The sequence below is a fragment of the Bacteroides sp. AR20 genome (assembly GCF_964250605.1).
GTDB classification, from domain to species: domain Bacteria; phylum Bacteroidota; class Bacteroidia; order Bacteroidales; family Bacteroidaceae; genus Bacteroides; species Bacteroides uniformis.
In genome coordinates this window covers 1-57,671 of the sequence record NZ_CAXUGK010000001.1, presented here as the reverse complement: position 1 = coordinate 57,671, position 57,671 = coordinate 1, and the positions used below count along the sequence as shown (strand labels likewise).

Sequence of the window (57,671 nt, the reverse complement as noted above, 5' to 3'; positions counted from 1 at the left end):
AAGCCCTGCTCGACGAACGGTTGAAGAATGCGGAGGAACTGTCGGCCATGTACACCCGGCGTTTGGAAACGGGAGATGCCAATGCACTGGAAACCAACAAGATTAATCTGGAGTTGCTGAATGTACGCACGGAAGCCCGCATGAACCAGACGGCACTTAACAATAAACTGAAAGAGCTGCTTGTCCTCAACGGAAACCAGCCGCTCACACCGGGACGTCCCAGACCCGATACCACACCCGACGCCCAAACACTCGGATTGACAGAATACCCGGCAGTGCCGTTGCCGGCCGACTTCCACCCGCTGGCCGACGAACTGCTGGCTTCAGACCCCACCCTGCAATCCTTGCAGGGTGAAAGTTCTGCCGCCCGGAAACAGATTTCGGCAAGCAAGCAAGGCTGGCTGCCCAAACTGGAACTGGGTTACCGTAGAAATACCGAATCGGGGCATCCGCTAAACGGTGTAGTAGTAGGCTTCTCTTTCCCGCTTTTCGAAAACCGCAATAAGGTCAAGATAGCCAAGACACAAGCGCTCAACATTGACTACCAAAAGGAGAACGCCGCACTGCAAGCCAGCTCTGCCTTGTGGCAACTCTATGAAGAGGCCAAGAACCTGCACGCTTCCATGGAGGAATACGAGCGCACCTTCCATCAACAGCAAGACCTTTCTTTACTGAAACAAGCACTTATGGGAGGACAAATCAGTATGATTGAATACTTCGTTGAAATATCGGTTGTCTATCAAAGCAAGACAAACCTCCTGCAACTGGAAAACCAGTATCAGAAGGCAATGGCACAGATATACAAGAGCCGGTTATAAATAGAAAGAGCTGTCTGCGGTTGACAGACAGCTCTTTCTATTTCAATATATTGTAGTTATAGTTTTGTGACTTTACCCATAAACAGAATAACTCCCGTACTCTTCTCCTTTATCAGAAAGATGAAAGGACGGTCCACATAGAACGGAATTACCGTACTTGGTCCGGGAGCGGCCACGTCCATTCCTCCGACAATTACAGCCGCAGCTTCCGTCCCCTCTTCATTCACTTTCACATAAGTGAACTGTTGCAGCAAACTGATAAACAAATCCTCATCCGCCATTCCGGAAAAATCGGCCGATGGAGTAAAAGCCTCCTGCATTCCCATTGCCATCATATCGTCAATGAGTTCTTTATCATATTCCATTTCAAACCGGGGTAACTTAAGGTTCAAGGCAGAGCTTGATAAACTACTGTTCCATTCCCCCCAGCGCTCGTCATTCAGCTGCGGCAGGCACTCATCCAACGATTTTCCCTCTGCCGGCAAGAGCACCACCATACTGAAAGCCTCATTGCCGTAAGGCAACTCTGCCATTGAGAAATACTCATTCTCGGCATAGTTGAATCTCTCGTCACGAAGATTCATCATGTGTACAGTCGATTTGCTTCCGTCAGCATTCGTAAAAGCCTCTTCTGCCGTATCCGATTTTTTGAATTGATTCTTCCAAATCCCCTTGAAATAAAGCGCATTCAACAGATAAAGACGCGCCGTCTCCGGAATCTCATTCAAGACTTTGGGGATGCAATTATTCGTTTTCCCGGCACACCAGCCGTTTATAATGTCCGGAGCCTTGGGAGAGGCAAAATCCAGCTCCTGCACTTGCGCGTCATACATCTTTTTGTTTACGCTTACAAAGTCGTCATGAACACCGAACCCTTTCTTTATCCAGATGGAATTGGCAATTCCCAACTGTGTGGTATTGTCCAAATCGAGCAACGCCTCCACCAGCTTCTTATTATAGTTGTTCATTTCTTCCAACGAATAGCCCGAAAAGCCCAGGACATCTGTCATCTCAGATAGTGTGTTTCCCAACGCTCCATTGGCAATCATAGACAGACAGAGCGAAGCGCTCAAAGGAGAGATGAACAGATTGGGCTTTTCCACCTCAGTTTTACAAACCTGATTAAAGAAACGGAAAGCGAAATCCGTTCCTAAATCCATCATCTCCTGCTCGGCACGGGTCAAGGCAATGTCTTTGCGAGGCTTGGGTTGTGGTGAAGAGTTGTCGTCACTCTGGCAGGCTGCAAGGATACAAAGTAGGCTTAAGGCAGTAATCGTTTTTTTAAGCATAAGCAAATAGTATTAGTTTTAAAACAGTTATCTATATATAGAAAATGCTTGAACAAACAAAATACTGCATTGAAGAAACAATAAAAAATAGTACATTCCTACTCTATTATTATACTGCAAAGTTCTGCATATTTTTTGCAGTCGCACTGCATATGTGTTGCAGCACCACTGCATATGTGTTGCAGTCGCGCTGCATATATATTTGCAGTGTCACTGCAACAGCTCTGCAGTGCTACTGCAAAATATATACAGCAGCTTTGCAGTAACGTGATTGATTTCACCCGGTTATTGTTGCCAATTCCAGCACCCCTTCCGGCAAATATCCGCTGCGTATGCGCCATTCCTGGGGATAAAGATTATTGGCACGGTTACCTATATTCTTGACAAATCCTAGAGGTATCTGTTTGTAGGTGAGCAAGACAATGCCGCGCGGAGCAGTCTCCGAAAGGACAACAGCCTCCTTGCGCAGATAGCTGATGGCCTGCTCGCGGCCTATCTCTTCATGGGCAAAGGCATCCGGATTCAGTGCTATACTCATGGCGAGCCCATGAGCAGGCATCCAGTCTTTTCCTTTCAACTCGGCAACATCTACCCCAGCCTGCACGATACGGAGTGACGAACGCAAAGCCGACAGTTCGGAGAGATACGCTTTAGGGAAAGCGCTGACGTTGTTGCCATTGACGATAAATTCGTAATTATCCGGAACCGCAAACCACTCATGCAGTGCCGAAAGCTGTTCTTTGGAAACACCCGGAGTTTTCGCTCCTTTTCCTTGAGGTTTTCTTCCTTTTTCCCAGGATTTCACCTGCCCGGCCCAGGTATTCCCATCGCTCACGCCCGGTTTGCGGAGAACTGCCAAAAAGAATCCTTCCCCCTTCGTCCGATGGGGCAGGAAACGATAGGCGGGAAAGTCCTCTCCCGACAATAGATTACCCGTAATATTCCAGTCAGTAGAAATTTCCAACGGCAATACCTCCGCCCCGAATTCATCCCGTATCCAACGGATGTTCTCTTCGTTTTCCTTTGTATTATAGGTACAAGTACTGTAGATGAGAATGCCTCCGGACTTCAAGCAAGGCCAGATATCCGTAACGATGCGACGCTGGCGCTGCCAGCAGATTTCCACATTCTCCCCACTCCACTCACTTACCGCAACGGGGTCTTTACGGAACATCCCCTCGCCAGAGCAGGGGACATCCGTCAATATGACGTCGAAGAAGTCCGTCAAGGAAGAAAAATCTGCCGGGTCATTATTAGTGACCACCACACCGGAATGCCCCCACTTCGTAAGATTCTCCGCCAATACCTGCGAGCGGTTGCGGATTACCTCATTGGCCACCAGCAGACTGCCTGCGGGCAACACGCTACGGGCATGCGTGGATTTCCCGCCGGGAGCCGCACAGAGGTCAAGCATCACCACCGGTCCTTCGCCCACATACCGCCTCAAAGCCTGCTCCACAAACATAGACGAAGCCTCCTGCACATAGTAGCAGCCTGCATGAAACAGCGGGTCAAAAGTGAATGTCAGCCGCTTGTCCAGATAGTATCCGGCAGTAGACCAAGGGACATGCCTAAAAGAGGAACGAAAAAGACTGAATGAAGATTCCGGTAATTTATCTTCATTCAGTCGGATACTGACCGGCTGCTCCCCTTCCAGGGCGGCAGCCAGCTTTTCATATTCTTCCACACCCAAGAGGGCGCGTGTATAATCGGTGAAAGATGAGGGTAGCTTCATGCTTTGAACTGTTTTATGGCAGCAAAGATAGTGCAAAATACGTTTCACCAATCTACGGGGCTAAACAAAAAGCACGGTTCAATACTCTTTTTAAAAACTGAGTTTCACCCCTGCAAAATAGGAACGCGGTGCACCCGGTCCGTAGATATAACCGGAATCGCGGCTCGCTCCTTTATCAAAATCTTTCTGATAAGAATTGAATATATTCTGTACACCGGCATTGAGCTGCAAACAGAACCCTTGAAAATCAAAGTCGTAAGCTATCTTTGTTCCAAGCTCAAAGAAGTCCGGACTCTTTACCAATACATCCGCCTCACCGTTCACCTCCGAAAGCAAATGGGGAACGTACATCCGCCCGGTATAATTGCCGTTCAAAGCTATTGAGAAGGCTTTAACCGGCATATAGGTAGCTGTAAAGTAGCCGTAGACGTCGGGAGTACGCAGTATCTTGTCGCTGTAACGTTCTTTCTCCGACAAGTGCTCCTCATCCGCACTCCATTCTTCGGGAGAGTCATAGATACTTCGTTGAAGCGTCAGCCCTGCCTGCAACTGAACCTTATCCTTATAGGCAACCTTTCCTTCCAATGTGCCGCCATACACTTTAGCTCCCGAACCATTGATACGGGTCTGTATCAGATAAGCGCTACCATCCGGGTCTTTCACCGGAGGCGTCAGGACAAACGGGTCGGAAAGTTTCGTGTAGAAGCCTTCCACCAGTAGGTTTGCCTGGAAATCTCCGAAATAGTGGTACCAATCTACCGAAGCATTGAAGCTGCGCGAACGCTCTTCCTTCAATCCTTTGGCGCGGACAATGGAAACCAACTCTCCACCCACATTACTGATATGCAGATCTTCATCAAACGCTTGTGGAGCACGGAATCCCTCAGCATAACTGAAACGGATATTCACATCCTGAGTAGGATTGTAACGGATATTGGCACGGGGACTGAAAACAGCCTTGTCCATGATGCTGTTTTTATCTACGCGCCCGCCAATCAGGAAACTCCACTGTTCGTTCTTCCACTCATTCTGGGCATAGACGCTTGCTATATTCACCACTTGGTTCAACGGGGCGGGGGTATATTTCTCAATCAGTTGTTGCAAGCGGTCACCCGTTGCCGTAGGATCTTCGGCCAAAGCAGCATCACGATACTTCTGTACGTCCGTTGCCTTGTCATGCAGATTGTCGTGATTGAACTCAATGCCTCCGGTCAAATCGGCAGGCATAAACAGACACTTGTCAAAATGATAAATATACTGGGCACCCAGCACACCGGTAAAGTCCGTAGTCATTCCATAAGCGCTGTAATAACTATTGCGCACGATGTGCTGAGCCGAAGCATAGGTACTGAACGTATGTTTCTGGTTTTTGGAGAAAGCCGTGAACTTGAGCCCACCCGTGTTGATGGAATGTTTCAGCTGTTCCACCAGTCCGGGCGCCCCGGTACCGTTCAATCCGGCATCCTCGGCTATATGAGGGGGAAGGCTGAAGCCACTTCCACCACGGCGGAATTCCTCCATATGATGGTATTCAAGGCTCAGCTTGGAATAGGCACTTGTCCGGTAGTAAGCATTCAGACCGACAGTCTGGTTCTTCAGCTTCGGTAATTCGGAAAAACCGTCTCCGTTGGAGTCCCATGCCGAACGATGCCTGCTCTGGCCGTACACATAAGCCCCCATCTTACTGTCCGAAGAAACCAAGGAAAGATTCAGGGTCGTGTTGTTGTCGAACGAGCCGGAACCGTCGAAATTGGAAATGGTATGCGAGAAAGAACCGGAATTGCGAATCGGTTCCTTCGTAATGATATTCACCGTCCCGGCAATGGCCGAAGAACCGAACAAGGCTGAACCACCTCCACGCACCACTTCCACACGCTCTATCATGTTGGCGGGAATCTGTTCCAACCCATACACACCGGCCAGAGAGGAAAAGATGGGACGTGAGTCTATCAATATTTGGGTATATTTCCCATCCAGCCCGTTGATGCGCACTTGTGAATAACCGCAATTCTGGCAATCGGTCTCCACCCGCACACCTGGCTGAAAGGCCAGTCCTTGCGACAAAGTATGCGAGTTTGTCTGCTCAAACAGTTTAGGAGTGACCACTTTGACCAAAGTGGGTGCCAAGCGCCGGGCAGTCTCATTGCGGTTGGCTGTGACTACCACCCCGTCCAGTGCCACCATGTCTTCTTCCAACTCAAAGTTCTCTTCCAAGGTCTTACCACGTTTCAGAACGACTTTGCGCTCCTGCGACTTATAACCTACGGCACTGACGGACAACGTGAACTCACCTTCAGGCAGATTCTTTAGGAAATAGTGACCGGTGGCATCGGTCATGGTCCCGATGGTGGTGCCTTTCAGCGAAACTGTCATATAAGGCAAATGTTCCCTTGTACTTTTTTCTATTACATGACCGACAATATTGGCATCGGTACTCTTCAAATCTTCGGCATAAACGGTTGATGAGAGTAACAGACATACTGCTCCCACCACAAAAAATATATATTTTTTCATGTACTTCTAAAATAATATGTTAATCAATGAGGTTGACGCAATCCCACAACGGAATTGCCTTAATCTATCGGATTTGAAAAAAAGAAGGGGGAGCACGCAGGCAAATACCGCCACGAAGCTTTACACACTTGATGCATTCCGTGGTAAGAATGCTCAGTACACACAACAAAACAAGGAAAACCGTCGCGGCAACCGGAAGCAACGGAAGGGAAGAAGAGACGAAAGAGGCTAGATAGAAAATGGTTTCCAACTGCACCTCTGTATGCTCATGCTGGCCCTTGAATGGATGGGAATGCACAATGATAACACCATTCACCACATGCGAGTGGGTAAACAGCGTAATTCCTCCCAGATAGGCAATGAACAGCAGAGGGAGGAAACACTTCATTATATTCCTCAACTTCATCAAGACTTCCCAATAAAAACAGATGCGCAAAGATAACAGTATTTACAATAAGAAACAACCCGGTTTGTATATTTACCTCTATTTACAGTCGCAAATACCTACTTCTTGTTATTCCGGAAAAAAGACAATAAGACATTTTCACGGAAAAATATCGCCTTATTTCCGGTTTTCTAAAAAAAATATCTTCTCTTTGCAACTTTATAAAGGTGACGACACGTCTAACCGACAAAGAAACAAATTAAAAGACCATAGATTATGAAACGTATCATTTTTGGATTAATGCTCGCCATGATGTTCTGCACACTGGTGCAAGGCGCAAACAGAACCGTAACAGAGAACGACGGTCAGGGGAACAAGAAAAGAGTCATCGAATTGAGAGACACTGTCATCAATGGAGAAACCGTAACAGACACACTCAGCATCATGACTTATGAAAACGGTACCGGCAGTAGCGATGCTCCGGAAAAATGGAGAACCCACCACAGCAGTATGGACTGGAACGGGTTCGACCTCGGGAGCAAGACCTCGGAGACCGTGATTGCCGTAACAGCCATCGTCTTTGTATTCGGACTGCCGCTACTCATCATATTCGTAGTATTCTTCTTCCGCTATAAAAACCGGAAAGCCAAGTACCGCCTGGCGGAACAGGCCCTGGCCAGCGGACAGCAACTGCCTGAAAACTTCTTCAAAGAAGCCGCAGCAACGGATATCCGCAGCAAAGGCATCAACAACATATTCGTCGGCATCGGCCTGTTCATCTTCCTTTGGGCCATTACCGGAGAATTCGGTCTCGGATGTATCGGCTTACTCGTCATGTTCACCGGCTTCGGACAATTGGTGATTTTCTACAGCCAACAGAAGAAGAACGAAGAAAAATGAGTCAGATGGGTGACATATCGTTAGTCGCACAGGTCGTGGTGTTTCACAACACCAGGGCCTTCGACCAGTTGGTAAAGAAGTACCAGTCGCCCGTGCGGCGGTTCTTCCTGCACCAGACCTGCGGCGACAGCGAGTTGAGTGACGACCTGGCACAAGATACGTTTATCAAGGCCTATACAAACATCGCTTCGTTCAAGAATCTGTCCAGCTTCTCAACCTGGCTCTACCGTATTGCCTATAACGTTTTTTATGATTATATTCGCAGCCGGAAAGAAACGGACGATTTGGATACGTACCGAGTGGACGCTCAATGCAGCACACTGCAGCAGGACGTGGGACAGCACATGGACATTTACCGTGCCCTGGCCACACTGAAGGAAATGGAACGCACCTGCATCACGCTCTTCTACATGGAAGACCAAAGCATCGAAAAGATTGCAGGTATCACCGGATGTCCGGCGGGAACGGTAAAAAGCCACCTCTCGCGGGCGAAAGACAAAATGGCTTCCTACTTAAAACAAAATGGTTATGATGGAAAATGATGATAAACTCCTGACTTCATTCTTTGCCGAACACCGGCAGGAAATAGCCGATAACGGGTTCAGCCGCCGCGTACTGCGACATCTGCCCGACCGTAGCCGCCACTTGGCGCAGATATGGACAGCATTCTGCTTTACTCTGGCCCTCGTACTGTTCGTCTCCCTCGACGGAGTGCAGCTGATACTGGACACCTTGCGCGAAACCTTCGATACTGCCATCCGGAGCGGAGCTTCGGAGCTTGACCCCAAGTCGTTAATCATTGCCGGAGTGGTATTGCTCTATTTCGGTTACCGCAAGATTTCATCTATGGCATAGTTGTTTTTCAATGATAAATCGTATCTTTGTCCCCTCATAAAACTAACTAAGAGGAGAAAGTTTTGAGAAAGATTCTATTCATCATATTATTCGTTTTTTCTATTGGGAATGCCGGGGCGCAAGCAACAAGCGATTCCATTGTCATGAATTACTTGAAGGAAATGGGCGCCCCCGTCACTTATAACAATGAAGTGAAATTGCTGATGACCGGCCATGACAAGTTCGTCGATCTCTTCGAGAATATCCGCCATGCCCGGCATCATATCCATTTGGAATACTTCAACTTCCGCAACGACTCCATAGCCAATGCCTTGTTCAGCCTTCTGGCAGAGAAAGTCAAGGAGGGAGTTGAAGTCCGCGCCATGTTCGATGCCTTCGGCAACTGGTCCAACAACCAACCATTGAAAGAACGCCATCTGAAATCCATCCGCGCCCAAGGCATCGAAATCGTTAAGTTCGATCCTATCACTTTTCCCTGGGTGAATCATGCCATACACCGCGACCATCGGAAAATAGTAGTGATTGACGGAAAGATAGGTTATACCGGCGGCATGAACATTGCCGACTACTACATCAACGGATTGCCTAAAATCGGTAAATGGCACGATATGCACATACATCTTGAAGGAGATGCCGTGCGCTATCTGCAGGGCATCTTCCTGACCATGTGGAACCGGGAAACGGGACAACACGTAGGTGGACCTGCCTACTTCCCGGATACTCAGCAACTGCCCGACAGTATTGCCGAAGAAATAGCCATCGTGGACCGCACGCCACGCGAAACACCACGCTCCATCAGCCATGCCTATGCAGCTTCCATACAAGCCGCACAGAAGAGCATCCGAATCGTGAATCCTTATTTCGTTCCGACCAAATCAATCCGCAAGGCAATCAAGAACGCACTGAAAAAAGGTACTGAAGTGGAAATCATGATACCTGCCGTGTCGGACATAGCCTTTACTCCGGATGCCTCATTCTACATAGCACACAAGCTGATGAAGAAAGGAGCCAAGATATATCTCTTCAACGGCGGCTTCCACCATTCCAAGATAATGATGGTAGACAGCACTTTCTGCACGGTGGGTACTGCCAATCTCAACAGCCGCAGCCTGCGCTATGACTACGAGACAAACGCTTTCATCTTCGACCCCAAGATCACCAATGAGCTGAATGCCATGTTCGAACGGGACGTGCAAAACAGTACACTGCTCACTCCCGAAGTCTGGAAAAAGCGTTCCGGATGGAAGAAATTCGTAGGCTGGGTGGGGAACTTGATGACCCCCTTCCTCTAATTTTTAATTATTAATTATTAATTATTAATTAATTCCCCTACCTTTGCGTTCGGATAAAAACAGAGCTACATCATGAAACAATATTTAGACCTGCTGAACCGCGTACTGACCGAAGGCGTAGAGAAAAGCGACCGTACGGGTACCGGCACCATCAGCGTATTCGGCCACCAGATGCGTTTCAACATGGATGAAGGCTTCCCCTGCCTTACTACCAAGAAGCTGCATCTGAAATCAATCATATACGAACTGCTATGGTTCCTCCAAGGAGACACCAATGTGAAATATCTTCAGGACAACGGTGTACGCATCTGGAACGAATGGGCGGACGAAAACGGTGACCTGGGACATATCTACGGGTATCAATGGCGCTCCTGGCCGAACTATAAAGGTGGATTCATCGACCAAATCAGCGAAGCTGTAGAAACCATCAAGCACAATCCCGACTCACGCCGGATTATAGTCAGCGCATGGAATGTAGGCGATTTGGACAACATGAACCTCCCTCCCTGCCACGCTTTCTTCCAGTTCTATGTCGCCAACGGACGGCTGAGCCTGCAACTGTACCAGCGTAGTGCGGACATTTTTTTAGGAGTGCCCTTCAACATTGCTTCCTATGCCCTGCTCCTGCAGATGATGGCGCAAGTCACCGGACTGAAAGCCGGAGATTTCATCCATACCTTAGGAGACGCCCACATCTATCTGAACCATCTGGAGCAGGTAAAGCTCCAACTATCTCGTGAACCGCGGGATTTGCCGCAGATGAGAATCAATCCGGATGTGAAAAACATCTTCGATTTCAAGTTCGAGGATTTTGAGTTGGTCAACTATAACCCGCATCCGCATATTGCAGGGAAAGTGTCAGTATAAATCCTACAATAAAAAGATAGAAAGAGAAAAGAATTTTACACACATATGATTAGTATTATCGCCGCAGTAGATAGAAAAAGAGGTATCGGTTATCAGAACCGGTTGTTATTCTGGCTTCCCAATGATTTGAAGCGTTTCAAAGCCCTCACCACGGGAAATACCATCATCATGGGCCGAAAGACCTTTGAATCTCTCCCCAAAGGCGCGCTTCCCAACCGCCGCAACGTTGTTCTGTCCACTCAAAAAGATTTGATTTGTCCCGATGCAGAAGTTTTTTCCTCACTGGAAGAAGCACTGAACAGTTGCCAGCCCGACGAACACGTCTACATCATCGGCGGTGCAAGCGTTTATCGCCAGGCACTCCCCTTTGCAGGTGCCCTCTGCCTGACCGAGGTGGATGCAGAAGCCCCTCAGGTGGATGCCTACTTTCCCGAAGTCGCTCCGACTGTATGGCAAGAAAAAAGCAGGGAGTCCCATCCCGCAGATGAGAAGCATCCCTGCCCTTATGCATTCGTCGATTATATCCGCCGGTAGAATTAATCTTCCTCTTCTTCTACCGTTATAGGCATCTGCCGCTTGATGGCTTCGTGGAAAGAAATCAAGGTTTCCGTACGCGCCAGTCCCAGCGGCTGCAACTTATCATGTATGATGCTCAGCAAATGATGGTTGTTGCGGGCATAAAGCTTTATGAACATATCATACTTGCCCGTTGTAAAATGGCATTCCACAATCTCGGGAATAGCTTCCAATGCTCTCGTTACAGCATCAAAAGAAGCAGGATCCTTTAGATAGATACCGATATAGGCGCATGTTTCATATCCTATCTTCTCCGGATCAATCACATATTCAGAACCTTTCAATATACCTAAGTTTGTCAGCTTTTGAATGCGCTGATGAATGGCTGCTCCCGATACATTACAAGCTCTGGCCACTTCAAGGAAAGGAATGCGTGCATTATCGGCTATAAGTTTTAAAATCTGTTCGTCTAAAGTATCCAACTGATGATGTCCCATTTCAAATTCTAATGATTAATAAATTACTATATCTCCCGCATATCTATACGGCAACATGCAAAGTTAGCTATTTTTTCGCCAATAAAAATACGGTTTATAACTTTTCTTACAAAAAAAAGAATAATACCGCATATCAGGCATTTCAAAGTGCATATGCAAAATTCCATCTCGCACGACCGGAAAATTGCAGATGAGCTTTAAAGATATTATCTTTGTAGTAGCAATAATAATGAACCGTTATGAAAAAGTATTCCTTATTCCTATTATGCCTGATGGCAGCAATATCCTTGCATGCCCAAAGTTTTGCAGATTATTTTGCAGATAAAACCCTGCGTGTCGACTATATCTTTACCGGAAATGCAGCCAAACAAGAGATATGCCTGGACGGATTGTCTTGTCTCCCCTCTTGGGCAGGAAGGAAGCATCATTTATCTGAGTTGCCCCTGCAAGGAAACGGACAAATCATTATGCGAGATGCAGCCAATGGCAGCGTAATCTACAAAACATCCTTTTCTTCGCTCTTCCAGGAGTGGCTGGAAACGGATGAAGCCAAAGCGGTGACCAAAGGATTCGAAAACACCTTTCTCCTTCCCTATCCCCTCCGTCCTGCAGAAATAGAAATAACACTTCTCGACCCGCGTAGAAATGTACGGGCAAGCATGAAACATACGGTCAGTCCCGACGACATCCTGATACATCAGAAAGGTACTGCCCACATCACACCACATAAATATCTGCTGCAAAGCGGCAATACGGCCAAATGCATCGACGTAGCCATCCTTGCAGAAGGATATACTCCCGAAGAGATGCCGGTATTCTACGAAGACGCAGCCATTGCCTGCGAAAGTCTGTTTGCCCACGAACCCTTCCGGTCCATGAAAAAGCACTTCAACATTGTAGCAGTGGCCAGCCCCTCCGAAGACAGCGGAGTAAGCGTACCACGCCTCGGAGAATGGAAACGGACAGCATTCAGCTCTCATTTCAGCACATTCTATTCAGACCGGTATCTGACAACCTCCCGTGTCAAATCCATACACGATGCGCTGGCGGGAATACCGTATGAACACATCATCATCCTTGCCAATACGGAAGAATACGGAGGCGGTGGAATCTATAATTCCTATACCCTTACTACCGCCCACCATCCCATGTTCCGCCCCGTTGTGGTACATGAGTTCGGGCATAGCTTTGGCGGACTGGCCGATGAATACTTCTACGACAATGACGTGATGACAGATACCTATCCACTAGATGTGGAACCCTGGGAACAGAACATCAGCACAAGAATCGATTTCACTTCCAAATGGAAAGATATGCTTGCTCAAGGAACTCCCGTTCCTACTCCCTCTTCTGAAAGTGGAACATATCCCGTAGGCGTATATGAAGGAGCTGGCTATTCTGCCAAAGGCATCTACCGTCCGGCAGACAATTGCCGCATGCGCACCAATGAATACCCTACTTTCTGCCCGGTCTGCCAACGGGCCATCTGCCGCGTCATTGAATTTTATACTGAATAAAAACAAACTAAACTAAAAGAACTTATGATCAGACTTCAACGTATTACAACAGCTGACACAGACTTGTACAGCTACATGGAGAAATTAATGACTCAATCGTTCCCTTCAGAGGAGTACCGGGAACTGGAGGAATTGCGCAAGTATACAGATACCAAAACGCACTTCTATAACAATATCATCTTCCATAACAACACCCCGGTAGGTCTCATCACTTACTGGGATTTCGGACATTTTTACTATATAGAGCATTTTGCCATTGACCCCACACAGCGTAACGGCGGATATGGAAAGAGTGTACTGAACCATTTGTGCCAACTCTTAAAACATCCCATTGTCTTGGAAGTGGAAATACCCGAAGAAGAAATGGCTAAACGCCGCATTAACTTCTATCAACGGCAAGGATTCTCCTTATGGGAAAAGCCCTACCAACAGCCTCCCTATAAAGCAGGAGACAACTACCTGCCTATGCTCATCATGGCCTATGGAGATATAGAATGTGGAAAGGATTTTGACCTTGTAAAGGAACACATCTACTGCGAAGTATATAATGTGAAATCTTAAAAATCCAATATACTTAAAACAATAAAGGTCGTTTCAACAAATGAAACGACCTTTATTATATCATTAAATCAACTCTTACTGACGCGGTTGCGCAGAATAGTTAATCTTCAAAGCATAAGCTTGACGAAGAGCTTCCTTGATATCTGTTACGATACCCATTTTCGTATCTTGGTCAACTTTCAAAGACACTGTCATCTGCGGCTGATCTTCTTCTTTCATACTGGCACGTTCACCAATAATGTAATCTTGAATTTCAGCAACTTCAGCATAGCTGTCGTTCAACTGGATACGGCTCTCATTACCTAACTTCTTACGAAATTCGGCAGTAGGTTTTCCTACATAGATAAACGTAACCAAAGACTTCTTTTCAAGTTTCTCCAATTCTGTAGCTTGCGGAACCTTAAACTCAACCTTTAATGTTACCTCACGCATAGTTGTTACAATCATGAAGAAGAACAACAAGGTGAAAATAAGGTCAGGCAGAGAAGAAGTGTTCAACGCCGGCATTTCACGTTTACCAGTCTTATTAAATTTTCCCATTACTTCTTTTCTCCGTACTTTTTAGGTTCTGCCTCAGAAATTCTCTGAGGATAAATATCACGAATTGCATCTTGTTGTTCTTGATCCAACTCGACATAATTCTTCTGCCACTTCTCCTGAGCCAGTTCATCGCGTAACTCATTGTAAGCCGCTACCAACTCATTCTGTACAGCCATATATGCCTTATAGGAAGAACCACGGTCACAACGCAAAGAAACCACATGATTTTCCGTTACTTGAACCGTACCAAAGAAAGGAACATTCTTAGAAATCTTTTCTGGCTTCGTTTCATCATTATACGGATTGGCAATGAATTCCTTTGCCTTTGCACGCAATTGTTCTACGTTAATATAATCGTTACCGCACATTAACTGGTCATTCATATTCAAGAAGACTTGCAAAACGTTACGTTCTTTCTTCTTCTGGTCCTCAATCTTCTGGTCTTTTTCGGGTGGAGGCGGCAAACGTCTTGCCAAACCACGGTCAGTATCCATAGATGTCGTGATCAAGAAGAAAATCAGCAACAAGAATGCAATATCCGCTGTAGAACTTGAGTTAATATCAGGAACTTTTCTTTTTCCTTTTGCCATTGTAATTACTCTTTAAATTGAGTTACCTCAATCAGTTATGATAATTTCTTCTTAATACTACTAAAAATGATTGCCAACACTGTACCGGCAAACAAAATATAAATAGAATAGAGGAACATATCGGTAATCTTCAACCAGAAAGGAACATTGTCAGTACCGCTATATCCCGGAATAGTAAGCGGCTCATCGCTACCCATAGTCCAAGCTATAACCACTACAACAATCAATACAATCAAGCCGATTAAAGATTTCAAGGCTGCCCCCGGATTATCCTTCAAGGCAGATCCGAATTGGAACAATACACCAACCAACGTAGCAATTACAGCTACAGCCAACAGAGCATACGTCAAGTAAATCAATGCATCTGTCTGAGCCGGTTGCCACATTTCTGAGTCAACGCTCATCAATACTGCATCACCTTGAGCATCTCCACCGAAGTAGAACAAGCCCAGCACTACCAAGATGATAGCGAACATGGCATACAGTACGTAGTATGATACTTTATATGATAACTTAGCCATCTTAATTATTTTTTGTATTTCAAGTCATATTTGATAACCATATCCAACAGTGAGATAGAAGAATCTTCCATTTCACTTGTCAAAGCTTCAATCTTAGACAAGATATAGTTGTAGAATACCTGCAGAATCAAAGCAACAATCAAACCGAAGATAGTAGTAATCAAGGCAACCTTCATACCACCTGCTACAACCGTCGGAGAGATATCACCTACCTGCTGGATTTTATCAAAAGCCTGAACCATACCGATTACAGTACCCAAGAATCCTAAAGACGGAGCCATTGCGATGAACAATGTAATCCAAGAGCAACCTTTTTCCAGATAACCGGCTTGTACACCACCGTAAGATACTACAGACTTTTCTACTACGTCGATACCTTGATCGATTCTCATCAGACCTTGATAGTAGATAGAAGCGATAGGACCTCTTGTGTTACGTGCGATATCTTTAGCAGCCTCAACGTCACCTTTTTCCAAAGCAACTTCGATAGCAGCCAAGAACTTCTTTGTATTAATTTCAGCCAAGCTCAGATAAATGATACGTTCAATACAGAATGCAAGACCGATAACCAATGCGATAGCTACCAAACTCATGAAAGATGCAGTACCTTCAATAAACTTAGTCTTAAGCTCTTTGTGGATACCACCCTCGGCAGCTTCCATAGCGGCAGGGGCAGCAGCATCAGCAGCAGGTGCTACAGCTGCTTGTTCAGTTTGTTCAGCTGCAGGAGCATCTTGAGCCTGAGCAAGTTGAGTTGAGCCAAATGTTAAGACTCCCATCACAGCAACAATTGCAAATAACTTTTTCATTGTGTGTCTAATTTTTAAGATTAATTAATTAATTTATTTATTATAATTTGTTGTTTTATCTTCATTTCATCACACTGCGGAGAGACGGGGATTCGAACCCCGGATACCCTTTAGGGGTATACACGCTTTCCAGGCGTGCCTCTTCAACCACTCGAGCATCTCTCCAATAGACGCCTTTTCTGAAATCGGGTGCAAATTACAAAAAAAATGCGAACCACAAGCGTTTTCAGCTACAAATGTATTCTTTTTTTTGTTGTTCTGCTTCATTCGACCCGTTTTATATTAAATAAAATCTCAAAATTAATAAACTTTAAAATCTCAAAGAGCTTATTTGAGCATTCCGAACACTTTTAAAGTGTTATCAGAAGTAACCTGGGCCACCTTTTCAGGAGAGTTCCCATAAATTCCGGCCACCTTTACCAAAGTATCCTTAACATATGCGCTTTCGTTCCTCTTGCCTCGATTGGGAACCGGAGTCAGATAAGGGGAATCGGTTTCCAGCACGATGCGTTCCAAAGGAATATTCTTCAAGACTTCCGGCAAAGTTGATTTTTTGAAAGTCACCACACCATTTATTCCTATCATGAAATCCGCAAATTCCATAATCCTGCAGGCCTCTTCCGAGGTCCCCGTAAAACTATGGAAAATTCCTTTCAAAGGAGTCTGCTGATAGGGTTTCAACACATTATATATATGGTCGAACGCTTCCCTACAATGTAGCACTACCGGCAAACCGTATTCCAAAGCCCACTCAATCTGCCTGTCCAACCCCCTTTGCTGTTCTCTGAGAAAAGTTTTATCCCAATACAAGTCCATACCAATCTCACCAACCGCAACAAATTCATTCGGTGAAGCCAGCTCCCGGGCCACTATTTCCAACTCCTTTTCATAATCCGCACCCACAGAGGTAGGGTGCAATCCAATCATCGGATAGCAATACCCTTTATATTCACGGCACACCCGAAGCATAGGTCCTATGGTGGTACTATCGATATTGGGCATAAAAATATGCGTGACTCCTGCCTCACGGGCACGAGCCATCACTTGAGGCAAATCCTCTGCAAACTCTTCTAAAAAAAGATGGGAATGTGAATCAATCAATCTCATTCTTCAACTTACTCTTTGCGTTTCTCACCGGTACGGTAATAATAGATTATTCCATAATCACGGCATAAATCCAAACGTTTCTCATTGGGAGTGACCTCCTCGAATTTCTTTTCAACCTGGTTCCATATATCCAAAATCAAACCATCCGCCTCTGCACGCATCGAAGCCAAGGTGTCCAAACTGCGGGCTGTCAAAGATTGAAGATTCTTTTGCTTCTCATAACTATCCATGAAAATATCATAATGCACCCTCACTTTTGCAATCGTAGGGTTATAAATGGGAATTCCTCCCTGGGATATACGTTTGTTTTCCCCATCCACGATTTTACGCCCCCACTCTGCCAAGGCAGGCTCTGTCGATAAATCAGGCACATTATTGTTGCTTGTGTCCAAACCGTAATATTCCTTATGAGCAATACGCACTTCAGAACGGATGACAGCTAAATTCAACACCTGGATAAAATGAGAAATATACAGACGGGCAGTCTTTACATTAGCCTGATGCTTACGTCCCGCCCGAGCCTGCCGCTCAAAACAGTCGGCATAATAAGCTTGCGCAGCTTCAAACTTTGTAAGAAAATTCCGCGCATCAGTCAACGCCTTCAAAGATACGGCCAAATCATACACATTACATATATCACCCTTGACGACCACTGCTTTCAGCGCCCGTATTCTCGCTTGATCTGTATTAGGCAATCTTCTATAAGGCATTTTCTCCCGGATTTAAAGTTATACTTCCCGATGCATCAGGTTAGCCATCAGGTTCTTCAATTCCTCTTTCTTTTCATCTGCCACCTTCACCGCCAACAGACTTTCCATTGCGCGTTCACAATACTCTTCCATCTTTTTCTCACACAATTCCTTGACGCCAATCCGGTTATACAGTTCCGTCACCGCAGCAACTTTCTCCTCCGGGTTGAATGCAACAGCATCCACCCAAGCATTCAAGCGGGTCAACTGCTCCTCATCCGCATGTTCAAAAGCCTTTATCAGCATGTAGGTCTTTTTATTGCACAGAATATCACCTCCAATATTCTTTCCAAAGACGGCAGCATCGCCATAAACATCCAGGAAATCATCTTTCAACTGAAAAGCAACACCCAAGTTCATGCCAAAATCATACAACTGCTCCGCATCTTCAGAAGAAGCCCCTCCCAAAAGAGCGCCAATCTTCAAGCTTGCAGCCAACAATACCGAAGTTTTCAGACGAATCATTTCCAGATACTCCTCTGCCTTCACATCCTTCCGATGTTCAAACTCCATATCCAGCTGCTGTCCTTCACAGATTTCCAGTGCAGTCAGACTAAATATATCCATTACCTCTTTCAGGCATTCAACCGGACATTGAGCCATAAACTGATAAGCCAATACAAGCATTGCATCCCCCGAAAGAATGGCGGCATTGTCATCCCAGACTTTATGTACTGTCTCCTTGCCACGGCGACGGTCTGCATGGTCCATCAAGTCGTCGTGCAAAAGAGTATAATTATGATACACTTCAATCCCCGTTGCAGGGTTAAAAATACGGGTAATATCCTCCCGATACAGATTGTAGGCCATCAACATCAATACCGGACGGATTCTTTTTCCGCCCATGGACAACACATAGGTAACGGGAGCATATAAACCTTGAGGAGTACGGACAAACTGCAATTCTGCAATATGAGAATTTATTCTTTCTAAAAGCTCGGAGGCTGTAAACATGGCATTTTCAGAATTTAGGAAATAGCGGATAATGAAAAGAGGCTGCATTCCGGCAGCCTCTCCCACTTATAGATATTTTATTACTGCAATCTAAACATTACAGGCACGGTATACTTAACGCGAACGGGTTTACCACGCTGCATACCGGGTTTCCACTTCGGCATGCCCATAATCACGCGGACAGCTTCTTTGTCCAAGTACGGGTCAACACCTCTCAGCACCTTAGCATCTACGATACTACCGTCCTTATTGACCACAAACTGTACAGTTACACGGCCTTGAGTTCCGTTTTCCTGTGCAATAGTAGGATATTTAATGTTCTTGCTCAGATACTGCATCAAACCGGCCATACCACCGTTCGGGAATTCGGGCATCTGCTCCACCACCTCGAAAATAGTCTGTTCTTCCGGTTCTTCCTCTTCCACTGCTACGGGAACATATTTGATTTCCACAGCCTGATTCAATTCCTCAGAAGATACGATGGCAGTTTCTTCCACGTCGGCATCGTCCTCAACGATAGTCAGCGTTTCTGCAATCGCAGGAGCTTCGGGGGGCGGAGGAGTAACCTGCTCCGGCTGTTCTGTAATAGGGATGATTTCCTCTTCAAATACTAAGTCGGTAATAGCCTGACTCGTATCAATCTTGATGTCACGCTTTGTCCACTCGAACGCAACAAACATGAAAGCGAGCACGATTACATAACCGACAAGCAGCCAAGTCGACTTCTTACTCTCCAGGTCTGCCTTAGGTGATTTCTTAATTTCCATAATTTATAATATAATTTTAGTGTTTCTCATTTGGGGCAAATATAGTACTTTTCCCAAGAATGTTCACGCTCTGCTGTTTTTTTTTACACAACAGACGTTCCTTTTTCATTTTTTTAATCCTTCAAAAGCCTCCACATGCTTTTGTGCCACAAATGTAACGAGATATTTTAAAAATACCGTATCTTTGGCAAGAATTTTAAATGAAATATTGAAATTTTCTATTTTGCAGGTGTTATACCTGTATAACTATAGCATAAAAGTCATGAAAAAGATAACAATAGCAATCGACGGCTTTTCCTCTTGCGGAAAAAGCACTATGGCCAAAGACCTTGCCCGCGAAATCAGTTACATATATATAGATAGCGGTGCCATGTATCGGGCAGTAACATTATATAGTATAGAGAATGGTATTTTCCAGGGTGACCGCATAGATGCCGAAAAACTGAAAAGTCTAATAAAGGATATACATATTTCTTTCCGCCTGAACCCCGAAACCGGACGCCCGGATACCTACCTGAACGGAGTAAATGTAGAAAACAAAATCCGTACCATGGAAGTGTCTTCACGTGTCAGTCCCATTGCAACATTGGATTTCGTACGCGAAGCTATGGTGGCACAGCAACAAGAGATGGGCAAGGCCAAGGGTATCGTTATGGACGGGCGCGACATCGGCACTACCGTTTTTCCGGATGCCGAGCTGAAAATTTTTGTAACCGCCACCCCCGAGATACGGGCACAACGCCGCTATGACGAACTAAAGGCCAAAGGGGAAGAAGCCAGCTTTGACGAAATTCTGGAAAATGTGAAACAACGGGACTATATTGACCAAAACCGGGATGTAAGTCCGCTGCGCAAAGCTTCTGACGCTTTATTGTTGGACAACAGCCACCTGAGCATTTCCCAACAAAAGGAATGGCTGGCGGAACAATTCGAACGGGTTATAAAGGAGAAGAACTGAACCGGATATGGCAAAAGTAGAAATAGACGAAGGCTCCGGCTTCTGTTTCGGAGTTGTCACTGCAATAAACAAGGCAGAAGAGGAACTGGCGAAAGGAGGGACCCTCTATTGTCTGGGAGACATCGTGCACAACAGCCGTGAAGTGGAACGCCTGAAGGCAATGGGGCTGATTACCATCAACCATGAGGAATTCAACCGCCTCCACAACGCCAAGGTGCTGTTGCGCGCCCATGGAGAGCCCCCTGAAACTTATGACATTGCCCGCCGCAACAATATAGAAATCATTGACGCAACCTGCCCGGTCGTACTCCGCCTGCAAAAGAAGATTAAGCAAGAGTACGTCCAGGAAGACAACCGCGACAAGCAAATTGTCATCTATGGCAAAAATGGACACGCCGAAGTACTGGGTCTGGTAGGACAAACCACCGGAAAGGCCATCGTCATCGAAAAGCAGGAAGAGGCAAGGAAACTGGATTTCAGCAAAGACATCCGTCTCTACTCCCAGACCACAAAGTCTCTGGACGGATTTCAAAACATTGTGAAATACATAGAGGGACATATCTCACCGAAAGTCACTTTCGAGTCCTATGACACTATCTGCCGACAAGTAGCAAACCGGATACCTAATATCCGGAAATTTGCAGCTTCCCATGATTTAATATTCTTTGTCAGCGGCAAAAAAAGCTCTAACGGCAAGATGCTGTTCAGTGAGTGTAAAAAAGTCAATGCCAATTCACATTTGATAGACAGTGCCGAAGAAATAGATAGTTCTCTGTTAGCCGGTGCCAATTCCATCGGTGTCTGCGGAGCCACTTCCACCCCCAAATGGCTGATGGAAGAAATTTCAGAAGCCATAAAGTCAAAACTTAAATAACAGTTTGTCATCCTTTTGGAACAGCAAATTAACGTAATTTATTAGTCACCGCCTCAGCTTTTTACTATCTTTGCGGCATGAAAAAATAGTCCAAATCTATTTTTCATCATGATTATTAATACTAAACAAAAAGATTGTTATGGGAACAGTTAAGTGCATTGGTATCTTGACATCAGGAGGTGATGCTCCGGGAATGAACGCAGCCATACGTGCCGTGACACGTTCGGCTATTTACAACGGACTTTCAGTTAAAGGTATATATAGAGGTTACAAAGGTCTGGTAACCGGCGAAATCAAAGAATTCAAAAGCCAAAATGTCAGCAACATCATCCAGCTGGGTGGTACAATCCTGAAGACAGCCCGCTGCAAAGAGTTCACGACTCCCGAGGGCCGCCAGATTGCTTACGACAACATGAAGAAAGAAGGCATTGACGCCTTAGTGATTATCGGAGGCGACGGTTCGCTGACCGGTGCTCGTATCTTTGCACAAGAGTTTGACGTGCCTTGTATCGGGCTGCCGGGAACTATCGACAATGACCTTTATGGAACAGATACCACTATCGGCTACGACACCGCGCTGAACACGATTCTGGATGCTGTGGACAAAATCCGTGATACAGCCACTTCCCATGAGCGCTTGTTTTTCGTAGAAGTCATGGGACGCGATGCCGGTTTCCTCGCTCTGAACGGCGCCATCGCCTCCGGAGCAGAAGCAGCCATTATCCCGGAATTCAGTACGGAAGTGGACCAACTGGAAGAATTCATCAAGAACGGTTTCCGGAAATCCAAGAACAGCAGTATCGTACTGGTAGCCGAGAGTGAACTGACCGGCGGTGCAATGCACTATGCAGAGCGTGTAAAGAACGAATACCCCCAATATGACGTACGCGTAACCATCCTCGGTCACTTGCAACGCGGTGGTAGCCCTACGGCACACGACCGTATCCTTGCCAGCCGTCTGGGCGCAGCCGCCATCGACGCAATCATGGAAGGACAGCGCAATGTCATGATAGGCATTGACCACGATGAAGTGGTATACGTTCCCTTCACGAAGGCCATCAAGAATGACAAACCCATCAAGAAAGACCTTGTAAATGTATTGAGAGAACTGTCTATCTAATGACAGACAGTTCAGATACCCCATAAACAGAGAAGGCGACATATGCGCCTTCTCTGTTTTTTACAACCATTTTTTCACTATACTTTCCGTCCTCTCCCACAGTTCTTCCATCTGTACATGCCGGGTGTACTTCTCCGAAAGAGACTTGGGACGGCAACTGGCATTCAATGTCCCCGTACGTTTACCGGCATCCTCATCCAGCAATAAGCCGACAGCTGTTGCAGCTCCCTTACGGGGAGTACGGATGAAAGGCCTGAAAAGTATATCTGTCAGCGGGTCAAACCACATATGCATGGTGATGATATTGGTAGACACAATCCCCGGGTCAGCCGCATTCACAACAATACCTTTGTGTTTGACGCGACTGGCCAAGTCGATGGTGAACAGAGTCAATGCCAGCTTCGTGTTGCTATATATAGGAATGCGCCAAAAGCCACCCTTCCTTCCCCGGAGGAAAAAATCCGGAAAGTCAAGATGACCGATGGCATACGTACAAGATACCATATTCACAATACGGCTCCCCTCTCCCATCAATGGCAGCAGTTTGCGGGTCAGCAGGTAAGGCCCTACATAATTGACACTCACCGTCCGTTCCAGTCCGTCTTCGGTAATGCGGCGTTCCGTTTCCATAGTTCCGGCATTGTTCATCAGCAATGCCAACGGCTCTCCCCGCTTCAACAGATGCTCTGCAAATGCGGCCACTGAAGCCAGAGATGCCAAATCAACGGGAGCAATCTCAATACGCGGATTACCGGTTTCACGCATCAGCAGTTGCCGCTTGGGTTCGGCAGTTTGAGGGTCACGGCATGCCATGATGACCTGATAGCCGGCAGTTGCCACTGCGCGGGTAATTTCCATGCCCATGCCACCGTCTGCCCCAGTTATAACAGCTAAATTCACTTTAATAATTAAAAATTGAAAATTAAAAACTAAAAATCAGCCTTTCGCTTCGATTTTCTCTATCTCCTTTTTCAGACAAGGTGGAAGTTCCTCCTTCAAATGCTGATGGCATGCCATCTCGATGGAATACATCCGGGCAATGCAATAATTACTATGCCGGCAGTTGCAACGTGCATTCTCTTCGGCACGCATGCGGTTGACGAACCCCGGCTCATTGAGCAGAGCGCGCGCCATTTGCACAGCCTCGAAGCCGTCATCCAGCACCTCATCTATCTTGTCCCTGGAAACCAGGCCACCCACATAAACCAACGGTATCTTCAAGGCGGCACGGAATTTCAAGGCATCTTCCAGGAAATAAGCTTCCTTAAACGGTACGCTCGGTATCATCCATTTGCCTACCATGCGTACACCGTATTTCAACCACCAGCAGGTCATGTAATGCGTCATGCTGCGGATAGGCATTTCGCCCCGCATGACATACATCGGCGCCTTACTGACGAACCCACCGCTCAAGACCAGCGCATGTGCTCCCGACTGCTCCAGCCTCCGGGCCACCTGCATCGTCTCGTCCAGCTCCATCCCTCCACGGAAACCGTCGCGCATGTTCATCTTCACCAGCACAGCCATATCACTGCCGGCAGCCTTCATCACTTCTTCCATCACCATATCCATAAAACGCATACGGTTCTGCAACGAACCTCCGAACTCGTCTTTCCGATGGTTGGTGGACGGGGACAAGAACTGGCTGATGAGATAGCCATGCCCTGCATGAATCTCTACAGAATCAAATCCGGCCTCCCGTGCCAGATTCACCGAACGTCCATAAGCACGCGCCATCTCCGGCAGCTCATCGGCACGCAGTCCACGCACAAAGGTAGGAGAGTAAAGATTGAAACCGGAAGATGCGCCGACGGGCATACAACCGCAAATGCTCTTATGGGACATGTTGCCACAGTGTCCCAACTGGATGCCTGCCGCAGCCCCTTCCGCATGTATGGCATCAGTCAGCCTACGGAGTCCGGGGATAATCTCGGGACGCATCCACAACTGGCGGTCAAAAGACAGGCCGCTCTGAGTAACTGCCGCATAGGCAACAGTAGTCATACCTATACCGCCCGCCGCTACCGACCGATGATAGTCGAGCAACATGTCCGACGGAGCGTTTCCGGGACACATGCTCTCGAAAGCAGCCGAACGGATGGTACGGTTACGCAAGGTCAACGGTCCGAAAGTGACGGGTGTGAATAACTTGGATTCCATCGTTATGAGTTATGAGTTATAAGTTATGAATTATTCATTTTCCATTTTCAACTCTCCATTTTCCATTAATAAAGAAATGGAATGATGCGTTTGCGCTTTCCTACCGCCTCATCACCAAACTCCTCCCGATAACGGCGGTGAATGGCATCGGCACGGGGAACAAGGTTGGCAAACGTCCACCAGACGAACACCCAGGCGGCGGGAGAAGCTGTGAGTATGGCAAACCCCGTCCATTCCACCAGCTCACCGAAGTAATTGGCAGAAGTGACGTATCGGTAAAGCCCTTTTCCGGGAAGATAATGCTTCGTATCACCCGGCTTACGCAAATGACGTATCACATAGTCGGAATGCAAATTGATGAACATACCCGCAAAAAACAGAATGATTCCCAACAAGGCATGAGGTTTCAACAAATAGGCCCAGCCATCGGCATACAAGCCTTCGGGAGCAAAATAGAACAAACCGCCCGCCTGCATCATCCCGTTCAAAAGGTTGAAGACGATACCCATCGCCATAATAGCTACCGGCATCCGGCTTTTACCTTTCAGCAGGAACGGAAAAATAAAGGCCCGCTGAAGATAGTGCAACTGAAACAGCAGGAAGAAGAAATATACCGGCACGGTAAATCCCGCTCCACTCTTCCCCCACAACCCAAACATGACGATGAATACCGGCGCTTCCATAAGCACCCACGCCAGTTTATTATTGATGGAGATTCCCCACGAGGCAGTACGGAACATGCCATAACCCGCTTTGACAAAATAGAGTGCAATAAAGACAACCAATGCCACAGCACTCATTACCCACAGAAATATCTGAAAAGTTTCCTGATTCATAGTTCTTTATTTATGCGAAGCAAAGATAAAGAAAACTCACAACAAACAAATCGTTTTCCCCGGATAATTGTTTTTTCATGCAAAAACCAGTGTTTTTTTACTGAGAAGATTAAGCAGTAGAGATACGAAAATCTAATCGTTCCATCATAGAGTAAATTTCATTCCACCATGGAGAAAAAATCGTTCCACCATGGTGGAACGATTTTTCCCCCGTGATGGAACGATTTAAAAGATACAAGTCTAATCCTTACCGTTTCTTAATGGGCACATAAGCCACCTCATCCAAAACATTCTTATAGGCAGGACGGATAATACGCTTGCCTTCAAAGTTCAATTCTTCATTGCGATGTGCACACCAACCGACAATACGTGCCATGGCGAACAAAGGCGTGAAGATTTCCTGCGGCAGCCCAATCATCTCGTAAACAAAGCCCGAATAGAAATCCACATTACTCGAAACCGTCTTGCCATTATTCTTCACACGGCCAAACACATCAATGGCGCGCTCCTCGAGCAGTTCAAGGAAAGCGAACTCGCGTTCTTTCCCTTTTTCGCGGGCAAGGTCGCGGGCAAGCTCCTTCAGCAGAATGGCGCGCGGGTCGGAAATGGTATAGACGGCATGTCCGATACCATATATCAAACCGGTCTTGTTATAGACTTCCTTGTTGAGCATGCGGGTGAAGTAAGTATCAATCTCATCCACGTTCGTCCAGTCCTGAATGTTTTCCTGCAGATGGTGGAACATATCGGCAACCTGAATATTGGCACCTCCATGAAGCGGCCCTTTCAAGGAACCGATACCTGCCGCTATCGAAGAGTAAGTATCCGTCCCGGTAGAAGAAGTGACACGTACGGTAAAAGTGGAGTTGTTACCACCACCGTGCTCGGCCTGAAGAACCAACAGCAGGTCGAGTGTGCGGGCATCCAGCTCCGTGTAGTCCTTCTTCAGCATATAGAGGAAATTCTCGGCAATGGAAAGGTTTTCCTGCGGATGGCGGATATGCAGTGAACGGCCATGGGTGGCATGGCGAAGCATGTTATAGGCATACGCAATGATGGTCGGGAATTTCGAAATAAGCTCAATGCTCTGCCGCATCAGATTATCGCGGGAAGTGTCATCGGCATCCGGGTCGAAACGGTACATCTCGAGCACGCTGCGCGCCAGGATGTTCATAATGTTGTTTCCTTCAAGTTCAATGATATTCATCTTGGTCTTCTGCTCCAGCGGCATGTTGTCGTTGATGAGTTCACGGAAAGAAGAGAGTTCTTCCTTGTCGGGCAGGCGACCGGAAAGCAACAAGTAGGCAATTTCCTCAAAACCGAAACGCTTCTCTTTGATGATGGCGTGTGCCAAGTCATCCACATCATAACCGCGGTAGAACAATTTGCCGGGAATAGGCTTCAGCCCTCCACCGGGGATGCGTTCATAGCCGACCACATTGCCTATTTTGGTCAACCCCACCAAGACTCCCGTGCCGTCCTCATTACGCAAACCGCGCTTCACATCAAACTTCCTGAACAGTTCATTCTCAATCCGGGTAGCTTCCTTCAAATCTTCGGAAAGCTTGTAAATCAGATACTCCTTCTTCATAATCGTTTCGTTTTATTCGTTATTCCCATTTTCTATTCTCCTTACAATCTCCCGGGTGAAAGTCGAAGTGGACAGCGAGACGCCACCCGGCATAAAACGGGCCAAGTCGGCAGTAGCACGGGCTTCTGTGAAACTTTCCTCCAAGGCGTTCTCTATAAGAGAGGCTGCTTCCTTCCAGCCCAGATATTCAAGCATCATCACAGCGGAAAGGATGATGGAACAGGGATTCACAATGTCTTTCCCGGCAATGTTCGGAGCCGTCCCGTGAGTAGCCTCAAAGATGGCATGACCCGTTTTATAGTTGATATTCGCCCCCGGTGCAATGCCGATGCCGCCTACCATGGCAGCCAGTTGGTCGGACACATAATCGCCGTTCAGATTCAACGTGGCAATCACGGAATATTCTTCGGGGATAAGCAACGTGTTCTGCAGGAATGCATCGGCAATGCAGTCCTTGATGACCAGACGCCCTTCTGCCAGCTCTTTACCAAACTCACGCTCTGCCAGTTCGTAACCCCACTTCTTGAAGCCGCCTTCCGTAAACTTCATAATGTTTCCCTTGTGTACCAACGTCACGGAAGGCAGGCGATGCTCAAGCGCGTATCGGCAGGCGGCACGCACCAAGCGCTCTGTTCCTTCTCTCGAAACGGGCTTCACGCCAAACGAGGAGGTTTCGGGAAAACGGACTTTCGTCACCCCCATGTCGTCACGGAGAAAACGATAGAACTTTTCAGCCTCCGGAGTACCGGCTTCCCATTCGATGCCTGCATAAATATCCTCGGTATTCTCACGGAATACGCACATATCCACCTTATGCGGCTCTTTGAGTGGAGAAACAATGCCCTTATACCAACGTACCGGACGTTGGCAGACATACAAATCAAGCGTCTGACGCAATGCCACGTTCAACGAACGGATACCTCCGCCGACAGGTGTTGTCAAAGGACCTTTGATGCCCACCTTATAAGTGCGGAAGGCTTCCATCGTTTCATCCGGCAGCCAGGAGCCGGTTTCGTGGAAAGCACGTTCTCCTGCCAGCACTTCTTTCCATTCAATGCCACGCCGGTCACCATAGGATTTCCTGACAGCGGCATTCACGACAGCCTGCATGGATGGGGTCACTTCTGCTCCCACTCCATCGCCGGTAATAAAAGGTACAGTAATTTTTTCCATATTCTATCTTGCATTAAGTGCAGAACCGGCCCGGAACCAAGCTATCTGCTGTTCGTTATACGTATGTTGTACTTCAAAACTTTCTTTACTCCCATCCTCGTGATGAAGAACCACCTTCAACGTGCGTCCCGGAGCAAAATCTTTCAGCCCCATGACAGAAATCAGGTCGCGTTCCCGAATCTTGTCATAATCGGCCTTATCCGTAAAGGTCAGCGCCAACATGCCTTGTTTCTTTAAGTTCGTCTCATGGATACGGGCAAAACTTTTCGCCAAAATGACGCGTACATTCAGGAAGCGCGGTTCCATGGCAGCATGCTCACGGCTGGAACCTTCACCATAATTCTCCTCGGCAACAACCATGGAAGGGATACCTTCGGACTTATACAGCTTCGCAGTGCCTGACACTGTTCCATAGGTATTGGTGGAGCGGTTCCAAACCTTGTTCGTCTCTCCATTGAAAGCATTGACAGCTCCCATCAGCATATTATCCGAAATATTCTCCAGATGTCCCCGGAAACGGAGCCATGGCCCCGCCATAGAGATGTGGTCGGTGGTACATTTCCCTTGCACTTTAATCAATAAAGGCATGTCCAGCAAATCCATACCATCCCAGGCAGGGAAGGGAGTCAGCAGTTGCAAGCGCTGTGAATGAGGATTGACCGTAATTTCCGTCTGTCCTTTGCCTGGAGCAATGTATCCTTCCTTTCCTCCTATAAACCCGTGTGCCGGCAGTTCTTCACCGACCGGTTCGGACAGTTTCACAACCTCTCCTTTGGCATTGACCAGCGTATCCCTCAACGGGTCGAAACAAAGGTCACCGGCAATGGTCAGCGCCATCGTTATCTCCGGGGAAGCGACGTAAGCAAAAGTGTTGGGATTTCCATCGGCACGTTTGGCAAAATTACGGTTAAAAGAGGTGACGATGGAATTTTTGCGTTCGGGGTCATCAGTATGGCGCTTCCACTGGCCAATACAAGGTCCGCAGGCATTCGCCATTATCGTTGCGCCAATATCTTCGAAAGCGGCAATCATGCCGTCGCGTTCAGCAGTGGCACGTATCTGCTCCGAGCCGGGGTTGACAATCAGCGAGGAAGCAACCTTCAAATTCTTTTCCTTTACCTGCCGGGCAAGGGAGGCCGCGCGGCTCAAATCCTGATAGGACGAATTGGTGCACGACCCTATCAGGCCGACTTCCATCCGGCGGGGATAGTTATTGGTTATCACTACCTCGGCAAATTTCGATATCGGTGTTGCTGCATCCGGCGTAAAGGGCCCGTTGATATACGGTTCCAATAACGAGAGGTCTATTTCAATGATGCGGTCGTAATATTTTTCCGGATTTGCCAGCACTTCGTCGTCGGCGCGAAGGTCGGCAGCTACGGAAGCAGCCATTTCCGCCACTTCTTCACGTCCGGTAGCTTTCAAGTAGGTACCCATGCGCTCATCGTAAGGGAAAAGGGAGGTAGTCGCCCCCACCTCTGCCCCCATATTGCAGATGGTAGCCTTTCCAGTGGCAGACAACGAAGCGGTTCCCGGTCCAAAATATTCAATGATGGCATTGGTTCCCCCTTTTACAGTAAGAATACCCGCCAACTTCAGAATAACGTCTTTGGGAGCTACCCAGCCACTCAATTTACCCTTCAAGTGTACGCCTATCAGACGCGGCATTTTCAGTTCCCATTCCATGCCGGTCATCACATCCACCGCATCGGCACCACCCACACCAATGGCCACCATGCCCAAACCTCCGGCATTGGGCGTATGAGAGTCCGTGCCTACCATCATCCCACCCGGAAATGCGTAGTTCTCCAATACCACCTGGTGAATAATGCCTGCCCCCGGCTGCCAGAAACCTATGCCATAGCGGGAAGAAACATCACGGAGAAAATTATAGACCTCCTCGTTGGTCTTCGTAGCAGTCGCAACATCTTCTTTTGCACCTTTATATGCTTGAATCAAATGGTCACAGTGCACAGTGGAAGGCACGGCAACCTGCTCACGGCCTGCATTCATAAATTGCAATAAGGCCATTTGAGCCGTTGCATCCTGCATTGCCACACGGTCGGGACGGAAATTCACATAGTCTTCTCCCCGTCTGTAGTTCTTCACTTTATCCCCATCATACAAATGAGCATACAAAATTTTCTCTGCTAAAGTCATCGGACGCCGCAGTACGTTCCGTACGCGTTCTATCTTCTCCGAATAAGCGGCATAAAACGTTTTGAGCATCGTTAAATCATATACCATAACCACTATTTTTTAGTTTTTCATTATTGTAAAGATTACAAATTAATATCATAAACAAATAAAAAGGCTGAATAGTTTAACAAAATAAAGCATTTTTTCCGTCGGAAGCGAAGAATGATTACCTTTGCAACCATGAAGGAACAAGATTCAAATAGTCCTATTATTCACCTCCAACAGCAGCAACTTTTGCTGCGCATGGAATACGAATACGAAAAAGAGGAATTCAAACGCCAAACCGAAAACATGGGAGTTGCCCGGAAAGTGAAACGGGGACTTTGCTGGTATCCTGCCACTCCGGGACGAAGTTACTATAATTCACTGAATCAATTAGTAATAGAAATTACACACACAGAAAATACCGATATAGAACATAATTTTGAGTTCGGCCGTCCCGTATGTTTTTTCCGCCAGTCTGCCGATGGAAAAATAACCTATATGAACTTCACCGCTACCGTAAGCTATGCCGACGAGACACGGATGGTAGCGATAATGCCCGGAGCCGGTGCCGTTATGGAAGTGCAGGAAACGGACAACCTCGGCGTGCAACTTTATTTCGACGAAACATCCTATCGGACCATGTTCGAAGCCTTGGAAGATACGTTACGCTCCAAAGGCAACCGCCTGGCCGAATTGCGGGACATATTGCTGGGAACCTCGAAAGCCGGTTTCCGAGAGCTCTATCCCGTACGGTTTCCCTGGCTGAACTCCACGCAGGAGACAGCTGTAAACAAAGTGCTGTGTGCCCGCGACGTGGCCATTGTACACGGTCCTCCGGGAACCGGAAAAACGACCACCTTAGTGGAAGCCATCTACGAAACCCTGCATCGGGAACCGCAGGTACTGGTATGTGCCCAAAGCAATACTGCCGTCGACTGGATTTCGGAAAAACTTGTGGACCGTGGCGTCAATGTCCTGCGTATCGGCAATCCGACCCGTGTCAACGACAAGATGCTTTCCTTTACCTACGAGCGTCGTTTCGAGAACCATCCGCTTTATCCGGAACTGTGGAGCATCCGGAAAAATCTCCGTGAACTGGGCAGCCGTGCCCGCCGTGGCAGCTATGACGAACGCGAAGGAGTACGCAGCCGTATGAGCCGCCTGCGCGACCGCGCCACCGCATTGGAAATACAAATCAATGCAGAGCTTTTTGATGGGGCACACGTCATAGCCTCCACGCTGGTAAGCAGCAATCACCGGCTGCTGAACGGACGCCGTTTCGGCACCCTTTTCATTGATGAAGCAGCCCAGGCCTTAGAGGCTGCCTGCTGGATAGCTATCCGAAAAGCAGACCGCGTGGTATTGGCGGGTGACCACTGCCAACTTCCGCCCACCATAAAATGCCACGAAGCCGCCCGTGGAGGTCTGGAACGAACATTGATGGAGAAAGTGGTGTCCAACAAACCTGCCGTTGTCTCTTTGCTGAAAGTGCAATACCGCATGCACGAGGAAATCATGAAATTTCCTTCCCAATGGTTTTATAATGGCGAGTTGGAAGCCGCTCCCGAAGTGCGTTACCGGGGCATCCTGGACTGGGATACCCCTATCCACTGGATTGACACCTCCGAAATGGATTTCAAAGAAGAATTTGTGGGAGAGACTTTCGGACGCATCAATAAAGCGGAAGCGGACCTGCTCCTATCAGAACTGAAAATCTACATCAACCGTATCGGTGGCAGCCGCATTCTGGAAGAAAAAATAGACTTCGGCATCATCTCCCCTTACAAGGCACAAGTGCAATATCTCCGCAACAAGATAAAGGCAGACGCTTCACTCAAGCCTTATCGCAGCTTGTTCACTGTAAATACGGTGGATGGCTTCCAAGGGCAAGAGCGCGATGTTATCTTCATCAGCCTTGTCCGCGCCAACGAAGAAGGGCAGATAGGATTCCTGAATGATTTAAGGAGAATGAATGTAGCCATCACCCGGGCACGTATGAAGCTGGTAATATTGGGAGAGGCAGAGACGCTGAAACATCACGGTTTTTACCGGAAGCTATTGGAGTTTATTCAAAATATAGGGAATCAATAATAAAGAAATACCCCCTCCGGTAACACCGAAGAGGGTATTTCACCTATTTATATAAAGCTGATTAATTGTTTTCCGGACGAAGTTTACGAACCGTAACAGCTGTCTGCCACATTTCGCTTTCACGCAAGGCTTTCAATTCTGCATTCAGCTTCTCACGATAATCGGGTTTGGAGTTACTGTCGATAGAAATCTGAGCTTCGTTACCCGACTTCACACTTGCATACAATTTCTGTACAACCGGCTTGATGGCATCATGGAACGGGGTCATCCAATCCAGCGCACCACGCTGTGCCGTAGTAGAACAGTTGGCATACATCCAGTCCATACCATTCTTGGCAAACAATGGCATCAAAGATTGAGTCAACTCTTCCACTGTTTCATTGAATGCTTCAGAAGGAGTATGGCCGTTTTCGCGCAATACCTCATACTGAGCCAACAGTAATCCCTGGATAGCACCCATCAAGGAACCACGTTCACCGGTCAAGTCGGAAGTGGCTTCACGGATGAAAGTTGTCTCGAACAAATATCCCGAACCGATGCCGATACCCAGTGCAATCGTCTTGTCAAAAGCCTTACCCGTAGCATCCTGATAGACGGCATATGATGAGTTCAAGCCACGACCCTCGAGGAACATGGTACGAAGTGAAGTACCGGAACCTTTGGGAGCAACCATAATAACATCAATATCTTTAGGAGGAACCACGCCGGTACGGTCGTTCCAGGTAATAGCAAAACCATGAGAGAAGTAAAGAGCCTTTCCGGGAGTCAAATAAGGTTTGATAGTCGGCCATACAGACATTACAGCTGCGTCAGACAACAGACACATGATGATAGTACCTTTCTGACAAGCCTCTTCGATGCCGAACAAAGTCTCACCCGGTACCCATCCGTCAGCCACAGCCTTTTCGTATGTCTTGCCCGGACGTTGTCCTACAATCACATTGAAACCGTTATCACGCAAGTTGCAAGCCTGGCCCGGGCCTTGTACGCCATAACCGATTACTGCAATTGTTTCATCTTTCAAAATCTCACGTGCTTTTTCCAAAGGAAATTCTTCGCGGGTCATTACATTCTCAATAACACCGCCAAAATTCAATTGTGCCATTTTTTGTTTTAATTTTTATTTGTGGCTTACGCCAACGTTGATAAATTTATTTATTTCTCTGTAAATATCACTTTAGAGCGACAGACCACTTCGCTGCCATTCTTTTTCACCTCCACATCGTAAACGCCCTCACCGGCATCATCCATGAACAAAGTCAACTCATCCCCATAATAGCTTTCGGCTACATATGCCATTTCAAAACGACGGATGCGCTTCTCCTTATACATCTCTATCGGGAACAAATCAAGGATATGCTCGATGTAACGGATGCTGTTCACATGCCCGTTAATGTCAATATCACTGTATTTGGCTACCAAAGCAGCAACCGGTTCCTTTGAGGCCACCTTTATCCGCGAAGGTTTTTCTATCGGACAAGGCTCATCACAAACATAATCTACAATGCTGCCACTATGAAGAGCCAGCAAATCTGCCGGCTTACGGGTATTCATGCTAATCATCGCCCAAACGGAACGTGCATACCCAATCTTCTTACCCTCCTTATCGATGATAGCGAAATTACGGTCTGTAAAAAGGCGATAGACATTCTCCACCCAAGTCTGAATGGAGAAATCTTCGTACTGATAAGGCATTTCATCCAGTTCGACAGCCAGACGGGACAATACCCAAGTATAATTGTCCTCGTTTAGAGTCGCGATGCCAAAACCGCGGTCGCTGGCATGGAAACCCGCACAATTCAACAAATGGTTGCCCAATACTCCCATTGTCAGCCGTCCGGTAAAGTCGACATGAAACGGTTCGGCAACAAACTTGTAGGTACCTATCTTATTGTTCTCGCTCATCATGATTCCTGGTGTTTACTTTGACGATATTTTGCTTCACGGTCCGCCAGATATTCATTGACACGCTCAAAGCAGCTGGTCGTAATGGCTACGCGACCCGAACGGACGAACTGAAGTACGCAATCCAACTGGCGCAACTCCTCATAAAGATTGGTTATTTCCTCACTCATGCCATTCTTCTCAACAATGGCAAATACAGCATTCACCTCCACAATACGGGCATTGTACTTACGGATTACTTTGGACACCTCCGGTTTTTCTTCCAGCGTAGGGGTCGTTATTTTATAGAGAGCAATCTCGTGCTGATAGATTTCATCATCCGTAAAATAATGGGCTTGCAGCACATCTATTTTCTTGGTAATCTGCTTGGTCACCTTTTCAATGGTATCCTTGTCCGTCCAAGCGGTAATGGTATATTTATGTACCCCCTTGATGGAGGAGGCCGATACATTTAAACTTTCGATGTTTATCTGCCGACGGGTAAACACAGCCGTCACTTGATTCAGCAAACCGGCAAAGTTTTCCGAATGAACAATGATTGTATATAGTTTTTTATCCATAGATAGAGTAAATTCTTTAATTTCGCATGACTTCAGCATTCCAACAACATCTGATTGACCGAACCGCCCGGAGGTGTCATCGGCATTACATTTCCTTCTTCCTCCACACAAGCTTCGAGCAGGAACGGTCCGTCAGTCGCTATCATCTCGTCAATCGCTTTTGCCAGCTCCTCGCGGGTCATTACCCTGCGTGCAGGAATATCATATGCCGAAGCAATCTTCATATAATCCGGATTCATCATCGGAGTAAACGAATAACGACGATTGAAGAACATCGCCTGCCATTGACGAACATTGCCCAAGAAGTTATTGTTCAACAGAATCATCTTCACCGGAGCCTTTTGTTCCATGATGGTACCCAGTTCCTGCAGGTTCATCTGCAAGCCGCCGTCTCCCATGAATACGCATACCGTGCGGTCCGGACGTCCAAAAGTGGCACCGATAGCTGCCGGAAGGCCGAAGCCCATAGTACCCAGGCCACCGGAAGTAACAATGCTACGTTCCTTGCTGTATTTGAAATAACGGGCGGACATCATCTGATTCTGGCCGACATCAGTCACCAATATCGCCCCGTTATGGGTAGCCTCACTCACAGCACGCACCACCTCACCCATGCTTAGCGCTTTTCCTGCCGGATGTAATTCCGGACGGATTACCTTTTCCTCTTCCACTTCCTCGTATTGCCGGAAACTGTCAATCCATTCCTGATGGTTGGCGGGTTCCAGCAATTGGGTAACGGCAGCCAGTGTCTCTTTGCAATCTCCCAGGACAGCAACATCGGTCTTTACATTCTTATCTATTTCGGCAGGGTCAATATCAAAGTGGATAATCTTCGCCTGCTTGGCATATGTTTCCAATTTACCCGTCACACGGTCATCAAAGCGCATGCCTACGGCGATAAGGACATCACATTTATTGGTATTGATATTGGGCCCCAGGTTACCGTGCATACCAAGCATTCCTTTGTTCAACGGATGGTTCGTAGGTAATGCGGAAAGTCCCAATAAAGTGCATCCGGCAGGCATTCCGGCTTTCTCAATGAAAGCACGAAGCTCTTGCTGGGCTTCTCCCAGCTCCACGCCTTGTCCTACCAGCACCAAAGGCCGTTCCGCACCATTTATTAATTCAGCAGCCTGCCGTATGGCCTCCGGCTCCATTTCGGGAACGGGAAGATAGCTACGGACATAGTCCACCTTAGTAGGCGCATATTCTGTTTTCTCCACTTGGGCGTTTTTAGCAAAATCCAGCACGACCGGTCCCGGACGTCCGCTCTTTGCCACATAGAAAGCACGTGCCACTGCCCAGGCCACATCTTCTGCACGACGAATCTGGTAACTCCATTTCGTGATAGGCTGAGTAATGCCTACCAAGTCCACTTCTTGAAATGCATCCGTACCCAAGAAGTTCGTCCCTACCTGGCCGGCAATGACAACGATAGGCGTACTGTCAATCATGGCATCTGCAATGCCCGTGATAGTATTGGTAGCACCCGGTCCACTGGTAACCAGACAAACGCCAACCTCGCCTGATACACGTGCAAAGCCTTGTGCCGCATGGGTTGCTCCTTGTTCATGACGAACCAAGATGTGGTTCAATTCCTTCCGATGGTCGTATAAGGCATCGAATACCGGCATGATGCTCCCTCCCGGATAACCGAAAATAGTCTTTACTCCCTGATGCTCCAGAGAGCGCATCAATGCTTCTGCGCCTGTTATTAGAGCCTCACCCCGACCCTCTCCTTGGGAGAGGGAGGAAAAGTTACTCTTTTTATTATTATCAGCCATACTTTATCTATTCATTATATTTAAAAGCTCAATAGTAGCTTGAAAAATTTGTTTCATTCTCTCCTCCCCTCGCTTTCGGAAAGGGGGGCTTTTAATCAATCAGCCTCACAGCCCCTTTGTCAGCGGAACTCACCATACTGGCATATGCTTTCAATGCTTTGGAGACTTCACGGTTGCGGGTTACCGGAGTCATAGGGCGTGCTGCAAGCTCTTCATCCGTCAACTTCACATTGATAGAACGGTTCGGTATATCAATTTCGATAATGTCCCCATCCTTAATCTTGCCGATATTACCACCGGCAGCCGCTTCGGGAGAAACATGTCCGATACTTAGTCCGGAAGTACCACCACTGAAACGCCCGTCGGTAATCAATGCACACTCCTTACCCAGATGGCGGGATTTGATATAAGAAGTAGGATAAAGCATCTCTTGCATACCCGGTCCACCTTTCGGCCCTTCGTGAGTGATGACGACGACGTCTCCACTGACCACCTTTCCACCCAGAATACCGTCACAAGCCGCATCTTGTGAGTCGAAGACTTTCGCCGGCCCCGTAAATTTCCAGATACTCTCGTCTACACCGGCAGTCTTGACAACGCAACCGTCCTGAGCTATATTTCCCTTCAAAACCGCCAGACCGCCATCCTTGCTGTATGCATGTTCCAAATCACGGATACAACCGGTCGCACGGTCCGTATCGAGTTCCTTATAAGACGCATTTTGTGAGCCGAGTACCAGATTGAACTTTCCGGCTGCCGCACTGGAGTATTTCTTGATTGCCTCTTTACATACATTAGAGCTGGTAATACTATACCGGTCGATTGCCTCTGCCAACGTCATTCCATCCACACGGCGGACATTCGTATCGACCAATCCGCCCTTGGCTAGCTCATCCATGATGGCAATGATGCCACCGGCACGGTTAACGTCTTGTACATGATACTTTTGGGTATTGGGAGCCACCTTGCATAAGCAGGGGGTCTTGCGGGAGAGCATGTCAATGTCATCCATCTTAAAATCCGCTCCGGCTTCGTGAGCCACAGCCAACAAATGGAGTACTGTATTAGTAGAACCGCCCATCGCAATATCCAGCGTCATGGCATTCAAAAATGCCTCGCGGGTAGCAATACTGTGCGGGAGTACACTCTCATCCCCTTCTTCATAATATCTAAAGGCATTCTCTACAATCAACCTGGCTGCATCCTCAAACAGTTTCTTGCGATTTTCGTGAGTGGCTACAATCGTGCCGTTACCGGGCAGTGCCAATCCAATCGCTTCATTCAAGCAATTCATGGAATTAGCGGTAAACATGCCTGAGCAGCATCCGCAAGTGGGACAGGCATGTTGCTCAATCTGTGCCACCTCTTTATCGCCCACACTGTCATCAGCAGATTTAATCATGGCATCAATCAAATCCAAATGCTGTCCGTTCCATTCCCCGGCTTCCATCGGCCCGCCTGAAACAAACACAGTCGGTATATTCAGCCTCATAGCCGCCATCAGCATTCCCGGAGTAATCTTGTCACAGTTACTGATGCAAACCATAGCATCCGCCTTATGGGCATTTACCATATACTCCACACTATCGGCAATGATATCTCTTGAAGGCAGGGAATAAAGCATACCGTCGTGTCCCATAGCGATACCGTCGTCAATGGCAATCGTATTGAACTCCGCAGCAAAACACCCCAACTTTTCAATCTCTTCCTTTACAAACTGGCCTATTTCGTGCAGGTGTACATGCCCGGGGACGAATTGTGTAAATGAATTGACTATAGCGATAATGGGCTTACCCATCTGTTCCTTCTTCATACCATTCGCCGTCCACAATGCACGGGCTCCCGCCATGCGGCGACCTTGTGTGCTGAACGAGCTGCGTAACTGATGCTTCATTTTCAAATCTCCTTTTAATGAAAAAGCCTCTCCCACTATAGTGAGAAAGGCTTAATAAATTATCTTCTAACATACGAATACATACATAACCTTTCTCACGCTCTTGATGCCACCACCACGACGCGAATAATATGCAGGAATGCCAGGTTAATAGATGTATGTAAATTCATAACTTAATTCTTCTTTTTTGTTTCAAATGTGCTGCAAAGGTAAGGGCTTTTTTATAATCTCCAAACAAATTGAATAAGAAAATAAGATAAATATGAATAATCGTAAGAAAATATCGCCCTAAAATCCTATTTTATCACTTAACAGTTCTAAATAGAACCATTCGGACAGCCAATGTAAATGTATTGCCAATCATTGAAACCATTTAATAATCTGAAAATTACCAAAGGCTCTCTACATCCCGAAACAAATAATTCGTATCTTTGTCTCTTCAAATACTCAAAAAAAGTATTTACTAATTAAATAAAGATAGAAAATTAATGGAAACAGTAGAAAACAAGTACATCACCGTAGCATATAAGCTGTACTCAATCGAAAACGGAGAAAAAGATTTCGAAGAAGAAGCACCCGTAGAGCATCCTTTTCAGTTTATCTCAGGGCTGGGAATGACACTCGAACCCTTTGAAGCCCAGATAAAAGACTTGCAGATAGGCGATAAATTCGACTTTACCATTCCGGCATCAGAAGCTTATGGTGAATATGACGACGACCATGTTATTGACCTCCCCAAAGAAATCTTTATGATAGAAGGGAAATTCGACAGCGATCGTGTAGTAGAAGGTGCCGTTATCCCCTTGATGACTTCTGAAGGTCAACGCATCAACGGAAGTGTGGTAGAAGTGAAGGAAGATATCGTCGTAATGGATATGAACCATCCGCTCGCAGGTTGTGACTTGAACTTCACTGGAGAAGTAGTGGAAAGCCGCCTGGCTACAAACGAAGAACTTGCCGAAGTCGCCCGTATGATGGGTGGCGGTTGCGGCAGCTGCGGTTGTGGTGACTGTGGCGACGGATGCGGCGACCATGAATGTGGAGGCGGATGCTGCCACTAAAGAATTAAAAATTAAAGAATTAGAAATTAAGGAACCAAGCTACACTGTATTAAGCATGCCGCATGGTAATTCTTTAATTTTTAATTCTTTAATTTCTATATTATTTACTTGTCATTATTTCCAATACCAACTTATCCGTTTCATTCATTCCTTTGGAACCTATTTTTGTCAGATTGCGGATACTCTGATCCACATCCTCATCAATAATACCTTCTACGGAAGTTACACAACGGTTTTCCATGGCCATGATGGCTGAAAGCACTGCGGTTGAAACTCCGGTAGTTACTTTCAAGGCACAACTGGGTTTGGCACCATCACAAATCATTCCGGTAAGATTGGCAATCATGTTCTGCACAGCATATGCCACTTGTTCATAAGTTCCTCCCATTAGCCAGGTTATACCGCAACTGGAACCCGTGGCAGCAACCACACAACCGCATAAGGCAGATAAGCGTCCCAAACTCTGCTTGATATAGATTACTGTTAAATGGCTCAACATCAAGGCACGAATCAATTCTTCTTCCGATTTTCCATTTTCTTCGGCATAGACCAGTACGGGAAGGGTAGCGGATATCCCTTGATTGCCACTGCCGGAATTGCTCATCACCGGAATCATGGCACCGGCCATACGGGCATCACATGCTCCCGAAGTGTAAGAAAGGATATGAGAGAAGACACTGTCGCCCATAATCCGGTGTTCGTAAGTGCCACGTAGGATTTTACCCAGTCCATGACCATATTCACCTTCGAAGGAACGTTCGGCGGCAGTCTTGTTCAGTCGTGCCGTATCAAGAATAAAACGAATGTCGTCTAATGGGGTTGTCATGGCGAAGTCATACACTTTGCGTAAAGTCAAGTCCAATACATCCTCCTCCTCTTCGAAGCAAGAAGCGGTTTGTTTGTCCAGCAGGATGTCCCCGTTGTGCGTTATATAAGTAAAGCAAGTATGTCCACCAGCAATAATGGCGGTTGCCTTGTCCGTATCGGCTTCACAGCAGACTTCTATATAAAGTTTCTCTTCTATATCGTCTTTTAAGGATATATGGATACGCTTTTCTTCTATGAAACGCTTTCCTGCCTCCACTGCATCAGGGGTACTGTCTTTCAAAACCTCCAATTGATATGCCGACTTGCCTATTAAAGCGCCAAGTGCCACAGCAATCGGTAATCCAATCATCCCCGTACCAGGAATACCCACTCCCATTGCATTCTTCAGAATATTGGCACTCAGCAATACGGTTATCTTTTCGGGACGCTTATTCAACACTTCCACAGCCTTTGCTACACACAATGCTACAGCTATAGGTTCTGTACAACCAATGGCAGGGACGACCTCGTTCTTGACAAGGGTAATGATTTGCAGTCTTTCCGTTTCAGTCATATTTATTCAAATTTGATGCAGGCAAAGATAATGTATTTTATTCTATAATAAAACGAACAAAAAAATAAAAAAGAGGATTCCAAGCACAGAACCCTCTTTATAGATAAAGAAAAATCTTTTCTTATTTTTTATAAGAATTGTCACCAAGACTTATACCTAAATTGAATCTGGTAGTAACATTCCAAATTCCTTCTATTTCAGTCATTGAGTTCAAGGCAGTCAGCATCTGGATCATATTCCACAAAGGTATACTCTGTCCCCAGAATTCAATGTTCGTGTTCTTTAACAACATATCTACATCAGGTAACATCGGATAGAGAGCAGGCATAAAAATATCAAATAAATCCTTATCCAGATAGATAGAGAGATCATTTACCGTTCTTACGAGCTCTTCCTCGTTCTTTATCTCCAATTGGGTAGTTCTATAGTTCAAGGGGAAACCATCGATTACATAGCCAATCAGTTTTTCAATATCACTATCGGAAATTTTAGAAATATCTAACTTTTTCAGCATATTATCATCTTCAAGTCCAGCCAACAACTGACCCAACAAATTCTTGATGTCAGCTCCACTCATGCTCTTCACCATTTCTATAATCTGCAAAATAGCTTCCGGAGTCACTTGAGAATCCTCAGCATCTTTCAATGCTTCGGTTACAATGGCAGGAATATTCAGCACAACATAGATATGCTCACCCTTCACATACCAATAAGCCAGATTTGCAGGAGAAGATTTCCAAACAATGCCGTCCGTTGAAGGGAGCTGTCCCATACCGGCCATAATCATCTGATCCATAGTAATGTTTATTTCTTCTGCATAGCTGGCTACAATAGAACCGTCAGCTTTGAACTCCACATCTTTCAAAAGCTGTATCATAGCCGCAGATAGGACATTTGTCCCTACTGTCGAGATATTATCCGCTGCAATCCCTGCATTACCACCTTCTCCATAAGGCGATACCCAAGTCAATCTTCCCGGAGCATAAATATTGGTTCTATCTTTAGAATCAGCATAATAAACAGCATCACACAACTGATATTTCTTCACGATATCTCCTACAAACTCCGTAGAAACCGTAACTGCAGCTTTCCCTTCTAATGTGATAGTACCCGAAACTTTCACATTCGTAGAGCTAAGCAGCACCCAAGCCGCCTTAGTAGCAGGCGTTACACTTTTCTCGCCTTGAAACTTAAAAGTACCGTCTGTCTGTTCAACAACAGTCACATTAATTTCTATTTCATCTGCACCTCTAACCACTTTATTCAACGTCAAAATACCATTCTGCGCATCGGTCATCGCTAATTTCATACTAGCATCAGAACTTGTTGGAATATTAGTTTCCAGTTCCAGATTTTCAGCTGTAATAATCTGATTAGGCACTTTCTTCCAATTTTCATCGTCATCATCACTACAAGCCGTGAATAAACTCATTGAACAGATCAATGCAAATAAATAAAATAAATTCTTTTTCATACTTTTTTGAGTACTTGTTTAGTTAATAAAAAGCTTCCCAAGGGAGCTATTAATTTCCCATTTTAAATTAAAGGTGCAAAGTAACACTTTTTAAGGTTACAGTACAAGGTCTTTTCTAAAAAATAGATGTTCCTTTTTTCATCATTACGAGTGAAATTCCGATGTATATTTCATAAAGAGTAAGCCATTTTTATAAAGAACAAACCATTAGCCAAACTCTGGTAAAGGCAGGCAACTTTATACGGAAAGGATTTTTTATCTTATTTCCTTAAACGTTTTATGAAAAAAGTTGTTATCTTTATAAAGTCAAAAGCATTTCCTATAAAGCGTATTGGCACATTAACCTCATATATAAACCTTTAAAGCATTTGATATGTTCAACTCATTTGGAAATATTCTCCGTCTTACCAGTTTTGGGGAATCACACGGTAAGGGTGTGGGAGGAGTGATAGACGGATTCCCTGCAGGAATAGCCATTGATATGGATTTCGTCCAGGCAGAGCTCGACCGACGCCGCCCCGGACAGTCACGTATCACTACTGCTCGGAAAGAGGGTGACAAAGTGGAGTTCCTCTCCGGCATCTTCGAAGGAAAATCCACAGGCTGCCCCATAGGATTCATTGTATGGAACCAAAACCAGCATTCTGACGATTACAATAATCTGAAAGAAGTCTACCGACCGTCACATGCCGACTATACTTATAAAGTGAAATATGGCATCCGCGACCACCGCGGAGGCGGACGTTCATCAGCCCGTGAAACAATCTCGCGTGTAGTAGCGGGTGCACTGGCCAAATTGGCGCTGAAGCAGCTGGGTATACACATCACGGCGTACACTTCACAAGTAGGTCCTATCCGCCTTGAAGAAAATTATACCGCATACGACCTCGACCTGATAGAGACCAATCCGGTCCGCTGCCCCGACCCGGCGAAGGCAAAAGAAATGGAAGAACTCATCTTCAAGATAAAGGGAGAAGGAGATACCATCGGAGGAGTGGTGACTTGTGTCGTCAAAGGATGCCCCATCGGACTGGGACAACCCGTATTCGGCAAGCTCCATGCAGCACTTGGAGCAGCCATGCTCAGCATCAATGCAGCAAAAGCATTCGAGTATGGAGACGGTTTCAAGGGATTAAAGCAGAAAGGCTCGGAGCAGAATGATGTGTTCTACAACAATAACGGACGTATCGAGACCCGCACCAATCATTCGGGCGGTATACAAGGTGGAATCAGTAACGGGCAAGACATCTATTTCCGTGTAGCCTTCAAACCCGTGGCAACCGTACTGATGGAGCAACACACCGTGAACATTGACGGTGTAGACACCACCCTGAAAGCCCGAGGACGCCATGACCCGTGTGTATTGCCACGCGCAGTACCCATCGTGGAAGCAATGACAGCAATGACATTGTTGGATTATTACCTGATTGACAGAACAACACAACTATAATATTCACCCATGGAAATAAAGAAATACATCACCGAGAACGAGCCTAAAATGCTGGAAGACTTGTTCAGCCTCATTCGCATTCCAAGCATCAGTGCCAAACCCGAGCATCACGACGATATGCTTGCCTGCGCCGAACGCTGGGCACAGTTGCTGCTCGAAGCCGGAGCGGATGAAGCCCTCGTAATGCCCTCCAAAGGCAACCCGATTGTTTTTGGACAGAAAATCGTAGACCCGGACGCCAAGACCGTATTGGTATATGCCCACTACGACGTGATGCCAGCCGAACCTCTCGAACTTTGGAAAAGCGCCCCCTTTGAACCGGAAATACGCGACGAACATATCTGGGCACGTGGTGCTGATGATGACAAAGGGCAATCTTTCATACAAGTGAAAGCGTTTGAATACCTCGTACGCAACGAACTGCTGCAAACCAACGTAAAATTCATCTTCGAAGGAGAAGAAGAAATCGGTTCGCCCAGCTTAGAAAGCTTCTGCCAGGAGCACAAAGAGTTGCTGAAAGCAGACGTCATTCTGGTTTCGGACACCAGCATGCTTGGTGCAGACCTGCCTTCACTGACCACCGGACTGCGCGGACTGGCCTATTGGGAAATAGAAGTGACCGGCCCCAACCGCGACCTACACAGCGGTCACTTCGGCGGTGCTGTTGCCAACCCCATCAATGTGCTTTGCCAGATAATCAGCCAAGTGACGGACGCAGAGGGACGTATCACCGTACCGGGCTTCTATGACGATGTGGAAGAAGTTCCCCAAGCCGAGCGCGACATGATAGCCCGCATTCCTTTCGACGAAGAGAAATACAAAAAGGCTATCCATGTAAAAGCACTTTTCGGAGAGAAAGGTTACAGTACGCTGGAACGTAATAGTTGCCGTCCGTCTTTCGACGTATGCGGCATCTGGGGCGGATATACGGGTGAAGGGTCCAAGACCGTGCTCCCATCCAAGGCATACGCCAAGGTATCCTGCCGGTTGGTTCCCCACCAGGACCACCACAAGATATCCCGGCTCTTTGCCGACTACATTCTGGACATAGCGCCGGATTCAGTACAGGTAAAAGTCACTCCGATGCATGGAGGCCAAGGATATGTATGTCCCATCACCCTACCCGCCTACCAAGCCGCCGAAAAAGGTTTTGAAAAAGCTTTTGGAAAGAAACCGCTGGCAGTGCGTCGGGGTGGAAGTATCCCCATCATCTCCACTTTCGAGCAAGTACTGGGCATCAAAACCATTCTGATGGGCTTCGGGCTCGAATCCAACGCCATCCACTCACCTAATGAGAATATACCGTTGGACATCTTCCGTAAAGGAATAGAAGCTGTTGTCGAATTCTACCTCAATTATAAATAAAACAAGAAAATCAGGATGAAAGACTTCCAAATTCAAGCCATCGGCCTGATGTCCGGCACTTCCCTTGACGGGCTGGACGTATGTTGTTGCACTTTCCGGCAGCAAGCCGGAAAATGGTCTTTCCACATAGACTGTGCAAAAGGCTATAGCTACCCCGACGCCATGAAGCAGATATTGGGTACCGGTGCACAGACAATGAGTGCTTTGGAGTTCATCACTTTCCACAGCTCCTATGGAAAGTTTCTCGGTGAACGTGTCAACGAGTTCATGCAAGAATTTGGAGTCCACCCCGATATTATCGCCTCCCACGGGCATACCATCTTCCATGAGCCTCAAAAGAGAATCATGTACCAAATAGGTGACGGAGCCGCCATTGCCGCTGAAACCCGTATACCTACCGTTTCGGATTTCCGGCGGCTGGACATCATGCTGGGTGGGCAGGGCGCTCCACTCGTACCTATTGGCGACCGGTTGCTTTTTGCCGACTACGACTTCTGTTTGAATATCGGCGGTTTCTCCAACATCTCATTCGAGCAGGACGAGCGGCGCATCGCTTTTGACATCAGTCCGGTGAATTACGTCATCAACCATTACTGCCGGCAAATAGGATTGGAATTTGACCGTGACGGCGAGATAGCACGGCAAGGCAACATCTGCCAAGAACTGCTGGACGAACTGAACGGAATGGATTTCTACCATCAGTCCGGACCGAAGTCATTGGGACGGGAGTGGGTGGAAACGCTGGTATATCCCATGCTCGAGCGTTATGGCTTGAGTATGGAGAATATGCTACGTACCTTTTACGAGCATGCCGCCTGGCAAATATCACGCATCATCACCGCCCACCCCTTGCCCGATGGTAACGGAAAACTGCTGATTACCGGCGGAGGTGCATTCAACAAGTTCCTCATAGAACGTATCGACGCCTTGTGTCCGTGTGAGATCGTGATTCCCAGCCGGCAAATCATAGAATACAAGGAAGCCCTAATCTTTGCTTTCCTGGGTGCCCTCTATATGGCGGACACACCCGGATGCCTCGCCTCGGTGACGGGAGCCACGACAGATAATATCGGAGGGATGCTGTTTAAAATATAGTCAATTCTACCATTATGGAAAAATCAAAAGACACCTGGACCGTCTTATCCAGCGAATACCTTCATCGGGCCCCATGGCTCACTGTGCGTAAAGACCATGTAGTACTGCCCAACGGCAACCACATTCCCTCCTATTATATATTGGAATATCCCAACTGGGTGAATACCATTGCCATCACCCGTGACGGACAATTTGTCTTTATCCGCCAATACCGGCATGGCATACAAGAAACGTCCTATGAGCTCTGTGCAGGGGTATGCGAAGAAGAGGACGGCTCTCCGATGGTTTCCGCACAACGGGAACTTTTGGAAGAAACCGGCTATGGAAACGGAGTATGGAAAGAGTTCATGCAAATCTCTCCCAATCCAAGTACCCACACCAACATTACCTACTGTTTCCTGGCTACGGACGTGGAGAAAATCTCCGAGCAACAGTTGGAAGATACGGAAAACCTGACCGTACACCTGCTTTCCTTGCAGGAGGTCAAGGAATTGCTGCAGCAAGGAAGCATCCGCCAGGCGCTGATGGCTGCTCCCCTCTGGAAATACATGGCGGAGAGAATTATTTAATGTGATTACCCTTATTCAAACGGCTTACGGAATGTGCATCCGGATTTCCATTCGGAACAACCGTAAGCCGTTTTCCCCTTGATAACGGTACCTTTTCCGCAAAGCGGACAAGGCTGACCGACGAAATCGTCAGCTTGTACGGAAGCCTCCGTACTTGAAGCTGCCACAGCGCCCGAAGCCTGCTCCGTCTTTTTACCTGCGGCGGCAGACTTTCTCGGTGTTCTTTTCTTCGGTTCCTTTTTCGGCTTATCGGCAGCCTCTGTCTTGGCAGAAGCCTTACTGCCCTTTTCGGGAGCAGGCGCTTGGATGGTGATGTGGCGGTTGCTGTTATCAGAAAGTACACTCATCACGACTTCCGATACCATCTGCTTCAATTCTTCCAAGAATTGTCCGGCATTATATGTCCGCCTTTCTATCTCACGTAGCTTTTTCTCCCAGATACCGGTCAGTTCCGCCGACTTCAACAGCTCCTCATGGATAATCTGTATCAGCTCCACACCGGTAGGGGTGGCTATCAGATTCTTCTTTTCCTTGCGGATATAGTTTCGCTTGAACAGCGTCTCGATGATGGCTGCACGGGTAGATGGACGACCGATACCGTTTTCCTTCAGCGCATCACGCAGTTCGTCGTTATCCACCAGCTTGCCCGCCGTTTCCATAGCACGCAGCAGGGTGGCTTCCGTATAAGGCCGGGGCGGCTGCGTCCACTTCTCATACAAATCGGGGACGTGCGGTCCGCTTTCTCCTTTCACAAAAGCCGGAAGCACATTCTCCTCTTCTCCCTTCTCCTCTTTCTCCTCCTGCGATTGTGCCGAGGGGATGCCGAAGATAATACGCCAACCCGGTTCCAGAATCTGCTTGCCGGTAGCCTTGAACTCTATGCTCTCTACCTCGCCCAATACGGTGGTAGTGGCAAACTTACAATCGGGATAGAATACAGCAATGAAACGGCGTGCTATCAAATCGAATACGCGACGCTCCATATCCGTCAGATTCTGCGGATGCTGACCGGTAGGAATAATGGCGTGGTGGTCTGTTACCTTCGAGTTATCGAAAACCTTTTTGGACTTCAACAATGCAGTTCCTGTCAAAGGGGCTGTAAATGTCTCGTAATCACGCAGACCTTTCAAGATGCCGGGGCATTTGGGATAGATGTCATCACTCAAATAGGTAGTGTCTACACGTGGATAGGTAGCCACTTTCTTCTCATACAAAGACTGGATGATTTTCAGCGTCTCATCAGCGGAATAGGCAAACTTCTTGTTACATTCCACTTGCAAAGAAGTCAAGTCAAACAAGCGGAGTGGCGCCTCCCTCCCCTCTTTCTTGGTGACATCCGTCACGGTAAAAAGAGAATTCTTAATCTGGTCCAATAAAACAAGCCCACGTTCGCGGTCGGTAATGGGGTCGATACCCCGATTCTCTTCTTCTTTTTTAGGTTTCTTCCCGGCAGCTATAGCCTCTTTCTGCTTCTCGGCTTCCAATACCAGTTCCTCCTCACTTTTCCGGAGGATGGTGGAGAAAGTGGTATCTCGATAGACGGTCTTCAGCTCCCAGTATTGCTTGGGAACAAAATTCTGTATTTCCAACTGACGGTTTACAATCAGCGCCAGTGTCGGCGTTTGCACACGGCCGATAGAAAGTACCTGCCGGTTCTGCCCATACTTCATGGTGTAGAGGCGGGTGGCATTCATCCCGAGCAGCCAGTCGCCAATGGCACGCGACAAGCCTGCTTCGTACAAAGGCTGGAAATCCGACGCATCGCGCAGCTTGGCAAAGCCCTCACGGATGGCTTCCTCTGTCAATGAAGATATCCAAAGACGTTTCACCGGGCAACGTGCCCCGGCTTTCTGCATCACCCAGCGCTGTATCAATTCTCCTTCCTGCCCGGCATCACCGCAGTTTATAATCATATCGGCATGTTGCATGAGGTTCTCTATCGTATGGAACTGGCGCTCGTATGTGGGATTGCTAATCAGCTTAATGCCGAAACGGGGAGGTATCATGGGGAGGCTTCCCAAACTCCATGACTTCCAGTTAGGGGTATATTCATGCGGCTCCTTCAGCGTACAAAGATGGCCGAATGTCCAGGTCACCTGGTATCCGTTTCCTTCGATGTATCCGTCCTTCTTTTCTTTCGCTCCCAATACATCGGCTATGTCACGCGCCACAGAGGGCTTTTCGGCAATACAAACTATCATTCGTTATTCTTTTAGCGGGACAAAGGTAATAAAAAGGGGGCAAGAACGAAACTATAAGCAAGAAACGATAACATAGACCAGGTGATTTTTCTCCCCCAAAGCTGACGTACGGACATAAAAAAAGGAGTACCGCTGTACTCCAACCTTTGTTAACCTTAAATCTAATACTATGAAAAACACATTGCAAAGATACGGACTTCTGATAAATCTGCAAATTATCCAACTAAAAAAGTATGTTCTATAACACAGATTAAGAAAAAGGGACGGATATGTAAACACATACCGTCCCTCTTTTAACATTTAACGTGTCGGATTATTCTTCATCCAACAAGATTTCCAATATCTGGCAAGCAGCCTTGGCAACCGGAGTACCGGGGCCAAAGATGGCAGCTACACCTGCCTTGTAAAGGAAGTCATAGTCTTGTGCGGGAATTACACCACCGGCAATCACTACGATATCCTCGCGTCCCAACTTCTTGAGCTCTTCGATAATCTGCGGAACCAATGTCTTGTGTCCGGCAGCCAATGAAGAAACCCCTACTACATGAACGTCGTTCTCAACCGCTTCACGGGCAGCCTCGGCCGGTGTCTGGAACAAGGGTCCCATATCCACATCGAAGCCACAGTCGGCATATCCGGTTGCAACAACCTTGGCACCGCGGTCGTGACCGTCCTGGCCCATCTTGGCTACCATGATACGAGGCTGACGTCCCTCTTTCTTCGCAAACTTCTCCGCCAATTCACAAGCACGGTGGAAGTCGCTGTCATTCTTACTTTCTGATGAATACACGCCTGATATAGTTCTAATTACTGCTTTATAACGTCCTACAATCTTTTCGCAAGCATAAGAGATTTCCCCCAAAGTGGCACGGACACGGGCTGCCTCGACTGCCAGTTCCAGCAAGTTTCCCTTACCGGTCTTTACACATTCAGTAATAGCCTCCAATGCCTTGTCCACTTCCGCCTGGTTACGTCCTTCCTTCAGACGCTTCAGGTTCTCAATCTGTTCCTGACGGACAGCCGTATTGTCGATTTCAAGAATATCAATCGGAGCTTCTTTCTCCAGACGATACTTGTTCACGCCGACAATGGTCTGTGAACCGCTATCAATACGGGCTTGTGTACGTGCAGCAGCCTCTTCGATACGCATCTTGGGAATACCGGTTTCGATGGCTTTTGCCATACCGCCCAGCTTCTCTACTTCCTGAATCAATTCCCAAGCCTTGTGAGCCAACTCATTGGTCAAACTTTCCACATAATAAGAGCCACCCCATGGGTCTACATTCTTGCAAATGTAAGTTTCTTCCTGAATATAAATCTGCGTATTACGTGCAATACGTGCAGAGAAATCCGTCGGCAAGGCAATAGCCTCGTCAAGAGCATTGGTATGCAGTGACTGAGTATGTCCCAATGCAGCAGCCATCGCCTCGATACAAGTACGGCCCACATTGTTGAACGGGTCTTGCTCTGTCAGCGACCAGCCGGAAGTCTGGGAGTGCGTACGCAAAGCCAGCGACTTCGGATTCTTCGGGTTGAACTGCTTCACAATCTTTGCCCACAACATACGTGCGGCACGCATTTTGGCAATTTCCATAAAGTGGTTCGTTCCGATGGCCCAGAAGAAAGAGAGACGCGGTGCGAAAGCATCGATGTCAATACCCGCAGCCGTTCCGGCACGCAGATATTCCAAACCGTCTGCCAGGGTGTAAGCCAACTCGATGTCTGCCGTAGCACCCGCTTCCTGCATGTGGTAGCCGGAGATGGAGATAGAGTTGAACTTAGGCATTTTCTGGGAAGTATATTCAAAGATGTCAGAGATAATCTTCATAGAGAATGCAGGCGGGTAGATATAGGTATTACGCACCATGAATTCCTTCAAGATATCGTTCTGGATAGTACCAGCCATTTCTTCCAACTTGGCACCCTGCTCCAGACCTGCGTTGATGTAGAATGCCATAACAGGAAGTACGGCACCGTTCATAGTCATAGAGACGGACATCTTGTTCAAAGGAATTCCATCGAACAACACCTTCATATTCTCCAAGGAACAGATAGATACACCTGCCTTACCTACGTCACCCACTACACGTTCGTGGTCGGGGTCGTAGCCACGGTGAGTGGCCAAGTCGAAAGCTACGGACAAACCTTTCTGTCCGGAAGCCAAATTACGACGGTAAAAGGCATTTGATTCTTCCGCTGTGGAAAAGCCTGCATACTGGCGGATGGTCCAAGGACGCAACGTATACATCACCGAGTACGGACCACGCAGATAAGGAGGAAGCCCGGCAGCATAGCCCAAGTGTTCCATTCCCTCAAGGTCTTCTTTTGTATAAACAGGCTTCACCTCAATGTGTTCCGGCGTTTTCCAATCAGCATGGATGCCGTTAGCCTTTTGCCACTCAGCACCGTTGACGGGCTGAAAAGCGGCATATATATCTAAGTTTTTAAAATCTTTTCGCATCATGTTATTTACGATTTGACGATTTACGATTTACGATTGAAGTTGCTTACTTCAAAAGTTTGGCGTTGAATTCTTTTAATGTCTCTAATACGTTGACACGGACATGGATAAAGTTCTCGATACCGGCAGCCTTCAAGTCGTCCATGCAAGCAGGAGCACCGGCTACGATAAACATGGCACGGCCATTCAGAGCCTTGAAGGCAGGAACAGCATATTCTGCATATTCATCATCACTTGAACACAATACCACGATGTCGGCCTTGGCAGCCATAGCTGCTTCTATACCTTCTTCTACGGTGGGGAAACCGAGGTTATCCACAACTTCGTATCCGGCACAAGCCAGAAAGTTGCAAGAGTACTGTGCACGTGCCTGGCGCATGGCCAGATTACCGATAGTCAGCATAAACGCTTTCGGGCGTTTGCCGGAAGCCTCTGTTTCGAGACGCAACGCTTCAAATTCACTGGCAGCACGGTCAAAGTTCAGTGTCGGAACATCTTTTTCGCAGGTATGTCCGCCGCCGCAACAGCAAGTAGCCTCAACCGGTTTCTTATCTCCCGCCTTTTCATTAAAGTTGGGGAACTGGTTAGTACCCAACAGCACTTCCTTGCGCTTGGCAACTGCGGCATGACGCGCCTTGTTGCTCTCGTTTACGGCAGCCTGCACTTTTCCGGCTTTCACGGAAGCATAGAAACCACCGTCTTCTTCTACAGCGAGGAAGAGGTCCCAAGCCTGCTTGGCAATAGAGACGGTCAAATTCTCAATATAGTAAGAACCTGCAGCTGGGTCAATAACTTTATCGAAGTGCGATTCTTCTTTCAACAGCAGTTGTTGGTTACGCGCCATACGCTCAGAGAATTCGTTAGGAGCATCATAAGTCTTGTCGAACGGAGTAACCGTCATTGAGTCAACGCCGGCAAGGGCGGCACTCATCGCCTCAGTCTGCGTACGCAACAAGTTTACGTGTGCATCAAACAAAGTCAAGTTGAATGAAGAAGTTTCCGCATGAATCTTCATCTTGGCTGCACAGCGGCATTCGTTATCTTTACCCTTGTTGTCGCAGTCGCGCAGACACTCGGGACTGTAAGAAGCCACAATATTAGCCCACAGCATACGTGCAGCGCGGAATTTGGCTATTTCAAGGAAGTAGTTGGAACTGATACCGAAATTGAACTTAATCTTCTTGGCTACCATTGCAGCCGGCAGACCGGCATCAACCAACTGATTCATATATTCATTACCCCAAGCCAAAGCATAACCCAGTTCCTGGAAAATATAAGAACCCGCATTGTTTAATGTCAACGCGTTCACATTCAATACACGGTATTTCGGAAGGGAAGCGGTAGCCTCGAGCAGCGCCTTGGCTGTTGACACCATATCACCTTTTTCTTTACCTTTGGCCAGCATCTTGTTGAAGTAGTCATAGTTGATGGAGCCCCGCAATTTCGTCAAGTCATAATCCTTTTTCTGGAAATAAGCGACAAGAAGTTCTGCAAGTTCCACCACATGCCCCTGGCAGGTAGAGAAATTCAACTCGACACATTCCGCGCAGATATCTTTCAACAAAGTTTCAATATACTCTGCGTTCAATTCCTTGGCCTTTACATGGAAAGAGAGTGAATCTACACCTTTATTCAAGATGTCCAACGCCTTGGCATTGGCCTCTTTGGGGCATTCCACTTTGATTTCCTGACGAACAAGCCATTCATTGTTGTCTTTCTTGGTACCTCTGAGATAAGGAAACTCGCCGGGAAGAGCATCTGTTGTCTTCAAACCTTCCAAGTCCTCCATACGGTAGAAAGGTTTCACCTTAAATCCTTCGTTTGTCCTCCAAACGAGCTTCTTCTCGAAATCCGCCCCTTTCAGGTCTGCGGTAACTTTCTCCATCCACTGCTCAGTGGAAACGGGAGAAAAGTCGGAGAAGAGTTTTTCTTTACTGTCTGCCATAGTTTATTTAAAATTTAAATAGATGAATACTATTCATTTTTGTCATCAAGAGACTTGCAAATATAAGGAAATACTTAGAACAAAATCTTTTTTTAGTAAAAAAATCGCAGAATTTGCAATTATCTTAGAATTAAACGGTTATTCGGGTTGCATGGAAATTGGGTAACGAGATGGCAACCGTTCCTATTTCAGAGTTCATTATTGTCTTGCACCAATGTTATAACTCTTGATGTACAAAGGTATAACTTTTTTATGAATGGGCAAAAAGGTGGTGAAGATTTCATTGTATAGGTGCAATTATTTGAATTTAGTCTATCATCAATCTGTGATATTATGAGTTCCCCGATTCCGCCAATCACCCATTTCCGTTGCTCGTCTGCAAAGGAAGTACAGACTTCATTTGAAAGTTGAAAGGTCGGGCGGCAAGCCGTTTCGGGGTGAATCTTCCTTCCTTGAAGAGTATTCACCCCGAAAACCTTTCCCCTTTCAAGCCTGTACTTAAAACCGCAGACGGCAACGGAAATGAGCGACTGACGAAAATGTAGATAAACAAACAGACAGCATACAAAAGGGTTCTTACATTGATAACCCATTTGTATGCTGTTCTTGTATCTATCCATAGGGGCACTATTATTTTGCATCAGATGAAAATATGGGCAAGCGGTAAATTTCGCTCCCTCCAAAAATATAGAAGGGATTATCCGCTGCCACTCATCAGGTGCGTGCCGTTATACTCCCGTTTCAAGGCTTGCTCAATTTCACTACGCTTGTAGAGGACTTTGCCACCAAGCACATAATAAGGGAGTGTCCCGTTACTGCGATACTCGCTCAATGTTCTTCGGCTGACTTTAAGCATATATGCTACCTCCTTGTCGCACATATATTCATCGTCATTGGGTAATGTTGCCCCATCTTTTGGAATGCTGTCAATGATTTCCGACAACTGGTCGATACTCTCGTGAATGGACTGCATCCACGCATCGTCTTTGGTTCTCATCTCTTGGTACATAGTTCAAATTGTTTTTAGTGTTATACATCGGTTAAATCTCTCTGCCTCGCCATTTGGCCTCCTTGCGTCTATCCTCCACCTTTTTTACGATGCTATCCACATCTTCAGGCAGGTAGTAGGTGCGATTACCGATTTTGGTGTAGGCAAGAGTTCCGTTATCTCGCAAGGTCTGCAATGTTCGCTTGCTGATTTTCAACTTCTGACAAACATCCTGATGGTCGAGCCAATTGTTTGTCTTTTTTCTACCACCCTTTACAACGGGTGAGTTCGATACTCGCAGAATGAACTGCTCAATCTTCGTGGCAAATTCCTCGAATGCCTTACGCTCAAAAACGATTAAATCCATACGCTTTCGTTTTATTTGTTTTTAATATTCTCAACCTTTTGTTCCGCTAAGATATAGTCGGCATAAACTCCAATCCAAGCGTTTTGAAGATGTGGCAGTGTGTGGCGCTCATTTGGCACTCTCTGGCGTCATTCTCCACTACGCCCACATCGGTAATTTGTTCTATTCCCATTAGCCGTTGCCGTATCTTCACTGCAAATAAAAGCAGTAAAAAGCATATTGCAATGGGGGTGTCTATACGTGTCATAGACTGACATATCATTGCATATTCGGTGTTATGAATAGCACCACTAAATCCTATTATATCCTTAATCATTGTTGTTTCTCTTTTCATCGTCATTTCGTTTTCTTGGTGCAAAGAAATAGATATGTAATCACACCTCAATCATCTTGTGAGCCTGTTGCAGTATATGGCACAGGTCGTGGCACTTTTAGGTGTATATGATGATACCTTTCTAAGCATACATCACATTGTAGTCCATATTATATAAGAATACACAAAGCGACCGCCCGTCTCGGATCTTGTCCGTAGCATTGCCGTTTGTCAGACCGATACCTATCCGTCTGCCAAACTTTTGCCCCGAACAGCCGATACAGGCGGTCACTTATTCTATGAAAGCAGAATGACAGATAGACCGACCTCCGATGTTTCGGAAGTCCGTCTATATACCATTGAATTTAAGACCTTAATTCTCCCATTTAAGGTTTTCGGCATTACTCGCTCATCATCGTTCAACTTGGGAAGAATCATGAAGTCGGAACGCCTACCCAATCAGCCTGAAAAGCAATACAATTCATAATTGCCTACATAGACCTAATTAGTTGTGGTAGAATAGTATGCATATTTTCTTTGCAGCAGATAATCGGTCATAATTGTGCACAAAGACCATATGTTGAACTTTCAAAACCATTCAAAAAATGAGTAAAAAAGAGATTAAAATCAGTAACGAAGAGATGATGGAGTTGATGGGACTGAAGCGTACATCAGACTCTAATGACGATTCTGACAAGACCGCCATTGAGTTGGCTACCGAGAAGTATTCAAAGGAGGAGTTGGCAGCAAAGGAAACTGTACTATCAGTCGAGCCAAAGCCTGATGAGATTACTCCAGAGGATACGGAGGAGTTGACAAAGGTTGCTAACTCTGAGGAGCAGTCACCAGCCCCCACCATTCAACGTAGGGTGAGCAGCAAGCAACGCAAACTCTCATTGAAGGAGTACCGCAATACTTTTATGCGACCTTACAGGATTGAAGACCGCAAGCCCGTATTCATTAGCGGCAAATTACGCAAGATGCTCGATAAGTTCGCCTGCAAAATCGGTGAGGACAGAATGAGTATGTCGGGATTGTTGGAGAATATCGTTCGCCATCACATCGAACTATATGCCGATGATTTTGAGCATTGGAAAGGGATGTAATATCACGGCAGCTTGGACTGCTAAATAACAGTCTACACCATCTAAAACCGTCAATGACGGTGGAAGCAGCAAGCCCTCGGTCTTGGGGTGTAGCGAGGTTATCTTTCGGGATGCCGAAAATGTCGGATGAGCCGCCATTGCACCCGAAAACCTCGCTCCACCCCGACGGGTGGAGGTAATCCGCTCCCGATGGTCGCAGATTGTGAAAAGCCGAATTTGAAAAACAAATGAAATGTAAAAAGTATGGTAAAGAATAAGACAAAACCCAAGCCCAGAGGCCGACCACAGGTCAGCACTCTGAAACGACTTACCAAGTCGGTAACGGTGAAGTTCTCAAAGCCCGATTATGAGATGTTACGCCGCCGAAGCAAGAACGCCAATCGCACGCTTGCCGAGTACATACGAGAGTCAGCCTTTGATGCACAAATCGTAGCCAAACATTCGGCTGAGGATGCTGCTGTAATCCGTAACCTTACGGGTATGGCAAACAATCTCAATCAGCTTACAAAGCTGTCGCATCAAACAGGCTTCTATCGCACGAAGAATATAGTGGTGGAGCTACTCGAAAAACTCAAGTCTATAATGAACGACTATAAGTCAGCAGAAAGGAGGTGCCGATGATAGGTAAAATCAAGAAGGGCAAATCCTTTGGCGGATGCGTACGCTATGTGATGGGTAAAGACGATGCCAAAATCCTTGCCTCGGATGGTGTTTTGCTCGGAACGAACAAAGAAATGATTGATAGTTTCAACTGTCAATGTCTCTTAAATCCGAAAATTAAGCAACCATTAGGGCATATTGCACTGAGTTTTAAGCCTGAAGATGCACCACGATTAACAGATGAGTTTATGGCAAAAATTGCTTTAGAGTTGGAAAATCCAGTGTAAGCTGCCCCCTAAAACCAGGCGATTCTGCCCCCTTAAAACATTCAACAATGCCCCCTTAAAAAGTCTTGACCGATGGGGTTATTATTATTTTAGTT

At 46.8% G+C, this 57,671-nt stretch carries 52 protein-coding genes, 1 tRNA gene and 1 pseudogene (1 of these 54 running past the window's edge); 21 read left to right on the top strand and 33 right to left on the bottom strand.

The window, feature by feature from the left end; translation table 11 throughout:
- Positions 1-818, top strand: partial view of a TolC family protein gene (locus ACESTD_RS00270; RefSeq protein ID WP_373158576.1) — the 3' portion only. Its footprint begins 409 nt before the window's first position; the window shows 818 of its 1,227 coding nt (coding positions 410-1,227); its start codon lies off the left edge, out of view; its stop codon occupies positions 816-818.
- Between the two features lie 56 nt (positions 819-874).
- Here ACESTD_RS00270 and ACESTD_RS00265 read toward each other — a convergent pair whose 3' ends face one another.
- The 4 genes from ACESTD_RS00265 to ACESTD_RS00250 all read right to left on the bottom strand — a co-directional run bounded on the left by ACESTD_RS00265 (position 875) and on the right by ACESTD_RS00250 (position 6,762).
- Positions 875-2,107, bottom strand: coding sequence for a serpin family protein (locus ACESTD_RS00265; RefSeq protein WP_373158575.1), 1,233 nt, complete (start codon positions 2,105-2,107; stop codon positions 875-877).
- Between the two features lie 277 nt (positions 2,108-2,384).
- Positions 2,385-3,842: an rRNA cytosine-C5-methyltransferase gene (locus ACESTD_RS00260; protein WP_005827081.1), complete on the bottom strand. Its 1,458-nt coding sequence runs from the start codon at positions 3,840-3,842 to the stop codon at positions 2,385-2,387.
- Positions 3,843-3,932: 90 nt separating this feature from the next.
- A complete protein-coding gene (locus ACESTD_RS00255) occupies positions 3,933-6,356 on the bottom strand; it encodes a TonB-dependent receptor (protein WP_005827082.1) in 2,424 nt (807 codons plus the stop codon).
- A gap of 64 nt (positions 6,357-6,420) precedes the next feature.
- Positions 6,421-6,762, bottom strand: coding sequence for a hypothetical protein (locus ACESTD_RS00250; protein WP_008664012.1), 342 nt, complete (start codon positions 6,760-6,762; stop codon positions 6,421-6,423).
- Between the two features lie 255 nt (positions 6,763-7,017).
- On the opposite strand from ACESTD_RS00250, the gene ACESTD_RS00245 reads away from it, so the two are divergent.
- From ACESTD_RS00245 to ACESTD_RS00220, 6 genes are all read left to right on the top strand, one after another.
- Positions 7,018-7,641: a DUF6249 domain-containing protein gene (locus ACESTD_RS00245; protein ID WP_005833085.1), complete on the top strand. Its 624-nt coding sequence runs from the start codon at positions 7,018-7,020 to the stop codon at positions 7,639-7,641.
- Positions 7,638-8,183, top strand: a complete 546-nt coding sequence (locus tag ACESTD_RS00240; RefSeq protein ID WP_009037971.1) for an RNA polymerase sigma factor — start codon at positions 7,638-7,640, stop codon at positions 8,181-8,183. Before ACESTD_RS00245 ends, ACESTD_RS00240 begins: the two co-directional genes overlap by 4 nt.
- Positions 8,170-8,496, top strand: a complete 327-nt coding sequence (locus ACESTD_RS00235; protein WP_005827095.1) for a DUF5056 domain-containing protein — start codon at positions 8,170-8,172, stop codon at positions 8,494-8,496. The genes ACESTD_RS00240 and ACESTD_RS00235 overlap by 14 nt, the downstream gene beginning before the upstream one ends.
- A 62-nt stretch (positions 8,497-8,558) precedes the next feature.
- Positions 8,559-9,788, top strand: coding sequence for a cardiolipin synthase (gene cls, locus ACESTD_RS00230; protein WP_005833088.1), 1,230 nt, complete (start codon positions 8,559-8,561; stop codon positions 9,786-9,788).
- A gap of 72 nt (positions 9,789-9,860) precedes the next feature.
- A complete protein-coding gene (locus ACESTD_RS00225) occupies positions 9,861-10,655 on the top strand; it encodes a thymidylate synthase (protein WP_005827101.1) in 795 nt (264 codons plus the stop codon).
- 45 nt (positions 10,656-10,700) lie between these two features.
- A complete protein-coding gene (locus ACESTD_RS00220) occupies positions 10,701-11,189 on the top strand; it encodes a dihydrofolate reductase (RefSeq protein ID WP_005833093.1) in 489 nt (162 codons plus the stop codon).
- A gap of 2 nt (positions 11,190-11,191) precedes the next feature.
- On the opposite strand, the gene ACESTD_RS00215 is transcribed toward ACESTD_RS00220, so the two are convergent.
- A complete protein-coding gene (locus ACESTD_RS00215) occupies positions 11,192-11,668 on the bottom strand; it encodes an Lrp/AsnC family transcriptional regulator (RefSeq protein ID WP_005827104.1) in 477 nt (158 codons plus the stop codon).
- Positions 11,669-11,907: 239 nt separating this feature from the next.
- Between ACESTD_RS00215 and ACESTD_RS00210 the strand changes: the two genes are divergently transcribed.
- Complete coding sequence (locus ACESTD_RS00210) at positions 11,908-13,185, top strand: IgA Peptidase M64 (RefSeq protein ID WP_005833095.1); 1,278 nt, start codon at positions 11,908-11,910, stop codon at positions 13,183-13,185.
- 24 nt (positions 13,186-13,209) lie between these two features.
- The gene (locus ACESTD_RS00205) at positions 13,210-13,746 is read left to right on the top strand and encodes a GNAT family N-acetyltransferase (RefSeq protein WP_005833097.1); all 537 of its coding nucleotides are present in this window, start codon (positions 13,210-13,212) and stop codon (positions 13,744-13,746) included.
- Between the two features lie 75 nt (positions 13,747-13,821).
- On the opposite strand, the gene ACESTD_RS00200 is transcribed toward ACESTD_RS00205, so the two are convergent.
- The 9 genes from ACESTD_RS00200 to ACESTD_RS00160 all read right to left on the bottom strand — a co-directional run bounded on the left by ACESTD_RS00200 (position 13,822) and on the right by ACESTD_RS00160 (position 19,783).
- Positions 13,822-14,286: a biopolymer transporter ExbD gene (locus tag ACESTD_RS00200; protein WP_025833345.1), complete on the bottom strand. Its 465-nt coding sequence runs from the start codon at positions 14,284-14,286 to the stop codon at positions 13,822-13,824.
- A complete protein-coding gene (locus tag ACESTD_RS00195) occupies positions 14,286-14,876 on the bottom strand; it encodes a biopolymer transporter ExbD (RefSeq protein ID WP_035449112.1) in 591 nt (196 codons plus the stop codon). The genes ACESTD_RS00200 and ACESTD_RS00195 overlap by 1 nt, the downstream gene beginning before the upstream one ends.
- A gap of 35 nt (positions 14,877-14,911) precedes the next feature.
- The gene (locus tag ACESTD_RS00190; protein WP_005833104.1) at positions 14,912-15,397 is read right to left on the bottom strand and encodes a hypothetical protein; all 486 of its coding nucleotides are present in this window, start codon (positions 15,395-15,397) and stop codon (positions 14,912-14,914) included.
- Positions 15,398-15,402: 5 nt separating this feature from the next.
- A complete protein-coding gene (locus ACESTD_RS00185) occupies positions 15,403-16,206 on the bottom strand; it encodes a MotA/TolQ/ExbB proton channel family protein (protein WP_373158574.1) in 804 nt (267 codons plus the stop codon).
- A 77-nt stretch (positions 16,207-16,283) separates the two neighbouring features.
- Positions 16,284-16,371 (bottom strand) — tRNA-Ser (locus ACESTD_RS00180).
- Between the two features lie 162 nt (positions 16,372-16,533).
- Positions 16,534-17,313 (bottom strand): TatD family hydrolase, encoded by a 780-nt coding sequence (locus ACESTD_RS00175; RefSeq protein WP_005833108.1) that lies wholly within the window; start codon positions 17,311-17,313, stop codon positions 16,534-16,536.
- Positions 17,314-17,321: 8 nt separating this feature from the next.
- Positions 17,322-18,023: a hypothetical protein gene (locus ACESTD_RS00170; RefSeq protein WP_005827126.1), complete on the bottom strand. Its 702-nt coding sequence runs from the start codon at positions 18,021-18,023 to the stop codon at positions 17,322-17,324.
- A gap of 18 nt (positions 18,024-18,041) precedes the next feature.
- Positions 18,042-19,016: a polyprenyl synthetase family protein gene (locus tag ACESTD_RS00165; RefSeq protein ID WP_034523240.1), complete on the bottom strand. Its 975-nt coding sequence runs from the start codon at positions 19,014-19,016 to the stop codon at positions 18,042-18,044.
- 80 nt (positions 19,017-19,096) lie between these two features.
- A complete protein-coding gene (locus ACESTD_RS00160; RefSeq protein WP_005833113.1) occupies positions 19,097-19,783 on the bottom strand; it encodes an energy transducer TonB in 687 nt (228 codons plus the stop codon).
- Between the two features lie 262 nt (positions 19,784-20,045).
- Here ACESTD_RS00160 and cmk point away from each other — a divergent pair, with 262 nt between their 5' ends.
- The 3 genes from cmk (at position 20,046) to pfkA (ending at position 22,735) form a co-directional block, all read left to right on the top strand.
- Positions 20,046-20,741 carry a (d)CMP kinase gene (cmk, locus tag ACESTD_RS00155; RefSeq protein WP_117991100.1) on the top strand — a complete coding sequence of 232 codons (696 nt, stop codon included), beginning with the start codon at positions 20,046-20,048 and terminating at the stop codon, positions 20,739-20,741.
- A gap of 7 nt (positions 20,742-20,748) precedes the next feature.
- A complete protein-coding gene (locus tag ACESTD_RS00150) occupies positions 20,749-21,615 on the top strand; it encodes a 4-hydroxy-3-methylbut-2-enyl diphosphate reductase (protein ID WP_035449115.1) in 867 nt (288 codons plus the stop codon).
- A 139-nt stretch (positions 21,616-21,754) separates the two neighbouring features.
- Positions 21,755-22,735 (top strand): 6-phosphofructokinase, encoded by a 981-nt coding sequence (pfkA, locus tag ACESTD_RS00145; RefSeq protein ID WP_005827137.1) that lies wholly within the window; start codon positions 21,755-21,757, stop codon positions 22,733-22,735.
- A 60-nt stretch (positions 22,736-22,795) separates the two neighbouring features.
- Here the strand turns inward: pfkA and ACESTD_RS00140 are convergent, their stop codons facing one another.
- From ACESTD_RS00140 to ACESTD_RS00115, 6 genes are all read right to left on the bottom strand, one after another.
- Positions 22,796-23,635 carry an SDR family oxidoreductase gene (locus tag ACESTD_RS00140; RefSeq protein WP_117749854.1) on the bottom strand — a complete coding sequence of 280 codons (840 nt, stop codon included), beginning with the start codon at positions 23,633-23,635 and terminating at the stop codon, positions 22,796-22,798.
- 36 nt (positions 23,636-23,671) lie between these two features.
- Entirely contained in the window at positions 23,672-24,895 is a 1,224-nt protein-coding gene (locus ACESTD_RS00135; protein ID WP_044468476.1) for an NADH:flavin oxidoreductase, read from the bottom strand.
- A gap of 65 nt (positions 24,896-24,960) precedes the next feature.
- A complete protein-coding gene (locus tag ACESTD_RS00130) occupies positions 24,961-25,731 on the bottom strand; it encodes a DUF1295 domain-containing protein (protein ID WP_373158573.1) in 771 nt (256 codons plus the stop codon).
- A 247-nt stretch (positions 25,732-25,978) separates the two neighbouring features.
- A complete protein-coding gene (locus ACESTD_RS00125) occupies positions 25,979-27,322 on the bottom strand; it encodes a citrate/2-methylcitrate synthase (protein WP_131225394.1) in 1,344 nt (447 codons plus the stop codon).
- 12 nt (positions 27,323-27,334) lie between these two features.
- The gene (icd, locus tag ACESTD_RS00120) at positions 27,335-28,495 is read right to left on the bottom strand and encodes an NADP-dependent isocitrate dehydrogenase (protein ID WP_373158572.1); all 1,161 of its coding nucleotides are present in this window, start codon (positions 28,493-28,495) and stop codon (positions 27,335-27,337) included.
- A 3-nt stretch (positions 28,496-28,498) separates the two neighbouring features.
- The gene (locus ACESTD_RS00115) at positions 28,499-30,742 is read right to left on the bottom strand and encodes an aconitate hydratase (RefSeq protein ID WP_057097555.1); all 2,244 of its coding nucleotides are present in this window, start codon (positions 30,740-30,742) and stop codon (positions 28,499-28,501) included.
- Positions 30,743-30,874: 132 nt separating this feature from the next.
- Between ACESTD_RS00115 and ACESTD_RS00110 the strand changes: the two genes are divergently transcribed.
- A complete protein-coding gene (locus ACESTD_RS00110) occupies positions 30,875-32,770 on the top strand; it encodes an AAA domain-containing protein (protein WP_098032145.1) in 1,896 nt (631 codons plus the stop codon).
- Positions 32,771-32,831: 61 nt separating this feature from the next.
- Here ACESTD_RS00110 and ilvC read toward each other — a convergent pair whose 3' ends face one another.
- The 5 genes from ilvC to ilvD all read right to left on the bottom strand — a co-directional run bounded on the left by ilvC (position 32,832) and on the right by ilvD (position 38,913).
- Complete coding sequence (gene ilvC / locus ACESTD_RS00105; RefSeq protein WP_005827157.1) at positions 32,832-33,875, bottom strand: ketol-acid reductoisomerase; 1,044 nt, start codon at positions 33,873-33,875, stop codon at positions 32,832-32,834.
- 50 nt (positions 33,876-33,925) lie between these two features.
- A complete protein-coding gene (locus ACESTD_RS00100) occupies positions 33,926-34,675 on the bottom strand; it encodes an acyl-[acyl-carrier-protein] thioesterase (RefSeq protein ID WP_034523242.1) in 750 nt (249 codons plus the stop codon).
- The gene (gene ilvN, locus ACESTD_RS00095) at positions 34,675-35,235 is read right to left on the bottom strand and encodes an acetolactate synthase small subunit (protein ID WP_005833135.1); all 561 of its coding nucleotides are present in this window, start codon (positions 35,233-35,235) and stop codon (positions 34,675-34,677) included. The genes ACESTD_RS00100 and ilvN overlap by 1 nt, the downstream gene beginning before the upstream one ends.
- Before the next feature lie 32 nt (positions 35,236-35,267).
- Positions 35,268-37,019: a biosynthetic-type acetolactate synthase large subunit gene (ilvB, locus tag ACESTD_RS00090; protein ID WP_057087213.1), complete on the bottom strand. Its 1,752-nt coding sequence runs from the start codon at positions 37,017-37,019 to the stop codon at positions 35,268-35,270.
- Between the two features lie 91 nt (positions 37,020-37,110).
- Positions 37,111-38,913: a dihydroxy-acid dehydratase gene (ilvD, locus tag ACESTD_RS00085; RefSeq protein ID WP_195288386.1), complete on the bottom strand. Its 1,803-nt coding sequence runs from the start codon at positions 38,911-38,913 to the stop codon at positions 37,111-37,113.
- 488 nt (positions 38,914-39,401) lie between these two features.
- Here ilvD and ACESTD_RS00080 point away from each other — a divergent pair, with 488 nt between their 5' ends.
- The gene (locus tag ACESTD_RS00080) at positions 39,402-39,974 is read left to right on the top strand and encodes a peptidylprolyl isomerase (RefSeq protein WP_117600018.1); all 573 of its coding nucleotides are present in this window, start codon (positions 39,402-39,404) and stop codon (positions 39,972-39,974) included.
- 100 nt (positions 39,975-40,074) lie between these two features.
- Here ACESTD_RS00080 and ACESTD_RS00075 read toward each other — a convergent pair whose 3' ends face one another.
- Both ACESTD_RS00075 and ACESTD_RS00070 read right to left on the bottom strand, forming a co-directional pair.
- Positions 40,075-41,355 (bottom strand): serine dehydratase subunit alpha family protein, encoded by a 1,281-nt coding sequence (locus ACESTD_RS00075; RefSeq protein ID WP_117964105.1) that lies wholly within the window; start codon positions 41,353-41,355, stop codon positions 40,075-40,077.
- A 121-nt stretch (positions 41,356-41,476) separates the two neighbouring features.
- Positions 41,477-42,829 carry a DUF4925 domain-containing protein gene (locus tag ACESTD_RS00070; RefSeq protein ID WP_117600016.1) on the bottom strand — a complete coding sequence of 451 codons (1,353 nt, stop codon included), beginning with the start codon at positions 42,827-42,829 and terminating at the stop codon, positions 41,477-41,479.
- A gap of 373 nt (positions 42,830-43,202) precedes the next feature.
- On the opposite strand from ACESTD_RS00070, the gene aroC reads away from it, so the two are divergent.
- From aroC to ACESTD_RS00050, 4 genes are read left to right on the top strand one after another with little or no spacing between them, the layout of a single operon-like run.
- Positions 43,203-44,279, top strand: a complete 1,077-nt coding sequence (gene aroC, locus ACESTD_RS00065; protein WP_195288384.1) for a chorismate synthase — start codon at positions 43,203-43,205, stop codon at positions 44,277-44,279.
- 9 nt (positions 44,280-44,288) lie between these two features.
- On the top strand, positions 44,289-45,644 hold the full coding sequence (locus ACESTD_RS00060; RefSeq protein WP_373158571.1) for a dipeptidase: 1,356 nt from the start codon (positions 44,289-44,291) through the stop codon (positions 45,642-45,644).
- Between the two features lie 15 nt (positions 45,645-45,659).
- On the top strand, positions 45,660-46,739 hold the full coding sequence (locus ACESTD_RS00055) for an anhydro-N-acetylmuramic acid kinase (RefSeq protein ID WP_117887768.1): 1,080 nt from the start codon (positions 45,660-45,662) through the stop codon (positions 46,737-46,739).
- Positions 46,740-46,753: 14 nt separating this feature from the next.
- On the top strand, positions 46,754-47,308 hold the full coding sequence (locus ACESTD_RS00050) for an NUDIX hydrolase (protein WP_005827192.1): 555 nt from the start codon (positions 46,754-46,756) through the stop codon (positions 47,306-47,308).
- Between the two features lie 11 nt (positions 47,309-47,319).
- Here the strand turns inward: ACESTD_RS00050 and ACESTD_RS00045 are convergent, their stop codons facing one another.
- From ACESTD_RS00045 to ACESTD_RS00020, 6 genes are all read right to left on the bottom strand, one after another.
- Positions 47,320-49,509 carry a DNA topoisomerase 3 gene (locus tag ACESTD_RS00045; RefSeq protein ID WP_117887770.1) on the bottom strand — a complete coding sequence of 730 codons (2,190 nt, stop codon included), beginning with the start codon at positions 49,507-49,509 and terminating at the stop codon, positions 47,320-47,322.
- Between the two features lie 313 nt (positions 49,510-49,822).
- Positions 49,823-51,970, bottom strand: a complete 2,148-nt coding sequence (gene scpA / locus ACESTD_RS00040; RefSeq protein WP_005833154.1) for a methylmalonyl-CoA mutase — start codon at positions 51,968-51,970, stop codon at positions 49,823-49,825.
- A gap of 46 nt (positions 51,971-52,016) precedes the next feature.
- Positions 52,017-53,915, bottom strand: coding sequence for a methylmalonyl-CoA mutase small subunit (mutA, locus tag ACESTD_RS00035; RefSeq protein ID WP_022401430.1), 1,899 nt, complete (start codon positions 53,913-53,915; stop codon positions 52,017-52,019).
- A gap of 697 nt (positions 53,916-54,612) precedes the next feature.
- Entirely contained in the window at positions 54,613-54,924 is a 312-nt protein-coding gene (locus tag ACESTD_RS00030; protein WP_022507168.1) for a helix-turn-helix domain-containing protein, read from the bottom strand.
- 31 nt (positions 54,925-54,955) lie between these two features.
- The gene (locus ACESTD_RS00025) at positions 54,956-55,270 is read right to left on the bottom strand and encodes a helix-turn-helix domain-containing protein (protein ID WP_022507167.1); all 315 of its coding nucleotides are present in this window, start codon (positions 55,268-55,270) and stop codon (positions 54,956-54,958) included.
- A gap of 46 nt (positions 55,271-55,316) precedes the next feature.
- Positions 55,317-55,442, bottom strand: a complete 126-nt coding sequence (locus ACESTD_RS00020; RefSeq protein ID WP_262893319.1) for a hypothetical protein — start codon at positions 55,440-55,442, stop codon at positions 55,317-55,319.
- 746 nt (positions 55,443-56,188) lie between these two features.
- On the opposite strand from ACESTD_RS00020, the gene ACESTD_RS00015 reads away from it, so the two are divergent.
- From ACESTD_RS00015 to ACESTD_RS00005, 3 genes and pseudogenes are all read left to right on the top strand, one after another.
- Positions 56,189-56,689, top strand: coding sequence for a DUF3408 domain-containing protein (locus ACESTD_RS00015; protein WP_373158570.1), 501 nt, complete (start codon positions 56,189-56,191; stop codon positions 56,687-56,689).
- 243 nt (positions 56,690-56,932) lie between these two features.
- Positions 56,933-57,310, top strand: coding sequence for a plasmid mobilization relaxosome protein MobC (gene mobC, locus ACESTD_RS00010; protein ID WP_022507164.1), 378 nt, complete (start codon positions 56,933-56,935; stop codon positions 57,308-57,310).
- A pseudogene (locus ACESTD_RS00005) lies at positions 57,307-57,558 on the top strand (relaxase/mobilization nuclease domain-containing protein); the annotation flags it as partial. The gene mobC and the pseudogene ACESTD_RS00005, both read left to right, overlap by 4 nt.
- Between the last annotated feature and the right edge of the window lie 113 nt (positions 57,559-57,671).

What these genes read in the sequence shown, in the direction of transcription:
- ACESTD_RS00255 (WP_005827082.1), bottom strand. Translation starts at nt 6,356, where the DNA reads ATGAAAAAATATATATTTTTTGTGGTGGGAGCAGTATGTCTGTTACTC.
- ACESTD_RS00125 (WP_131225394.1), bottom strand. Translation starts at nt 27,322, where the DNA reads ATGAAGAAGGAGTATCTGATTTACAAGCTTTCCGAAGATTTGAAGGAA.
- ACESTD_RS00195 (WP_035449112.1), bottom strand. Translation starts at nt 14,876, where the DNA reads ATGGCAAAAGGAAAAAGAAAAGTTCCTGATATTAACTCAAGTTCTACA.
- ACESTD_RS00200 (WP_025833345.1), bottom strand. Translation starts at nt 14,286, where the DNA reads ATGGGAAAATTTAATAAGACTGGTAAACGTGAAATGCCGGCGTTGAAC.
- ACESTD_RS00150 (WP_035449115.1), top strand. Translation starts at nt 20,749, where the DNA reads ATGGCAAAAGTAGAAATAGACGAAGGCTCCGGCTTCTGTTTCGGAGTT.
- ACESTD_RS00045 (WP_117887770.1), bottom strand. Translation starts at nt 49,509, where the DNA reads ATGATAGTTTGTATTGCCGAAAAGCCCTCTGTGGCGCGTGACATAGCC.
- ACESTD_RS00080 (WP_117600018.1), top strand. Translation starts at nt 39,402, where the DNA reads ATGGAAACAGTAGAAAACAAGTACATCACCGTAGCATATAAGCTGTAC.
- ACESTD_RS00050 (WP_005827192.1), top strand. Translation starts at nt 46,754, where the DNA reads ATGGAAAAATCAAAAGACACCTGGACCGTCTTATCCAGCGAATACCTT.
- ACESTD_RS00210 (WP_005833095.1), top strand. Translation starts at nt 11,908, where the DNA reads ATGAAAAAGTATTCCTTATTCCTATTATGCCTGATGGCAGCAATATCC.
- ilvC (WP_005827157.1), bottom strand. Translation starts at nt 33,875, where the DNA reads ATGGCACAATTGAATTTTGGCGGTGTTATTGAGAATGTAATGACCCGC.
- ACESTD_RS00025 (WP_022507167.1), bottom strand. Translation starts at nt 55,270, where the DNA reads ATGGATTTAATCGTTTTTGAGCGTAAGGCATTCGAGGAATTTGCCACG.
- ACESTD_RS00220 (WP_005833093.1), top strand. Translation starts at nt 10,701, where the DNA reads ATGATTAGTATTATCGCCGCAGTAGATAGAAAAAGAGGTATCGGTTAT.
- ACESTD_RS00115 (WP_057097555.1), bottom strand. Translation starts at nt 30,742, where the DNA reads ATGGTATATGATTTAACGATGCTCAAAACGTTTTATGCCGCTTATTCG.
- ACESTD_RS00235 (WP_005827095.1), top strand. Translation starts at nt 8,170, where the DNA reads ATGATGGAAAATGATGATAAACTCCTGACTTCATTCTTTGCCGAACAC.
- mutA (WP_022401430.1), bottom strand. Translation starts at nt 53,915, where the DNA reads ATGGCAGACAGTAAAGAAAAACTCTTCTCCGACTTTTCTCCCGTTTCC.
- ACESTD_RS00160 (WP_005833113.1), bottom strand. Translation starts at nt 19,783, where the DNA reads ATGGAAATTAAGAAATCACCTAAGGCAGACCTGGAGAGTAAGAAGTCG.
- ACESTD_RS00070 (WP_117600016.1), bottom strand. Translation starts at nt 42,829, where the DNA reads ATGAAAAAGAATTTATTTTATTTATTTGCATTGATCTGTTCAATGAGT.
- ACESTD_RS00100 (WP_034523242.1), bottom strand. Translation starts at nt 34,675, where the DNA reads ATGAGCGAGAACAATAAGATAGGTACCTACAAGTTTGTTGCCGAACCG.
- ACESTD_RS00175 (WP_005833108.1), bottom strand. Translation starts at nt 17,313, where the DNA reads ATGAGATTGATTGATTCACATTCCCATCTTTTTTTAGAAGAGTTTGCA.
- ACESTD_RS00020 (WP_262893319.1), bottom strand. Translation starts at nt 55,442, where the DNA reads ATGGGAATAGAACAAATTACCGATGTGGGCGTAGTGGAGAATGACGCC.
- ACESTD_RS00055 (WP_117887768.1), top strand. Translation starts at nt 45,660, where the DNA reads ATGAAAGACTTCCAAATTCAAGCCATCGGCCTGATGTCCGGCACTTCC.
- ACESTD_RS00265 (WP_373158575.1), bottom strand. Translation starts at nt 2,107, where the DNA reads ATGCTTAAAAAAACGATTACTGCCTTAAGCCTACTTTGTATCCTTGCA.
- pfkA (WP_005827137.1), top strand. Translation starts at nt 21,755, where the DNA reads ATGGGAACAGTTAAGTGCATTGGTATCTTGACATCAGGAGGTGATGCT.
- ACESTD_RS00110 (WP_098032145.1), top strand. Translation starts at nt 30,875, where the DNA reads ATGAAGGAACAAGATTCAAATAGTCCTATTATTCACCTCCAACAGCAG.
- aroC (WP_195288384.1), top strand. Translation starts at nt 43,203, where the DNA reads ATGTTCAACTCATTTGGAAATATTCTCCGTCTTACCAGTTTTGGGGAA.
- mobC (WP_022507164.1), top strand. Translation starts at nt 56,933, where the DNA reads ATGGTAAAGAATAAGACAAAACCCAAGCCCAGAGGCCGACCACAGGTC.
- ACESTD_RS00030 (WP_022507168.1), bottom strand. Translation starts at nt 54,924, where the DNA reads ATGTACCAAGAGATGAGAACCAAAGACGATGCGTGGATGCAGTCCATT.
- ACESTD_RS00250 (WP_008664012.1), bottom strand. Translation starts at nt 6,762, where the DNA reads ATGAAGTTGAGGAATATAATGAAGTGTTTCCTCCCTCTGCTGTTCATT.
- ACESTD_RS00060 (WP_373158571.1), top strand. Translation starts at nt 44,289, where the DNA reads ATGGAAATAAAGAAATACATCACCGAGAACGAGCCTAAAATGCTGGAA.
- ACESTD_RS00130 (WP_373158573.1), bottom strand. Translation starts at nt 25,731, where the DNA reads ATGAATCAGGAAACTTTTCAGATATTTCTGTGGGTAATGAGTGCTGTG.
- ACESTD_RS00260 (WP_005827081.1), bottom strand. Translation starts at nt 3,842, where the DNA reads ATGAAGCTACCCTCATCTTTCACCGATTATACACGCGCCCTCTTGGGT.
- ACESTD_RS00135 (WP_044468476.1), bottom strand. Translation starts at nt 24,895, where the DNA reads ATGGAATCCAAGTTATTCACACCCGTCACTTTCGGACCGTTGACCTTG.
- ilvN (WP_005833135.1), bottom strand. Translation starts at nt 35,235, where the DNA reads ATGGATAAAAAACTATATACAATCATTGTTCATTCGGAAAACTTTGCC.
- ACESTD_RS00225 (WP_005827101.1), top strand. Translation starts at nt 9,861, where the DNA reads ATGAAACAATATTTAGACCTGCTGAACCGCGTACTGACCGAAGGCGTA.
- icd (WP_373158572.1), bottom strand. Translation starts at nt 28,495, where the DNA reads ATGGAAAAAATTACTGTACCTTTTATTACCGGCGATGGAGTGGGAGCA.
- ACESTD_RS00215 (WP_005827104.1), bottom strand. Translation starts at nt 11,668, where the DNA reads ATGGGACATCATCAGTTGGATACTTTAGACGAACAGATTTTAAAACTT.
- ilvD (WP_195288386.1), bottom strand. Translation starts at nt 38,913, where the DNA reads ATGAAGCATCAGTTACGCAGCTCGTTCAGCACACAAGGTCGCCGCATG.
- scpA (WP_005833154.1), bottom strand. Translation starts at nt 51,970, where the DNA reads ATGCGAAAAGATTTTAAAAACTTAGATATATATGCCGCTTTTCAGCCC.
- ACESTD_RS00190 (WP_005833104.1), bottom strand. Translation starts at nt 15,397, where the DNA reads ATGGCTAAGTTATCATATAAAGTATCATACTACGTACTGTATGCCATG.
- ACESTD_RS00245 (WP_005833085.1), top strand. Translation starts at nt 7,018, where the DNA reads ATGAAACGTATCATTTTTGGATTAATGCTCGCCATGATGTTCTGCACA.
- ACESTD_RS00015 (WP_373158570.1), top strand. Translation starts at nt 56,189, where the DNA reads ATGAGTAAAAAAGAGATTAAAATCAGTAACGAAGAGATGATGGAGTTG.
- ACESTD_RS00240 (WP_009037971.1), top strand. Translation starts at nt 7,638, where the DNA reads ATGAGTCAGATGGGTGACATATCGTTAGTCGCACAGGTCGTGGTGTTT.
- ACESTD_RS00170 (WP_005827126.1), bottom strand. Translation starts at nt 18,023, where the DNA reads ATGCCTTATAGAAGATTGCCTAATACAGATCAAGCGAGAATACGGGCG.
- ilvB (WP_057087213.1), bottom strand. Translation starts at nt 37,019, where the DNA reads ATGGCTGATAATAATAAAAAGAGTAACTTTTCCTCCCTCTCCCAAGGA.
- ACESTD_RS00185 (WP_373158574.1), bottom strand. Translation starts at nt 16,206, where the DNA reads ATGAAAAAGTTATTTGCAATTGTTGCTGTGATGGGAGTCTTAACATTT.
- ACESTD_RS00205 (WP_005833097.1), top strand. Translation starts at nt 13,210, where the DNA reads ATGATCAGACTTCAACGTATTACAACAGCTGACACAGACTTGTACAGC.
- ACESTD_RS00075 (WP_117964105.1), bottom strand. Translation starts at nt 41,355, where the DNA reads ATGACTGAAACGGAAAGACTGCAAATCATTACCCTTGTCAAGAACGAG.
- cmk (WP_117991100.1), top strand. Translation starts at nt 20,046, where the DNA reads ATGAAAAAGATAACAATAGCAATCGACGGCTTTTCCTCTTGCGGAAAA.
- ACESTD_RS00165 (WP_034523240.1), bottom strand. Translation starts at nt 19,016, where the DNA reads ATGTTTACAGCCTCCGAGCTTTTAGAAAGAATAAATTCTCATATTGCA.